This is a genomic window from Pseudobutyrivibrio ruminis HUN009 (assembly GCF_000703005.1).
GTDB classification, from domain to species: Bacteria; Bacillota; Clostridia; order Lachnospirales; family Lachnospiraceae; genus Pseudobutyrivibrio; species Pseudobutyrivibrio ruminis_A.
In genome coordinates this window covers 892,573-950,243 of record NZ_JNLH01000001.1, presented here as the reverse complement: position 1 = coordinate 950,243, position 57,671 = coordinate 892,573, and the positions used below count along the sequence as shown (strand labels likewise).

At 40.2% G+C, this 57,671-nt stretch carries 61 protein-coding genes (2 of these 61 only partly in view); 3 read left to right on the top strand and 58 right to left on the bottom strand.

What is annotated here, in order from left to right:
- Positions 1-790: the 3' portion of an AraC family transcriptional regulator gene (locus BO15_RS0104245; RefSeq protein WP_033152697.1), read on the top strand. Its footprint begins 68 nt before the window's first position; 790 of the gene's 858 nt are visible here — the last part of the coding sequence; its start codon lies beyond the left edge, outside the window; the stop codon is at positions 788-790.
- Positions 791-794: 4 nt separating this feature from the next.
- Here the strand turns inward: BO15_RS0104245 and BO15_RS0104240 are convergent, their stop codons facing one another.
- The 57 genes from BO15_RS0104240 to BO15_RS0103970 all read right to left on the bottom strand — a co-directional run bounded on the left by BO15_RS0104240 (position 795) and on the right by BO15_RS0103970 (position 55,997).
- Entirely contained in the window at positions 795-1,604 is an 810-nt protein-coding gene (locus BO15_RS0104240; protein ID WP_033152695.1) for a nitroreductase family protein, read from the bottom strand.
- Positions 1,605-1,937: 333 nt separating this feature from the next.
- Complete coding sequence (locus BO15_RS0104235) at positions 1,938-2,291, bottom strand: type II toxin-antitoxin system HicB family antitoxin (RefSeq protein ID WP_052169762.1); 354 nt, start codon at positions 2,289-2,291, stop codon at positions 1,938-1,940.
- Positions 2,292-2,297: 6 nt separating this feature from the next.
- A complete protein-coding gene (locus BO15_RS0104230) occupies positions 2,298-2,558 on the bottom strand; it encodes a type II toxin-antitoxin system HicA family toxin (RefSeq protein WP_033154679.1) in 261 nt (86 codons plus the stop codon).
- An 82-nt stretch (positions 2,559-2,640) separates the two neighbouring features.
- The gene (locus tag BO15_RS0104225; RefSeq protein WP_033152693.1) at positions 2,641-3,435 is read right to left on the bottom strand and encodes a class I SAM-dependent methyltransferase; all 795 of its coding nucleotides are present in this window, start codon (positions 3,433-3,435) and stop codon (positions 2,641-2,643) included.
- Between the two features lie 162 nt (positions 3,436-3,597).
- A complete protein-coding gene (gene secA, locus BO15_RS0104220; protein ID WP_033152691.1) occupies positions 3,598-6,168 on the bottom strand; it encodes a preprotein translocase subunit SecA in 2,571 nt (856 codons plus the stop codon).
- Between the two features lie 96 nt (positions 6,169-6,264).
- Positions 6,265-7,395 (bottom strand): DUF6382 domain-containing protein, encoded by a 1,131-nt coding sequence (locus tag BO15_RS0104215; RefSeq protein WP_033152689.1) that lies wholly within the window; start codon positions 7,393-7,395, stop codon positions 6,265-6,267.
- A gap of 5 nt (positions 7,396-7,400) precedes the next feature.
- Positions 7,401-7,607, bottom strand: coding sequence for a hypothetical protein (locus tag BO15_RS0104210; RefSeq protein ID WP_033152688.1), 207 nt, complete (start codon positions 7,605-7,607; stop codon positions 7,401-7,403).
- Complete coding sequence (locus BO15_RS0104205; protein ID WP_157752315.1) at positions 7,604-8,038, bottom strand: sortase B protein-sorting domain-containing protein; 435 nt, start codon at positions 8,036-8,038, stop codon at positions 7,604-7,606. The genes BO15_RS0104210 and BO15_RS0104205 overlap by 4 nt, the downstream gene beginning before the upstream one ends.
- Positions 8,039-8,042: 4 nt before the next feature.
- Positions 8,043-9,023 (bottom strand): TadE/TadG family type IV pilus assembly protein, encoded by a 981-nt coding sequence (locus BO15_RS13055; protein ID WP_052169761.1) that lies wholly within the window; start codon positions 9,021-9,023, stop codon positions 8,043-8,045.
- Positions 9,024-9,047: 24 nt separating this feature from the next.
- Positions 9,048-10,535, bottom strand: a complete 1,488-nt coding sequence (locus BO15_RS0104195; RefSeq protein ID WP_033152684.1) for a DUF5702 domain-containing protein — start codon at positions 10,533-10,535, stop codon at positions 9,048-9,050.
- Positions 10,535-10,720, bottom strand: coding sequence for a Flp1 family type IVb pilin (locus BO15_RS0104190; protein ID WP_081828553.1), 186 nt, complete (start codon positions 10,718-10,720; stop codon positions 10,535-10,537). The genes BO15_RS0104195 and BO15_RS0104190 overlap by 1 nt, the downstream gene beginning before the upstream one ends.
- 13 nt (positions 10,721-10,733) lie before the next feature.
- Complete coding sequence (locus BO15_RS0104185) at positions 10,734-11,996, bottom strand: type II secretion system F family protein (protein ID WP_033152682.1); 1,263 nt, start codon at positions 11,994-11,996, stop codon at positions 10,734-10,736.
- A complete protein-coding gene (locus BO15_RS0104180) occupies positions 11,980-12,759 on the bottom strand; it encodes a type II secretion system F family protein (protein ID WP_033152681.1) in 780 nt (259 codons plus the stop codon). Before BO15_RS0104180 ends, BO15_RS0104185 begins: the two co-directional genes overlap by 17 nt.
- The gene (locus BO15_RS0104175) at positions 12,696-13,922 is read right to left on the bottom strand and encodes a CpaF family protein (RefSeq protein ID WP_033152680.1); all 1,227 of its coding nucleotides are present in this window, start codon (positions 13,920-13,922) and stop codon (positions 12,696-12,698) included. Before BO15_RS0104175 ends, BO15_RS0104180 begins: the two co-directional genes overlap by 64 nt.
- Positions 13,900-14,898: a hypothetical protein gene (locus BO15_RS0104170; RefSeq protein WP_033152678.1), complete on the bottom strand. Its 999-nt coding sequence runs from the start codon at positions 14,896-14,898 to the stop codon at positions 13,900-13,902. Before BO15_RS0104170 ends, BO15_RS0104175 begins: the two co-directional genes overlap by 23 nt.
- Positions 14,899-14,924: 26 nt before the next feature.
- Entirely contained in the window at positions 14,925-15,350 is a 426-nt protein-coding gene (locus tag BO15_RS13050) for a prepilin peptidase (RefSeq protein WP_167541205.1), read from the bottom strand.
- A gap of 159 nt (positions 15,351-15,509) precedes the next feature.
- Positions 15,510-15,986, bottom strand: coding sequence for a flagellar protein FliS (locus BO15_RS0104160; RefSeq protein WP_033152677.1), 477 nt, complete (start codon positions 15,984-15,986; stop codon positions 15,510-15,512).
- 101 nt (positions 15,987-16,087) lie between these two features.
- Entirely contained in the window at positions 16,088-17,491 is a 1,404-nt protein-coding gene (locus BO15_RS0104155; protein WP_033152675.1) for a flagellin, read from the bottom strand.
- Between the two features lie 218 nt (positions 17,492-17,709).
- Positions 17,710-20,667: a DUF6240 domain-containing protein gene (locus BO15_RS0104150; protein ID WP_033152673.1), complete on the bottom strand. Its 2,958-nt coding sequence runs from the start codon at positions 20,665-20,667 to the stop codon at positions 17,710-17,712.
- Between the two features lie 96 nt (positions 20,668-20,763).
- On the bottom strand, positions 20,764-20,940 hold the full coding sequence (locus tag BO15_RS13625; protein ID WP_157752314.1) for a hypothetical protein: 177 nt from the start codon (positions 20,938-20,940) through the stop codon (positions 20,764-20,766).
- A gap of 147 nt (positions 20,941-21,087) precedes the next feature.
- Positions 21,088-21,261, bottom strand: a complete 174-nt coding sequence (locus BO15_RS13620) for a hypothetical protein (RefSeq protein WP_157752313.1) — start codon at positions 21,259-21,261, stop codon at positions 21,088-21,090.
- Positions 21,262-21,481: 220 nt separating this feature from the next.
- Positions 21,482-21,904, bottom strand: a complete 423-nt coding sequence (locus BO15_RS0104145) for a hypothetical protein (RefSeq protein WP_033152671.1) — start codon at positions 21,902-21,904, stop codon at positions 21,482-21,484.
- Positions 21,905-22,431: 527 nt separating this feature from the next.
- Positions 22,432-23,013 (bottom strand): rod shape-determining protein, encoded by a 582-nt coding sequence (locus tag BO15_RS0104140; RefSeq protein WP_033152669.1) that lies wholly within the window; start codon positions 23,011-23,013, stop codon positions 22,432-22,434.
- A 449-nt stretch (positions 23,014-23,462) separates the two neighbouring features.
- Complete coding sequence (locus BO15_RS0104135; RefSeq protein WP_033152667.1) at positions 23,463-23,816, bottom strand: hypothetical protein; 354 nt, start codon at positions 23,814-23,816, stop codon at positions 23,463-23,465.
- Entirely contained in the window at positions 23,816-25,768 is a 1,953-nt protein-coding gene (locus BO15_RS0104130; RefSeq protein ID WP_033152665.1) for a DUF1266 domain-containing protein, read from the bottom strand. The genes BO15_RS0104135 and BO15_RS0104130 overlap by 1 nt, the downstream gene beginning before the upstream one ends.
- A 27-nt stretch (positions 25,769-25,795) precedes the next feature.
- Entirely contained in the window at positions 25,796-26,890 is a 1,095-nt protein-coding gene (locus BO15_RS0104125; RefSeq protein WP_033152663.1) for a hypothetical protein, read from the bottom strand.
- Between the two features lies 1 nt (position 26,891).
- Positions 26,892-27,563, bottom strand: a complete 672-nt coding sequence (locus BO15_RS0104120) for a GH25 family lysozyme (RefSeq protein WP_207641074.1) — start codon at positions 27,561-27,563, stop codon at positions 26,892-26,894.
- A gap of 478 nt (positions 27,564-28,041) precedes the next feature.
- Positions 28,042-28,677: a hypothetical protein gene (locus BO15_RS13045; RefSeq protein ID WP_052169759.1), complete on the bottom strand. Its 636-nt coding sequence runs from the start codon at positions 28,675-28,677 to the stop codon at positions 28,042-28,044.
- Between the two features lie 193 nt (positions 28,678-28,870).
- Positions 28,871-31,882, bottom strand: coding sequence for a toll/interleukin-1 receptor domain-containing protein (locus tag BO15_RS0104110; RefSeq protein ID WP_033152661.1), 3,012 nt, complete (start codon positions 31,880-31,882; stop codon positions 28,871-28,873).
- A gap of 22 nt (positions 31,883-31,904) precedes the next feature.
- On the bottom strand, positions 31,905-32,504 hold the full coding sequence (gene recR, locus BO15_RS0104105; protein ID WP_033152660.1) for a recombination mediator RecR: 600 nt from the start codon (positions 32,502-32,504) through the stop codon (positions 31,905-31,907).
- A 3-nt stretch (positions 32,505-32,507) separates the two neighbouring features.
- Positions 32,508-32,849, bottom strand: a complete 342-nt coding sequence (locus BO15_RS0104100; protein ID WP_028243206.1) for a YbaB/EbfC family nucleoid-associated protein — start codon at positions 32,847-32,849, stop codon at positions 32,508-32,510.
- A 15-nt stretch (positions 32,850-32,864) separates the two neighbouring features.
- On the bottom strand, positions 32,865-34,454 hold the full coding sequence (gene dnaX / locus BO15_RS0104095; RefSeq protein WP_033152657.1) for a DNA polymerase III subunit gamma/tau: 1,590 nt from the start codon (positions 34,452-34,454) through the stop codon (positions 32,865-32,867).
- Positions 34,455-34,487: 33 nt separating this feature from the next.
- On the bottom strand, positions 34,488-35,561 hold the full coding sequence (locus BO15_RS0104090; RefSeq protein WP_033152656.1) for a 6-phosphofructokinase: 1,074 nt from the start codon (positions 35,559-35,561) through the stop codon (positions 34,488-34,490).
- 29 nt (positions 35,562-35,590) lie between these two features.
- A complete protein-coding gene (locus BO15_RS0104085) occupies positions 35,591-37,027 on the bottom strand; it encodes an aminoacyl-histidine dipeptidase (protein WP_033152654.1) in 1,437 nt (478 codons plus the stop codon).
- A 20-nt stretch (positions 37,028-37,047) separates the two neighbouring features.
- Complete coding sequence (locus BO15_RS0104080) at positions 37,048-38,307, bottom strand: tocopherol cyclase family protein (protein WP_157752312.1); 1,260 nt, start codon at positions 38,305-38,307, stop codon at positions 37,048-37,050.
- 17 nt (positions 38,308-38,324) lie between these two features.
- Positions 38,325-38,828 (bottom strand): transcription elongation factor GreA, encoded by a 504-nt coding sequence (gene greA, locus BO15_RS0104075; protein WP_033152652.1) that lies wholly within the window; start codon positions 38,826-38,828, stop codon positions 38,325-38,327.
- A gap of 133 nt (positions 38,829-38,961) precedes the next feature.
- Positions 38,962-40,494, bottom strand: a complete 1,533-nt coding sequence (locus tag BO15_RS0104070) for a bifunctional metallophosphatase/5'-nucleotidase (RefSeq protein WP_033152650.1) — start codon at positions 40,492-40,494, stop codon at positions 38,962-38,964.
- Positions 40,495-40,505: 11 nt separating this feature from the next.
- Positions 40,506-41,315, bottom strand: a complete 810-nt coding sequence (gene phnE, locus BO15_RS0104065) for a phosphonate ABC transporter, permease protein PhnE (RefSeq protein WP_033152648.1) — start codon at positions 41,313-41,315, stop codon at positions 40,506-40,508.
- A gap of 12 nt (positions 41,316-41,327) precedes the next feature.
- Positions 41,328-42,152, bottom strand: a complete 825-nt coding sequence (gene phnE, locus BO15_RS0104060; RefSeq protein ID WP_033152647.1) for a phosphonate ABC transporter, permease protein PhnE — start codon at positions 42,150-42,152, stop codon at positions 41,328-41,330.
- Positions 42,153-42,156: 4 nt separating this feature from the next.
- The gene (gene phnC, locus BO15_RS0104055) at positions 42,157-42,930 is read right to left on the bottom strand and encodes a phosphonate ABC transporter ATP-binding protein (RefSeq protein ID WP_033152645.1); all 774 of its coding nucleotides are present in this window, start codon (positions 42,928-42,930) and stop codon (positions 42,157-42,159) included.
- An 81-nt stretch (positions 42,931-43,011) separates the two neighbouring features.
- Positions 43,012-44,070, bottom strand: coding sequence for a phosphate/phosphite/phosphonate ABC transporter substrate-binding protein (locus BO15_RS0104050; protein ID WP_033152643.1), 1,059 nt, complete (start codon positions 44,068-44,070; stop codon positions 43,012-43,014).
- Between the two features lie 135 nt (positions 44,071-44,205).
- Positions 44,206-44,433, bottom strand: a complete 228-nt coding sequence (locus BO15_RS0104045; protein ID WP_033152641.1) for a hypothetical protein — start codon at positions 44,431-44,433, stop codon at positions 44,206-44,208.
- Between the two features lie 25 nt (positions 44,434-44,458).
- Complete coding sequence (gene atpC / locus BO15_RS0104040; protein WP_033152639.1) at positions 44,459-44,863, bottom strand: ATP synthase F1 subunit epsilon; 405 nt, start codon at positions 44,861-44,863, stop codon at positions 44,459-44,461.
- A 13-nt stretch (positions 44,864-44,876) separates the two neighbouring features.
- Entirely contained in the window at positions 44,877-46,274 is a 1,398-nt protein-coding gene (gene atpD / locus BO15_RS0104035; RefSeq protein WP_033152637.1) for a F0F1 ATP synthase subunit beta, read from the bottom strand.
- 22 nt (positions 46,275-46,296) lie between these two features.
- On the bottom strand, positions 46,297-47,163 hold the full coding sequence (gene atpG / locus BO15_RS0104030) for an ATP synthase F1 subunit gamma (RefSeq protein WP_033152636.1): 867 nt from the start codon (positions 47,161-47,163) through the stop codon (positions 46,297-46,299).
- 15 nt (positions 47,164-47,178) lie between these two features.
- Complete coding sequence (gene atpA / locus BO15_RS0104025; protein ID WP_033152634.1) at positions 47,179-48,684, bottom strand: F0F1 ATP synthase subunit alpha; 1,506 nt, start codon at positions 48,682-48,684, stop codon at positions 47,179-47,181.
- The gene (gene atpH, locus BO15_RS0104020) at positions 48,681-49,247 is read right to left on the bottom strand and encodes an ATP synthase F1 subunit delta (protein ID WP_033152627.1); all 567 of its coding nucleotides are present in this window, start codon (positions 49,245-49,247) and stop codon (positions 48,681-48,683) included. The genes atpA and atpH overlap by 4 nt, the downstream gene beginning before the upstream one ends.
- Positions 49,235-49,750, bottom strand: coding sequence for a F0F1 ATP synthase subunit B (gene atpF, locus BO15_RS0104015; RefSeq protein WP_033152625.1), 516 nt, complete (start codon positions 49,748-49,750; stop codon positions 49,235-49,237). The genes atpH and atpF overlap by 13 nt, the downstream gene beginning before the upstream one ends.
- Positions 49,751-49,790: 40 nt before the next feature.
- Positions 49,791-50,048 (bottom strand): ATP synthase F0 subunit C, encoded by a 258-nt coding sequence (gene atpE, locus BO15_RS0104010; RefSeq protein WP_033152623.1) that lies wholly within the window; start codon positions 50,046-50,048, stop codon positions 49,791-49,793.
- A 46-nt stretch (positions 50,049-50,094) separates the two neighbouring features.
- Positions 50,095-50,823, bottom strand: a complete 729-nt coding sequence (atpB, locus tag BO15_RS0104005; protein ID WP_033152621.1) for a F0F1 ATP synthase subunit A — start codon at positions 50,821-50,823, stop codon at positions 50,095-50,097.
- A complete protein-coding gene (locus BO15_RS0104000) occupies positions 50,820-51,266 on the bottom strand; it encodes a hypothetical protein (RefSeq protein WP_052169758.1) in 447 nt (148 codons plus the stop codon). Before BO15_RS0104000 ends, atpB begins: the two co-directional genes overlap by 4 nt.
- The gene (locus tag BO15_RS0103995; RefSeq protein WP_033152619.1) at positions 51,259-51,561 is read right to left on the bottom strand and encodes an AtpZ/AtpI family protein; all 303 of its coding nucleotides are present in this window, start codon (positions 51,559-51,561) and stop codon (positions 51,259-51,261) included. The genes BO15_RS0104000 and BO15_RS0103995 overlap by 8 nt, the downstream gene beginning before the upstream one ends.
- Positions 51,562-51,593: 32 nt before the next feature.
- Positions 51,594-52,079, bottom strand: a complete 486-nt coding sequence (locus tag BO15_RS0103990) for a deoxycytidylate deaminase (RefSeq protein WP_033152618.1) — start codon at positions 52,077-52,079, stop codon at positions 51,594-51,596.
- Between the two features lie 44 nt (positions 52,080-52,123).
- The gene (locus BO15_RS0103985; RefSeq protein ID WP_033152617.1) at positions 52,124-52,576 is read right to left on the bottom strand and encodes a phosphotyrosine protein phosphatase; all 453 of its coding nucleotides are present in this window, start codon (positions 52,574-52,576) and stop codon (positions 52,124-52,126) included.
- A 29-nt stretch (positions 52,577-52,605) separates the two neighbouring features.
- Positions 52,606-53,667 (bottom strand): L-threonylcarbamoyladenylate synthase, encoded by a 1,062-nt coding sequence (locus tag BO15_RS0103980; RefSeq protein WP_033152616.1) that lies wholly within the window; start codon positions 53,665-53,667, stop codon positions 52,606-52,608.
- An 86-nt stretch (positions 53,668-53,753) separates the two neighbouring features.
- A complete protein-coding gene (locus BO15_RS0103975) occupies positions 53,754-55,496 on the bottom strand; it encodes a glycosyl hydrolase family 18 protein (RefSeq protein WP_052169757.1) in 1,743 nt (580 codons plus the stop codon).
- 330 nt (positions 55,497-55,826) lie between these two features.
- Positions 55,827-55,997, bottom strand: coding sequence for a DUF362 domain-containing protein (locus tag BO15_RS0103970; protein ID WP_028234217.1), 171 nt, complete (start codon positions 55,995-55,997; stop codon positions 55,827-55,829).
- 329 nt (positions 55,998-56,326) lie between these two features.
- Here BO15_RS0103970 and BO15_RS0103965 point away from each other — a divergent pair, with 329 nt between their 5' ends.
- Positions 56,327-56,533, top strand: a complete 207-nt coding sequence (locus BO15_RS0103965; RefSeq protein ID WP_015550586.1) for a DUF1858 domain-containing protein — start codon at positions 56,327-56,329, stop codon at positions 56,531-56,533.
- 99 nt (positions 56,534-56,632) lie between these two features.
- On the opposite strand, the gene BO15_RS0103960 is transcribed toward BO15_RS0103965, so the two are convergent.
- A complete protein-coding gene (locus tag BO15_RS0103960; protein WP_033152613.1) occupies positions 56,633-57,379 on the bottom strand; it encodes an adaptor protein MecA in 747 nt (248 codons plus the stop codon).
- Between the two features lie 244 nt (positions 57,380-57,623).
- Between BO15_RS0103960 and BO15_RS0103955 the strand changes: the two genes are divergently transcribed.
- Positions 57,624-57,671, top strand: partial view of a serine/threonine protein kinase gene (locus BO15_RS0103955; RefSeq protein ID WP_033152611.1) — the start only. 1,248 nt of this gene lie beyond the right edge of the window; only the first 48 of its 1,296 coding nucleotides appear in the window; its start codon is at positions 57,624-57,626; the stop codon falls past the right edge of the window.

Here is a 57,671-nt window from a genome sequence, read left to right as displayed (position 1 = left end):
TTTGGGTGAGATTGATTTTCATTATCATGATTTCCATAAAGTGCTGATACATCTATCTGGAAACACCTCCTATTCCATAGAGGGCCAGACTTTCGATTTGCAGGCAGACGATATTGTTTTTGTCAGTGCAGGAGAAGTTCACCGTCCTATTTTTCACGATAATTCCCCTTACGAGAGAATCATCATTTATATTTCAAAGGAATTTTTGGCAGAATACAGTCGCGAGGGAAATGATTTATCTTATTGCTTTAGAAATGCAATGGAAAAGGGTTCTCATGTTTTGAGACTTCACTCTTTCAAGAATTCTAAGGTGGCTGCTGCTGTCGGAAAGCTCACCACCAATCTTGGCAAGGAGGATTACGCCAACGAACTTTTCATGCAAGTGCTGTTTTTGGAATTTATGATTGAGCTGAATCGAGCTGCAATCAGCGATGAGGTTGAATATATTTCTACCAATTATGCTGGGTCAAAAATCGGAGAGATTATTCATTATATTAACGAACACCTGGCAGAGGATTTGTCTGTGGATGCAATAGCTGGGGAATTTTTTCTTTCCAGGTATTATTTAATGCATACTTTTAAGAATGAAACTGGCTATACCATCGGAAACTATATTACTATCAAGCGTCTCTCAATGGCACAGTCATTGATTAATTCTGGTGTCGCTATAGTGGAGGCTGCTGAGCAGGCCGGCTTTGGTACCTACTCCACATTCCTTAGGGCATACAAAAAGACCTATGGCACTAGCCCTAAGAAAAAGGCTATGTCACAGGCCTCGCTGTCATTTTAATGTATTAGAAAATATAGCTTGCAATATATTCAGTTTTTTCTGGGATAGCAATTCCTGGATCTGCAAGCTTAAATGTAAGCTGCTTTCCCTCTTCGCGACACTGATTTTCAAAGTGATACATTGCGATACCTAAATCTACTTTCTGTAAATCATATGTGCCATTGTCGTAGCCGCGATCCTTCTTTTCGTAGAAGTGTGCACCATTTTCAGTTACTACTACTCGCCATGGTTGCTTATTAACAGCTGATGGCGCAAGGCGAACTGCTTCAAGGGCTAAAAGAATACCACGTTCCTTTGCCTCATCCTGAGTAAGTGGGGTGTTGAAATCACCTTTAAAGAATAGGTCTGAGAAGTCAAATCTGGTGTCGGCTTTTACTCCTTTTCTCATAAGCACTTCCTTAACACCCATTTTATCAGCCTGGTATCCAATAGGGCTCATGCATGGCATAATTTCATCTGCCTGAAGATTTGAAGCAGCTTCAAATTTATCTCTTGGCATTGTTCCACCAATCCAAACTGAACCTATTCCTTTACTTTCCGCATACATTAATAATTCTTCAAAACTATAGCCATAGGCAACATCTGCATTTTCGCCTTTTTTGACCTTTGCTGAAATATAATGCTTTTCACCAGATAGAACTGGGCTTGATAAGTCATAATCTTCCTTATTTAAAAACACAAATTCAACTGGGATATTGTATGGATTTACAATACTTGTAGAGTAAGCCTGTAAATCCTTTAATTCTTCTTGAGTTAATCCCTCTCCATCAAAAGTTCTAACACTTCTTCTATTCTTTACATCATCAAAAAACATATACCGTACCTCCGATTAATTTATATTATACTATTTGATTGTGCAAAATCAATCTAAAACATTATAGATTTATGTTATAGCGGGATAATCGCTCTCTTTTTGTGCATTATATACATTTTGCGATTGTGGAAATTGTATAATTTGTATAACTTCTCAATGGAAGTTTTCAGAAATCATGGTATTCTATAGATGTTGATTGATAAAAATGTTTATAGGAGGTTTTGACATGAACATTTTCAAAGAGTTATTTGACAGCGAAAACGGCAAAGTTATGACATTCATAGATTATTTAAAAAGCAGCTACATCGACTAAGTCGATTAGCTGCTTTTGTTTTATATTTTCATCATCTTTTTTCTTAAGAATAATTCCATTGCCATTGTGACAACTTGATTTAAAGTACATCCATTTTCTGCTGCATACACTGAAGCTTTTTCATGAATCTCTGGTGATGTTCTTACATTGAATGTTCCTGAAAACTCTTTTTCTGGAACCTTTCCATATTTTTCACATATTTCCAAATAATTATCAATAGAATCATGAAAAGAATTCTCTAATTCTTCAATTGAGCTTCCATGAAAATTCAATGAATCTTTTATTCCAAAGACCTTTCCAATAAATATATTGTCGCGGCTATCATAGCCTACTGTTGCTCGATATCCTTTATATTTCATCATATCTGATTTCATAAGCTACTACTCCTTTTCTCCAATATCATTTATATATTTTTTAATCATATCAATCTGATATTTATATAATTCCTTACCTGGATGTGGCCCATCAAATTGAACTATTCTACCTGTTTTAATATGAATATATCCTATACTTGAACCTCTACCTCCCTGAAATTTATCGCAATTGCATTTACTCATAAGAGCATCTAAATCTCTAACTGTGAAGTTTTTAGGATATGGTTTTCTAAATAATTTTTCTAATAACTCTTTCTTTTTTGGCATTTGAATCATGCAACTAAATTCTAGTTACATTTTATCATCCTTTCTTTATTTTTCAAATACCCAATTACATAATATATAATTTTTACTTTATTAATATGTCTACAGTGTGGGCGCTGGCGCCGAGCAAGTCGGCGCGCTCGCAGACGGCCATTTGATAATTAATAAACTGCATAAACTGTTCCTCTGATAATGCATTAACTTCCCTTCTCATATGATTAGCAGGTCCATCTGGAGAAATAATCTGCATTCGCTCTAAACCAACCTCCTCATTTAGACTTGCTATATCTTCTGTTCGCATAAACATATACAAATCATCAGCGCCCGGCCGTACGTGGAAGGCTTCATCCAACTTTCCCTCAGCAATATTCTCTAAGACGTGGCCCTCTTTAATTCCATAAGTCAAGAAGGCATACTCATTCATTACATACGCAACAAGAATATATCCCCCAGTCTTTGTAACACGCTTTGCTTCTTTCAAAGCTTGTAATTGCTCTTCTCTAGTCTTTAGGTGATACATCGGTCCAAACAACAGTGTCAAATCAAAAGACTCATCCTCAAATCTTTTGAGCTTAAGTGCATTTCCCTGGAAAGCCTTTACACCTGTGCCCTTGGCTTTAAGCATACCAAGGTTGTGCTTCACCAATTCCACTGCTGTGACATCGTATCCCTCTTCCCAAAGAGGGATACTGTAGCCGCCTGTGGCGGCTCCAATATCCAGAATCCGGATATTAGCTTTATCTTTTCCAGTCTCTGCTGCAACCATATCTAAATATTTGTGGACATATTTCATAGTAACAGTAAACTCCATAATTCCATGGCGGCTTCGCAGGCGTTTATCCTCATTGAATTTGTTATAGTATTCTTCTAAATCTGTCATACTTTATCCTTTAAATGTAAGAACCATCTCAAAATGAGATGGTTCTGTCTAAATCACATGTAGTTTATTTAAGCTAACGGGAAGACACATCCATTTGAGATTGCCCTTCGGGCAAAGAGGATGTGTCGTGGCAAATAAAAAATGAAATCAAGTTTCATTTTTTTATTTGCTTCTTCCGCAACACTGTTTGTACTTCAATCCCGAACCACATGGACATGGATCGTTAGGGAAAATCTTCTTTTCCTTTCGAACCTTTGGTCCTGAAGATGCTGTGTCGTCTTTGTTTGTACCAGTAACCTTAGCTACTTCCTCACGCTCAACCTTCTTTTCAATGCGGATTCTGTAGAGCATTGTAAGTGTATCATTGATGATTGCAGCATTCATTGCATCAAGCATATCGTAGCTGGCTGCCTTGTATTCATCAACTGGATTACGGTTACCATAAGCCTGAAGACGGATACCCTGACGAAGCTGTTCCATATCATCAAGCTCTTCCATCCACTTACGGTCGATAACTCTAAGAAGGATAACTCGCTCAACCTCACGGAACTGCTCTGGCTGCTCGAATTCTTTTTCCTTTTTATCGTACATATCAAGTGCAATTTCTGTAAGCTTTTCTTTGAGCTGCTTTTTCTCTTTGATGTTGCCAAGAGAAAGCTTTGTCATTACAGGAACTGGAATGACTGGGCAAAGGAGGTGGTTAAGCTCCTGAAGCTCCCAAAGGTCTGTTTCAACATCATCTGGAATTGTCTTTTCGATACATTCGTCAACCTTGTCCTTAATCATGCTGATGATCTGCTCATGCATATCCTCGCCCATAAGTACACGACGACGCTGCTTATAAATAAGCTCTCTCTGCTCATTCATAACCTGATCGTAATCAAGCAAGTTCTTACGAGCTGAGAAGTTGTTTTCCTCAATCTTCTTCTGAGCCTTTTCGATAGCATCAGAAAGCATCTTGTGCTTAATCTGCTCACCCTCTGGAACACCAAGAGAGTTGAACATTGTGATGAGACGATCTGAACCGAAAAGTCTCATAAGGTCATCCTCAAGTGAGATGAAGAACTGTGATTCACCAACGTCTCCCTGACGACCTGAACGTCCACGGAGCTGGTTATCAATACGACGAGATTCGTGACGCTCTGTACCGATAATCTTAAGACCACCGGCAGCACGAGCTTCCTCGTCAAGCTTAATATCAGTACCACGACCAGCCATGTTAGTAGCGATTGTAACTGCGCCATGCTTACCTGCTTCTGCTACGATTTCAGCTTCCTTCTCATGATACTTTGCATTTAATACATTGTGCTCGATTCCTTCGCGACGAAGCATCTTTGAAACGAGCTCTGAAATATCGATATCGATTGTACCAACAAGTACTGGCTGTCCCTTTTCGTGAGCCTTTTTAACTTCCTCAACAACTGCTTTGTACTTTTCAGCCTTTGTCTTGTAAACAGCATCATCATGATCGATACGCTGTACTGGACGATTTGTAGGAACCTCTACAACGTCCATTCCGTAGATATCACGGAACTCCTGCTCCTCTGTAAGAGCAGTACCTGTCATACCTGCCTTCTTGTCATATTTATTGAAGAAGCTCTGGAATGTGATGCTTGCAAGAGTCATAGACTCGCGCTTAACCTCAACACGCTCCTTTGCTTCGATAGCCTGATGTAAACCATCTGAATAACGACGACCTGGCATGATACGTCCTGTGAATGAATCAACGATCATAACCTGACCATCTGAAACAACATAATCCTGATCCTTAAACATAAGATTGTGAGCACGAAGTGCAAGGATGATGTTGTGCTGGATTTCAAGGTTTTCTGGATCTGCAAGGTTCTCGATGTGGAAGAACTGCTCAACCTTTGCAACACCCTGTGCTGTAAGGTTAACTACCTTGTCCTTTTCGTCTACGATGAAGTCACCAGTTTCGTTACGCTCAACGCCCATGATGGCATCCATCTTTGAGAACTCAGGAAGGTCCTCGCCTCGCTGAAGCTGACGAGCAAGAACATCGCAAAGCTCATAAAGCTTTGTAGACTTTCCAGACTGACCTGAAATGATAAGCGGTGTACGTGCCTCATCGATAAGAACTGAGTCAACCTCATCGATGATACAGTAGTGAAGGCCACGCTGAACCAAATCTTTTTCGTATACACACATGTTGTCACGAAGATAGTCGAAACCAAGCTCGTTGTTTGTGATGTATGTGATATCACAATTGTAAGCTGCCTGACGCTCTTCCTTTGACATGTCGTTTAAAACAACACCAACTGTAAGGCCGAGGAAACGATGAACCTCACCCATCCACTCAGCATCACGCTTTGCAAGGTAATCGTTTACAGTAACGATGTGAACGCCCTTGCCTTCAAGTGCGTTAAGGTATGCTGGAAGTGTTGAAACAAGAGTCTTACCTTCACCAGTACGCATCTCTGCGATACGCCCCTGATGCAAAATAACACCACCGATGAGCTGTACTCTAAAGTGCTCCATGCCAAGGGCACGCTTAGCAGCTTCACGAACTGTAGCGTATGCCTCTGGGAGGAGGTCATCAAGTGTCTCTCCGTTAGCAAGTCTCTCCTTGTATTCTATTGTCTTATGGCGAAGCTCTTCATCAGTAAGAGCCCCCATAGCTTCTCTATATGATTCAATTTTATCTACGATTGGATTGATGCGCTTTAACTCGCGCTGTGAGTGTGTTCCAAACACCTTATCGATAATACTCATTTCGTTAACTCTCCTAACTAGGGAAAATCCCACAAACTTTTATTATTTTACCAAAAATAAAGGGAGTTAACAACAAAAGTTGGCACTTTACACCAATTACATAAACACATAGGATTCCGATGCAAATTGGATTATATCCATAGGTTTTAATTTATACGGAATACGATAAGACAGTATGTTTCCGTTTAACAATGTTCCATTTAAACTGTTGTTGTCCACAAGAAAGAAATCATCACCTTCCTTTGTGATTTTCCCATGGTTTCCGCTGACTGTACGAGCCTTTAAAATAGCATCGTTGTTCCTTGATGAACCAATCCTAAAAATTTCCTTGTTTATGATAAAGTCATCCTCGTTATTATTTCCATCGTATACGAGCTTTCCAACAGCCTTGGCTTCAGTTAAAAGAACTGTTTTTTCTTCTAGCTCGTAATCTGGCTCAACAAGGAAATCCTCAGTGTATGAGTCCTCTTCATCTTTTACCGATTTTCTTTTTGAAATAATATCTTTTGTTGCTGATAACAGCTTTTCTACAAAAGACTGCTTTGGCTCATCATCTTCATAATAATTTGCCAGGTAATCCATATCAGGGTCCTCTTCCAAAGTGACCTTCTCTACGTAAATCTCAGGTCGTTCTGTTTCGGGCTCCTGCACATATTCAGCATTATCCTGAAATGGTTCTTTGTATTCTCTATCTTGAAGGCAATCAATTATTTCTTCTAATGTGTAATCATCCTTCAGACATAAATCGTATGCCATATACAATTGCTTTGCAGATTCCCTATCAGCCTGGGATGCCTTTGAAAGGAAAAATTCCATCAGTTGCCTAAACTGTTCCTGAACTGAGCCAAACTCTCCAGGATAATAGCAAAGGCTAAGCTTGTAATTCTCGTTAGATTTCTCCAAGAAGACAGATTCTTTACTTATCCAAATATGCTGCTCATCGATAAGATACTTTCCTACTTCATCAAGTGCCAGCTGCAAATTTATGATAATTCGCTCCAGCATTTCTATATTTAAATCATGGGCATCAATAAAGTCCTCCAGATTCTCTTTTCGACTTATTGTATAACTGCGCTTTTCCTTACCATCCAATGCAAAGCTACTCATGGTTAACAAAGAAGATATACGGTTGGCGTTAATCATTTTGTTCTCATAATCGATGCTTTTCCCATTACCATCTATCACCATAAAGCTTTCATTGTGCTTTCGTTCATAACTTATTTCCATATACTCTACTCCTTTATAGCATGATATATTCCTACAAGCCCTTCCTTTAATCTGAATAGATTTACAGCGTCAAAACTCCCCTCTTTATACTTCACATATTCCAGAGTAATTTGAAATAATTCGTAGGCAACACCGATAGCCATGCCGAATAAGATAAAGCAAAAGCTTATTATGAATGCGGCCTCTACAGTGTAGCTTCCCTTCAGCTTCATAAAACAATTCCTCCTACAGTATGAATTAAATACATGATTATATAGGCTATTAGAAGGAATGGGACAAATGGTATTTCTATTTTAGGATTATCGTATTTACGTATTAAAACTAGCCCTGTAATTGCTGCCAGCAAAGAACTGAGCCATAACAAAACTGCTGTATCTATAAATCCTAAATACAAACCTGTCACTGTTATGATATAAGCATCACCCATTCCAATTTTTTCTTTTGAAATGTAGCTAAATACAATTGTCAAAAGGCCTATTCCCACTCCACCTAATACGCTAAGTAATGTATGGTGTCTGTAGATTATATTTGTTAGTATTCCAAGAATCCCAAATACTATTATTTCTATTACCCGTACCTGTTTTGTTTTCAAATCATCCATAGCTGTCAATCCGTATAGAAAAGCCAATCCAATTGTTTCCATTCTCTTACTCCTCATCATGAGCTTCCCCTGCAGAACATTTACTGCAAGGTGCCATACTATCCTTCACTTCCTCATAAAGGACCTTCTTTATGTTGTGTTTAATCTCGGTGCAATTCACATCATTGTGGTAGGATGTACCGTAATCTGTAATGTACAAAAAGCCATTTTCATCCTTGTTTTTGCATCTATGACATTCATAATAAATTGCTCCGCTTTTATTTCTTTTGTCCTTAACCTCTCCCTTCGGCACTCTGTGCACCGATGGATTAAGGTAGGTGCAAAAATAATTCACATGATAAACAGACCCATGTTCTGTTATATACACATAACGACCATCGGACTCATATTCTGCCTTATCATACCCTACCCATTTTCTTGTTCTGGCACGCTGATTTACATCGAATGATAAATTTCCTAGCAAGCCAACAGGAAAGGTCATGGTATAACTGACTTTTAAATCTATATAGTTGCCTTCCGCTTCGCTTCCTAGAAAATTTAGACCTATAGCACCACCATCTATAAACTCTAGTGGTACATTATTTTTTGCCACTTCTATGGCTGCAAGTGATATGGTTCCCGCTAAAAGCCCTGCCTCGGACAATTCTCCATGCACAGATGGATCTTGTTCATTTGGATTTACATCCTGATTAGATTCGCCTGTATTAGCTACATTTCCAAGAGTTACTGCCATAGTTCTACTGGCAAAATCTATTGATTGTTGGATACCAGACTGAACCTGCAACACCCTAAAAATAAACATTCCAAATACCATCAATGAAATAAATAATGGCATTATTATGGCCGCTTCAATAGTGTAACTAGCTTTCTTAAAGGAGGCATAAAAAGGTATCTCCATATCTTCTCTTTTGCAGTTAAGAAACGCAGGCATATTACCTTTCTTTAAACTATTTATATAAACAATCATTTTTAAAACCGGTGCAAATGGTTTTATTTGGGAAACAAATTTGAAGTGAAACTGAGACACCTTTTTACACCTCCTTTCGCTAGATTAATAAGATATATATTTATGTTTACTCAGGCTGTATTCACCTACAGTATTACTGCTATCCAGTAGTGACATGAACATCTCATCCGCAGCATATGTGATAGTTACATCTGCTGCAAAAGCCATGTTATCCACCTTTACATTTTTATAATCCTCAGTGGCATTCAATGCATTTTCCATTACATCGCAAGCTCGCATAGCAAGAGTATTATTGCTATTCAAACTAAGAAATCCTATGAGATAGTCTTTATAACTAATTCCTGTCTCACTGGGTTTCGCTTTGCAATTTACATCCAGGAAATTTGATAGGTGCCACACATCTGATGTCCACTGGTCTAGATTTTTAATCAAAGGCACCTTGCCGCCTGAAATTAAAAGACGTACATCAAGAGTGCTTTCTATATATGCCCAAGCTGCTATGACTGCATACTTTACAGCTTCAATTATTGCTGGATTCATAGTGAATCCTGCTATGATGTCTGCTATGGCCTGAGCTTGAGCAACCATGGATGCATTACTCATGATGGTCGAAAAGTTGGCCGCTTCTCTAATGAGCAAGATTTCTTCTAGCACTGTAGCCAGCGACTGTACATCTGACTCTTTTCCTGCTATCAAATACTCAACCTCATATTTCATTCCATCATGTTTTAAATCCACGCCATAATAGCTATAGCTTGTAAGCAAATAATCTATAAACAATGCTTTATCAACCAACATATTGCCATTAGTAATTTCCATGTTTCCTGTGTTTAACGTTCTGTGTGATGGCATAGTACTTAAGTCGATTTGTACATCTGATAATTTTTCGGAATCTGCTACTGTAGACAAAAATCCTTTTTGAATAGATTCTTTCATCGCGGTAAATGCATCCAGTGGATTGTCATCCACCTCTTGTGGTTCCGGATAATCTGATGGATTTGTATCTGGATTATCATCCGCTGCCGCAGCTTGTTTTTTTGCTTGTAACGCAGCCTTCTCATTATCCAATGTTGATTTTCCATCTGATGCTTGCTGTTCTACAGAAACCTTTTCTACACCGTTTATACTCTCTGCTTTCTGCTGTACGCCAGTAATTATCTGCTCAGCCAGACCGTCCTTTGCAGCCTTCACTCCCAGCATTACCACGCCAGCCCCATTGCTATCTGTAAGCAACGAATAATTGGCAGCACTACACGATTCCGGTATGAGTCTTGCATAATTACTGCCATATTCCATGTTTGCATTGTATGTACAATATTCCAGTATTTTTTGCTCCAATGTGGCCGGTCCAACATTTCCACTTCCATATCCCAAGTCCACCGCAAGAATTCTATAATTCGTCCAAAGATACGGATTATATTCTGAGAAACCACTCTCCACCGCCATGTCAGTGTATTCCTGGCTAAAATCCTGTAATTCGTATATACGAATACACTCGCCCATGGTAAAAATTAGAGTCATAACCGAAACCATTACCAGAGCAACAAATACTGTTAAAGAACCCTTAGCCACTATACCTTCTTAGCCTGCTCATTGATTGTTTTGAAAATGCTCTCAACCAACGAGTTGAGCTGTTCTTTGAAAATAAGCACGATTCCGATTAAAACGACCAAAATCAATATCATCTCTACTGTTCCAATTCCATCTTCTTCTGTAAGGAAATCTTTAATCTTTTGTTTAAGCATTAAATAATACATTCTTTACCTCTTTCTATATATTCATTTGCATAATCGCAGGCACAACCAAAATTACAATTACAATAAAAAGCATGCCTGCCATTGGAATCAAAAGCTTCGTTGAAGCTTCCTCTCCAGCTTTTATAGCTCTTTGCTTTCGCATTTCAAAAGCATATTTTTCTTCTTTTTCTAAGCAGCTTATTAGGTCTGCTGAGCCCTTCCTCAAGTTCTGCGCAAGTAGCATAGCAAGTTTTCTATACTCCTTGCTTTCACTATTCATTCCCAGGTCCTCAAGGGCTGCCACCTCTCCTAAGCCGTCACACATTTTGCGGTAGGTCACGGATATATCTTCATACCCTGGGCGGAATAATCCCGATTTCTTTTTCAGGTTATATCTTGCGATTATTCTCTCCAAAGCCTTCCTAAGACTCATACCTGCTCCCATCAAAATGGATAGCTCACTGACTATCATTGGATAATCTTTTTCTTTCTCTTCTATTTCTAATTGCTTAGCCTTTTTCTCATCCTTCTTTTTCCCAAGGTGAATTCCAATTACCGTGACAATCCCTAGGATTATGACCTGCAATCCGCGGTAATTCATCTTCCTTTTCCAAGATAGCTCTATATTTTCCACTTCCGTTGGAAGGACCATAATATCTTTATCACGTGTTGTAGAATCTACATTTTTTACAGCTTTCTCGATTGCCTCCAACTGACCATCCAATGTCTGTGTGCTTTTGTGACATACAAATACCGAAAAGCTATAAAGCTCCGTCCACTCCTCGTAACTCAGTTGAGCTACAAGATTTACAACTTCACCCTCTTCAGGAATTTCTGCGGTTCTAAGCTTGCCATCGTTTGATATCAACCCGTACTTATCAAAAGTCCAATAGGCATCTATCATCCCATCGCAATAGCTTGATTTCAGATTTAGGTCATAGCAAACCTCATTTGCAGATTTGTTCTTTCCCAGATAAGTAGCTTCTATTTCTTCTATAGCTTGGCTAATCTTTGTAGATATCTCTTTATCTGAAAGGCTCTGATCAGATACCTCTACCGACAATTCTTTATTCTGATCTAAAAAATTTAGCTCTAAATCTTCTGTTGTATTCCCTGTGCCTGCAGCACTTCTTTTTATAGTTCCATCAAAGTTTATTCTTGTTTCCAAATAGTCATGTACAAGCAGCCCTATCCCTAAAGCTAGACACACAACTATAATTTCTATCAATTGCTTTGAGGTTAAATCATGATTCTTTTGCAAGACACCCACCTCCCTATTTTTAGACCTTAATATCAATTATCTTTTTTCCTAACATAATCAAAAATCCGTATGCAATCAGGCACGCTGTCATTATGAATACGCCTGCCAAATTTCCATACAATGGGGCAACAAATCCCTTTGAAGTAAGTGTTATGTAGGCAAGAATTCCTATTGGCATAACGCACATTACTTTTAGTTCCAATCGCTTTTCTGTTGTGATTGTTTCTATATCCTGTTTAACAGCCAAATTGTCTTCTATCTTCATGGCTGTTTCCCTGATATTCTTTCCATAGTCACCACCACTTCGCTTCGCAAATGCGATAATCTCAGCCAAGCTTATAGCCTCTTCCAAACCTACCGACATAGCAAATTCCATAAATGCTTTTTCCAGCTGGACATTCATAGAGATTTTTTGATTCATCACGTGTGCATATGGCAGCAAAACAGAATCATTGGGATACAGTCTTTTCAGCTCATTTTCTGCCTGCTTTATACCTCGTTCTAAGGAATATCCTGTCTGAAGTCCTTGCACTATTAAAATCATGAATTCCTTAAACTCTACAAGCATTCTCGCTTTTCTTTTTTCCCTCCGCTCTACTCGATTTAGGTGAATCCAAAACGGAACTACACCTACACCAATCAAAAGCGCCACAAGGGATTTATAAAACAGAAAAGCTATTACACATGTAAGCCCTATTCCTTGAAATAGGGGCACGATATCATCCTTCTTTAGCTTTAGATCTGCATTCCATTTGCCACTAGCTTGTCTTGGTTTATTAGGCTTCCTACCTTTTCCCATTGGCCCACTATCCTTCCATTTACTTCTTCTATCTCTTTGAATCTATACAGTGGATTCAATTGAATTTCATTATTCTCAAGCCCTAACACTTCTGTAATTTCTAGCAGTTTTCTACTTTTATCTCGTAGTCTTCCAAGCTGAACTATAATGTCAATTCCCGATGCAATCTGCTGCCTAATAGCAGGCAACGGAATCTCTGCTCCCATCAACACCATAGTCTCCAAGCGTGACAACATATCCTTACATGAATTGCTATGACCAGTTGAACAACTTCCATCGTGACCGGTGTTGAAGGCTTGAAGCATTTCAAGAGCTTCTGCACCTCTGCACTCACCAACAATGATTCTGTCCGGACGCATTCTAAGAGAGGATTTGAGCAAATCCCTGATAGTAATTTCATTCTTACCTTCCAGGTTTGCATTTCGCGCCTCCAGACGAACCAGGTTGTCTACATTTTTCAGCTGAAGCTCTGCGGAATCTTCTATAGTGATTACTCTTTCATCACTAGGTATAAATTCACCTAGAGCATTCAAAAATGATGTCTTACCACTGCCTGTTCCACCTGACACAAATATGTTGTATCCGCTTGCCACCAGCTTTCGTAAAAGTTCTACCTGCTCCTCCGAAATAGAACCAAAAGATTTCAATCTTTCCATGTTCATTTGCTCTTTTGGAAACTTTCGAATTGAAAGAATGCTGTAGTCTACAGCCGCAGGTTTCAACACAATATTCACACGTGATCCATCAGAAAGTCTGGTGTCTACGATTGGGTTTGACTCATTAACAATCTTGTTACTTTGAGCAACGATATTTTGAATAATGTCATTCAATTTCTCTTCCGAGGAGAATTTTTCACTGCAATGAACCACTCGGCCCTTCTTTTCTATGAAGATATTCTCCGGGCCATTAATCATTATTTCCGTTATCTCTTCGTCGTTTAACAAGTCCTCCAGAACATCCAATTTACGCAGAGAATTAAAGACATGATTTTCAATCTTTTTCCTTTCTGATAGCGAAATTGGCCTGTTCTTTCCTTTTTCGATTATGATATTTTTTATTAAAGTTAATATTTCTTCATCAGACACATCCATCGATAAATCAAGTGCATTCATTACCTCCTGACGTATCTCTTTTTCTAAATCATCTGTAACACTCAACTGCATTTTTGACCTTCGTACTAATTAGCTTTTTTACAAACACGCCTAAATTGCCCTGCATCAACTCCTGAATCTGGTATGTACCATCAGTCAGATTTCCTGCAGACATAGGAAGTATCACGCTCTCCCTATCTACTTCTGCATTTATTCGCTCAAGATATTCCATAAATGCTTCCTGGCCCTTTTTGAAGTAATCTCCCGGTTTTCCTAAAACATAAAGGTGTTCGAACCTTTGTAGGATTGATATGAATCCGTTTATTGTTCTTCCAAATAAAACTACAATCACGTCATAATCTGATTTGGCAAGAACATCAAACAGCAAATTCCATGTTTCTGCCTCAATCTCACAGAGCTCATTTGGATTTCTAAATGGCTGAATAAAATCAAATCCCATAAAGTTTCTTACATATGTATTTATGTCAAAATCACTTACGCTTGTATTGATTTCGTATAGAAGATCTAGAAGATTTCTTTCCATTTCACTGCCGATTAAATCCGGCATTATCGATATCTCTTCTAAATCCAAGAACAGAACTTTCCCACCTGTCCTGTATCCCTGACCCAGCGCCATTGAAAATGGCAGCTGCAATTCATGATCAACAGGAGAATACACTCCTATAAACTTTGAATTTCCATTAGACTTTTTTATACTAGCGCTTACACCTTTTTGTTTTCGCAACTCAGTTATTTTTCCCAAGACGTTGTCGATAGATTGATATTTATATATGTAATCTTCATCTTCCACATCCGGTTCTTCACATAAGAAGTATTTGCGTTTTACTTCTCCCTTAGGTCTAAACTCGGAAACTTCTTTAAAATCCTCAGACATAATCGCTACATCATAGCAACCCTCATCGGAAAAGAAGCTTTCTGTTGTTGTAAAAATATGAATGCTGGCATCCACATTAGACATAAGATATGAAGCAAACTTTAATATGTAATCTTCACAACAATCACATAAGGCAACTTCCAAATTTCTCATGGTAACTCCTCCATTATTTCTCTTGTTCATTTATACTGCAGTAAAAAAAACGCAGTCGTTATATAAAAAGAATAATGAAGCTTTCTTCTTATTAATTGCCCTTCATATATACTCACAATGACAATCGCGATCCCAGCAAGAATCACAGAAGTGATCATCGTATTTACGGTAATGTCTGCACCCACCAGTGTTGCCATTACAGAAAACAATTTGATGTCACCAGCGCCAAGCTGTTTACCAAAAATATACAGCAGCGATAAACATGCTATTGGCCACATTGCTTTCATAAGGAAGTATGCAATTCCTATCCATCCATAGCTCAACAGGTTCACATAAATTCCTGCTAAGTAACCCAGGATGATTAGTTGATTTGGAATCCTGTACGACCTGGCATCAAACAGCGATGCCGACGTCAAAATGCTCCAGATCAAAAACGTACTCGTCTTTTTCACCTCCTGTCGACGCAACAGTATGCCACTGATCCTGGAATTCGTCTAACGCGTTTGACGCTATGAAATTCGATTGTATATTTTTCACAAACTTTTTCTTTATACAAAAACACAAAAAATGAGACCCTAGCGAACTAGAGCCTCATTTATTATTTACTACTGTTATGCCCAAAATCCTCTTCTTGCCTGGTTACCCATAACACTTTCATTCAAAGAATTTTTTCCATAAGTTATTCCTGCCATAATATGTTGTGTATTTTGCATAATCGGTGCGGACGTATCTTCCTTTGCCAACTGGTCAAAGGCATCTCCTAACTCATCCATCACCTTTTTTGCTTCTAATAATCCGTCAGAGTTTGCCTTGTATATGGACTTGGATACATTTCGCTGTACATAATCGTAAAGCGCGTACAGATTTCCACTTACCTTGTATTCAAAATTTAAATCTTTCTGGAGGTGACTTACAACCTCTGCACACTTTTTCAGTGCTGCGATTGCTTCTGTCACTTGGCCAGCTTCAAAATTGTCCAGCGCATCTGTTTCATATTCTTCATATATATCATAAAGAATTGAAATCAATCCACATCCATTGCTGGAAGCTATTTTCAGGGTAAAAGCTGAAATCTTATCTCTGTTCATTTATTTCACTCCTATAAAGGCAAATTTGGTCTAAATTCTGTCGTCGCCCTTGGGGCTCCTGACACTAACAAGTCATCGCAAGCTCGACTTTTAGTGTCACCTTATTGAAGCAACTGTAATGCAAGTTGTGGTAACTCATTTGCCTGCGCAAGTGCAGATGTACCTGCCTGCTCCAATACGTTGAGCTTTGTGTACTCAACCATTGTTGTTGCCATATCAGCATCCTCTACTCGAGAGATAGCTGATGTCATATTCTCTTCTGTTGTATCAAGAGATTTTGTTGTATGCTCAAGTCGGTTCTCATATGCACCAAGCTGAGATCTGACTGAAGTCACATAATTGAGAGCTGTGTCGAGAGAATCAAGTGCATCCTCTGGACCATTCACTCTTGTTACACTAAGGTCATCGATATACATGAACTCTGTTGTAACTGCTGCAATTCTTACTTCCATGTTTTGGTTCTTATTTGCACCAACATGGAGTGTCATTGAGCCGATGTCTGTAACGTTGAATTCTATTCCTCCAACGTAACTTGCTTCTGCAAGGAAAGATAATTCAAATCCATCTACATCTGTAACAGTAATGTGATTTCCATCATATCCTGTAGTTGCCTGTGGCCCAAACATTGATGGTGATTCCTTTTTCAATTCAACAACAGCATCATCACCTACATTATGGATAATTGCACCTTCTGTAATCTGGCCCTCAGGGAATCCTAATGCTACGGCAAATTCCTTTGAAGAAAATTCAAGCTTCAAATCTGCCTTTGCACCATATTTCAACGAATAGATTGCAATGTTCTCATCTGGATTTGAAATTGTTGCACTACCTTTTTCACAAGCATCTCGCATAGCTTCATATACCGCTTCACGAGACATTCCTTCCGTGAATTCAACGCCATATCCGTTAATATTCATTGTTCCAGCCATTGAAAGTGCTGTAGCTGTTGCACCTCCCAGTAACGGATTAACTCCACCTGCTGTTCCGCGAGTTGCAGCTGATGTTATATTCAATGTATATAATCCTGCTGGAACTGTGTTTGAAGTTTGCATACGAGTTGCATGCTCAGCATAAGTTCTATTATCAAGTGAACCATTTAATAGGTTAATTGTATTGAACTCTGTTGTTTCTGCTACTCTATCAATCTCCTCTAAAAGAGAATCTATTTCTTTTTGAATTGTCTCACGTTCTGAATCTGAGTTTGTGCCATTTGCAGCTTGAACCGAAAGCTCTCTCATACGCTGAATCATATCTGTTACTTCATTAAGAGCACCTTCAGCTGTTTGAAGTACTGAAATTCCATCGCTACTGTTTGTTGAAGCTTTACCTAATCCATCAATCTGTGCCTGCATTTTGCCCGCAATAGCTATACCAGATGGGTCATCTGATGCATGATTGATGTTAAATCCTGAACTTAACTTTTCCATTACATCTGCAAGGGAACTTTCTGTACCAAGAAGTTGGTTGTTGGTAATCACCGCTGACATGTTATTGTTAATTCTCATAGTTGCCTCCTAAATAGCCGTAATAAAAGCAAGTCTAGCATCCGTGCGGTGTATTTGAAATTGTTAGGTCTTCCATGTCCTTACACATTTAATATCGGACGAGCCCCCTTAAACTTAACCCAATATATGCAACTTTTCAGGTATAAAAAATGCAAGACCTTGTATTTCAAGGCCTTGCATTCTATAGTTTCTCACTATTCATTTTTTATGGTTTCTATTTAAAACAATTCTGCAATTACATTTATGTAGCCACGGGCAATGCTGTAGAGGGCCTGTGTCTGGATTTCGTCCTGGCTAGCTGCGCCGGAAACGCCAGCTGCTGCTAGTCCCTCATAATTTCCCTGCTCCATATTATAGATGTCAGCTGCGCTGAGTCCGAAGGACTGTGTGAAGCTGAAGCTAAAAGCGTAGCCTGTTTCTTCCTGCATAATCTGTGCAATCATAGGAGCTTGGCTGGCAAACATTTCTCGCATCTGAGCAGTTTCACATTCTACTGATGCGCTGACTGAGCCTGCTTCATAGCGGAATGTTGTGGACACAGTACCTGTAGTCTGCAAATGAAGTGCCATTTGAATGAGACCTGATTCACCGTCACCACGGACAATTTTCAGGTTCATATTGCCAGCTTCATCAGCAACCATAATAGGGATATGATATGTTTCCCCTGTGCGAGCCATTTCTGACATAACCTTTGTCTGCTGCACAACGAGCTTCATACCATCCATATCTACAGTGCGGACATCCTCCGTTTCAATCATGGTTTTCATGACATTCTCAGCTAGGGTTCCTAGAGCTTCCTGGGCCTCTGCCATTTCCTCAGGTGTATGGCAAGCCTCAGCAAAACGAGAGTATGCTAATTCAATAATGTCATCCACATCCATGCTTTCAAGGGCTCCAAAAGTAGTGGCTGCTCTGCCAGTTGCTTTAGAGAATAAATCCTTGAACACTTGGCCATTGTTTTCAACCATTGCCTCCACTGCTGCAATCATGTTTGCAGAATGAGGTAAGTTGTATTCATCTAATATAGAAGAAACTTTTGCATCCTCTGCAATAGTTGTCTTTAGCTGTTCTGTCACATAATTGTTGTAGGCAGCTTCAGCCTGCTCGTCGGAAGTATCTTCCATTGCGGTTGCAAACTGGTCTACATTCATTTCCATGATTTGCTCTTCGCCGAAGACATGCATCTTTGCAGGAGTCATAGCTTCCTTAGCGTCGCGACAACGGTTTGTAAGGAAGACTTTCTCGATCTGTTCTGTAATAGAAAGATCCTTCACAACCATCTCGTCCAGCTGACCAAACTTGTCGTCTATTTCATACTCTTTGCCTGTGTGCTTGCTAGAGCGAACAGCAGTCATAAGGTTTCGTAATGTCACCTCTGTGCCCTGACTTATCAACGCACCTATGGCTGCACCATCAGACTTTTCCACTTGATGAAGAAGTCTGTACACACCCACGTATGCGTCTCTCTCTGCTTCAGAGATTTCCGCGTTGTGCTCGGCCTTCCAAAGGAACTTTGCGAAGCTTTCTTCATCAGATGTGCTACCCATTTCAGCCTTAATGCTTTCTGCTTTTGCCTTAAGACTTTCCATAGTCATATCAAGAGGATTCTCTCCTCGCTTAATCATTTCTGCAACAACAGCTGGTGTCATGCTCTTGAATGTGCGAGCCACCATTTCTGTAGAAGCCTTCATTGTAGTAACCGACTCTGCTGTAATTTCCATTTTGTTGTAGGCAAGTACACGGACTGCCTTCTGACTGGCTTCTGTTGCCTCGATATCAAGGTCTGCCAATATGTCATCCACATTCTGGAATGCCTTGTTCATGCTGTCACCAAGGTCTGTTCTAACCTCTGTTCCAACAGATTCATAGGTCATTTCCATGCGAGAGTATTCCGCTGTAACTGAAACGCTGACTTCATGGACATATGAAAATGTCTCTGCATTGATATTTGAAAATCTTCCAAGCATGGCAGCTGGCGCAGACTGGATGTCTGCCATCTCGTTCATTACCTGCTTGAACAGATTTACATTTGCATTTGTTGCTTCGTTATTTTCTGCCTTCATAAGAATCTGAAGGAGATTTGTTTCCTGTAATTTCAGCTTATCAAGGAGATCAGACAGGTCACTTGTATTAACAGTTATGCCATTTTTCATCATTGTAAATGTGGCCTCAACTGTCATTGTGAGCTGGATTTCTGTAAGCTGGCGCTGAGCAGTAATAGATGAAAGTGAGCTTGCATCCATTCCCATGACTTCTTCAAAAGTTTTCTTGGCCTGGTCCATAAGAGAGTAGCCAGGGATAAGATATGCATCTGTTGGCTCTTTGCCTTCTGCTACAATATCATCTATCGCATTTACGATATTTTCTTCAGATGGTTTTTCGTACTCGCCAAGCTCAACCATGTACTCAAGATGTTCCTTTGTGATTGGAACATCTTGCTTGAGCATGGTTGCCACAGTATCTTTCAATTCCTGTGGTGTCATTGGTTTCTGCGCAGACTCGGTTAATTCACCTTCGACTTGTTCTATAAGTGAATCTAGTTTATCTCCTAAATCTTCAAGAAGACTGATTATGTCTTCGTCGGTTGGCTCTGCTGTGCCCTTTGGGCCTGTTGGAGCCGAATATGTGGCGTTGTAGATATTGGTGATGGTTGGCTCAAGCTCATTCTTTACAAGATATGCCTGAGCTTCCACTGGCAAAGTATCAGATAGGCCACGAGTCATTTCAACTGCCTGTGCCACTGAGCCGGTCATTGCTTGGATCTCATCCTGATCAAGGCCTCCCATTTTGCTGATGTCTTTTCCAGCTTTTGCAAGATTCATTTTGATTTCGTCCACAACTGTGACGAGAGCCTCTGGCTCCATGTCCATTGGATTATGTCCATCCTCGCGAGCTTTTGCTGTGGCTTCCTCGTCCCAGCCGCGCTCGATATTCTTAACCTTATCAACTGTAGACATGCCAAGAGCTGATGCCTCATTTACCTCCTTGGTAAAATCTTCATCAGTCATTTTTCCTCTATTATCATAGAATGCGTTGTCTACTGAAAGTGTTCTTAATTCTGTATTAAAATTTGCTTTGTTATCGTCCTTGATACCGCTGGTGCCTACGCCAAATCCCTGGTCCGAAGCACCTTCTGTTTTGATGTAATCCGTTACCTTGAGTCCTTCAATTTGCATATAGTTCCTCCGCGGTAGTTTTTCTTACATTCTTTATTTCGGATGAGTTGTAAAAAAAATTAATGCCGAGGAATTTTCCTCGGCATCTAATCTATATTATGAACAATTTACACTCATTGCTACGTTGGGCACCGGCTGGCTGACGCCCTTGTAATTATCGTAAACATTTTTTAAATCCGCTGCCAGAAAACCTGGAAAACAAGCACAAAGTGTATCGAAATCCATGCCACAGCTACACATTGCCTCTACGGCTCTCAAATCCTGTTCCTTCATACCGGTACCTCCCATTACATATCTAGATACAATATCTAGCACTAACTTGAATATTAGTATAACAATATCTTGTGAAAAAACAATGTTATTTTTCATAACCAAATCAATAAAAAAGCTCCCATACCTGGGAGCCTGTTGGCAATCACATTATGAACAATTAGCTTCTTTTATCATCATGTTTTCCACGTTGATTACTCTATAATCTGAATAACCTGTGTTTTCTGTTGTCTTCTTGTAACCTGGAAAGCATTTGCAAATTGAATCAAAATCCATTTCATTCTCTAATAATAATTGTAATGCCCTTAAGTCTTGTACTTTCATGTCTCGTCTTTCTTCCTCCCCGTAGTTTCTTCCCTCCGAAGAACTATTACGGGAGCTAGTTTAACAATAGAATGTGAAAAAGCTATGACCAAACTTTTTAAAATTTATGATTCTTTTAACGTAATTGCCGTGCTTCTATGGAAAGTCCACCAGTATCTCTTTTTCAAGATACTTTCTCATTCCGCTCCATGATTTTTCTATTGCCATAGTTCTCCCCATTTTATCTGTACGTATAAACCTTATATGCATTTCCCTGAATTTTTTCTACTCTTACTAAGCCATTCCAGGTATCATCCGTCCAATCTGATTTCATAAACATAATGCCTTCTAAATCATCAAAACCTGATTGCCAAAAAATGATATTTGTATCCCTGTTTTCGATGTATAATATTTTTGTGCTAGGCATTTCTTCAACCTTGCACTCTTCCACAGTTTCCCCTTCTGCATATAGGACGATTTTATGCCCATCCAGCTTTGCTGTATCAAATTCCTTATCTAGCAAAATACTGTAGATAGGAACTAATTCATTTATCTCTTCTGTATCATTATTAGAATGTACAACTTTACAATAAAATCCACCCATCAAAGCTATAATAATTGTTATTATCAACAGCTTCCTATAATTAGGTACCTTATTTATCATTACTCCTCCGATTGTTTCTCTGTATATAGGTTAATCTCTGCTTCGCAATCCAATTGTTAAGTGAAAAATTCTAGTTTATCGTTTTCACTTAAAAAATAGGCGAGCAGTTAAGTGAATATAAGAATTCTTTAAATAAACTTAAATTAAGTTAAATAATTTTAAGCAATGTTAAGTGGATTTCGTGATGGTTGATTTTCACTTAACAAATTGTGTTCTACTCTTAAGTTTATTTTTATCGCTGCAGAATAAACTTAACTGGCCAAGAATTTTTGCTATAAAAGTTAAGTGGAAACGTATTTATTATTAATTCACTTAACAGCAAGTTGTGATTTTAAGTGGAAGTTGCTCAATTTTCAAATCCACTTAACTTTCTTTCCACTTTTATATAAGTGAATTTTGAAAACGAGCAAATAAACTTAATATCCTAGTAAAATAATTATTTTTCTACTCCATCTGCAAGATACCATGATACTGGAGCCCATATAATTCTACGCTCATATGTTATATTTACATCAGAAACCCAAGCTTTAGGCGTATTCTTCATCTCCCTCGCATCCCCATCGCTTTAAATCTTTCTTTAGTTCCTGTTCTGCATATCTTGCATATTCTCTAAGATCTTTCTTCCCGATTTCAAAAGCACAATCTATTTTTCCATGAACTTCCTCTGAACTCCAGATAGCTTCCTCAGGAGACATACCACCAAGATTTGTTTCAGAAGTAATTAATATTACATTCGCATAACCCAGAAAGGCCATTAAATCCATGTAGATTTTTTTATCCACTTCTGAACATGGCTCATGCAAGAATAGTAAAATCTTATTAGATCTCTTAAATAAGCGTGGCTTGCCGTTAGTCTTTTTGATATAAATTCTATTTAAATATTTGAAGAAATTCTCTGCTGCTGTGTAATCAACAACTCGGCCTAGTTTAATTGGTATGCATGGTTCCGATTCCAGCTCACTCCTACCAATGTATTGCATACATTCATTGCCCAAACAAGCAATTTTTCCATTTTCTCTAAACATTAGTAAACAGCATTTTTCTTCATGTATGGACCTTGTCTTATAATCATAAATCCTTACGTCTGCTGCTGAATCAAATTTTCCCATTACAAATCGTCTCCTGTTTCATGTGTTTAGTAATCCAATTGTTAAGTGAAAAATTGCATTTTATAGATTTCACTTAAAAACTGGGCGAGCAGTTAAGTGAATATATAAAATTTAAAAATAAACTTAAAGTAAGTTAAATAATTTTAGATAAAGTTAAGTGAATTTTTTAATGGTTGATTTTCACTTAACAAATCGCGTGCTGCTCTTAAGTTAATTTCTATCTCTGCAGAATAAACTTAACTGGCCCAATATTTCTGCTATAAAAGTTAAGTGGAAACGTATTTATTATTAATTCACTTAACAGCAAGTTGTGATTTTAAGTGGAAGTATCTCAATTTTCAAATCCACTTAACTTTCTTCCCACTTTTATATAAGTGAATTTTGAAAATGAGCAAATAAACTTAATATCCTAGTAAAACATGTTTTTCCGTAGCATTTTTCCTTCTCCCTTAGACATTAGGAAGCATGCTCTCAAATACAAGCGATACTAATATCATCCCGATAGAAATAACAGGTGCAATTAAGACTAATACATAGCTTATTACTTGTTTTATCTTATTGCTTGCTAGTTTGACTGTTCCAAAAATACCACAGGGAACTGTAACAAAACACGTAGCAACCCCAGTAAGACCAAACCACATTGATAAAAATAGATTTCTCTCATATGAACTAAAAACCCAGTTGCTATCAAAGGTCTTCATACTGTCATGAATTAATGTTAAGCTGACTACAATTATCACTAGCCCAATCCAATACCCTGAAATCTTTGAAAACACTCTAGTTATCTTCATTTCCTTTTTCATTACTCCTCCGTCTTCTTGTTCGTATATACGTTAATCTCTACGCCGGAGTACATGCCTTCTGGTTGTACCCAGAAAGTGTACCAGCCCTTTTCTGTTTCATAGGTGTAGTAATCCAATTGAACGTAGCCGTTGTCGAAAGAGTTGTCGCTCTTTGTAAGTGTGCCGTACTTTTCTTGAAGATCTTCAAGTGTGGCTTCGAACTCAACTCCCTGGGCAATCTTAAATGGATAATCCTGGTATTCGTTGAAGCCAAAAATTGTTGCGCGGACGTACTGCACAGGGATGTCACCTAATTTAGCTTCTTCGCCTGTGTTGTTTATTACAAGGAAATTCATTTTGCTATATTCATTTCCTAAATAGTATCCGGAAAATTCGTACTGCTCATCAGGTTGAACAATGGTATCTGCGCTATCGTCAAAAATGAATCCCAACTCTAACAACTGCTGATAAGTTGTTGGCAGCTGAATAACTGTGTTGTCAATCTGGATTGTGAAATCATCCAGGCTGTCTGAGAGGGCCAACTCAGGGAGGCCTGTATACTCTGCACCAGGACGATACTTGTCTGTCTTCGCTTTGATAGTCATCGCCTGAGCGTAGCTGTAGTTTGAGCCGTCCTCCTTAAGAGTGGTGTAGTATTGGTCCATGTTTTGCTGTCCGTTTAAAACAGATACAAATAAAACGAATGAGCTGACCTTGCCGTCTTCTTCTGTGATGCAGATTTTGCTCTTGTTGTCGCTGTCATCTGAGATATAAAGCAAGATTGAATCTGTCATGTCATCGTTTTCAATTTCGAATTTATCAATAACATCCTTGGCATCTTCCATGTCCATTCCGGACTTTATATCACCTGGAAGTGATACTTCTACATCTCCCAATGTGGCGGTGTCAATATAATCTACAAATCCGTACTGCACATCAGTGTAGCCTTCTGAAATAGCTTCGGTAGTGACTTTGATGGTCTTTCTGTTTCGGGTAAGCTTGATGGTGTCGTCTCTGTTTACGTCCAGCTCAGAAGGAGCATCCTTTATTTCCCAGCCGTTGTCTGTAAGCTGCTTGATAGTAAATGGGACGTGATACAAATCACCATCGATTTCTATGTTGCCACTTGCTGGATTCTCACCAAGCTCAATTGGAGCAATGTAGCCTTGCACAAATTCAGGAGCTTTTCCCTCCAGGGATTTTGTATCTACCTCCTCAGGCATTTCATCAAAATATGTAGAGTAGGCTTCGCCTGTCAATTCCATATCATAATCGATTGCATATGCGCCATCATAATATGCAGCCATCCCAACGAAGGCCTGCTGCAGCACAACTCGGTATCCTACGCGAGATGCATCGCCACAATCCCCCTGTCCAACATGACACATATATCCAGTCACATAGTTGTCGCCGTAATCGTCGAAGCTATCAAATTCCTGCTGAATCATTTTGGCAACAGGCACTGCATGCATCAAATACTGATTGAACTCTAAATCACCTGCGCAGTAGCTGGCCGCCAGAATCGACTCAGCTGTGCCCAGGTTGTAAGCTCGCTCATATGCTTTTGTATAATCTTCCTCAACCAATGCACTCGCCGCCTCTATCGCAGCATCCCCATCCTTTGCATTGTTTTCATCGAGGTATTTTTTTACTGTTTTTATATCCTCTGCTGTTGAGCTGGTTCCACCAATCTGCTGCCAATCCAGGCCCTGGCCTTGAACCTCCACAGCAGTTGTTGCCAACAGCCATCTTACTAAATCATTACTCACATTGCTTTCCGTGCAATCTGAAAATGAATCATCCACTAATGGTATATCCACTAACTCCTTTTTATCGATTTCAGCCGCTTCTTCCTTTTTTGCATTTTCCTTGGCAGCTTTGAGGGCTTCACCTGGGATAGTGGTAAATTCGCAACCCGCAAGAAGCACCGCCGACATAGACAGAGCCGTTAACACTACCATTTTCTTTTTCATAAAATATCCTCCGCGCATTATACAATTCTATTGCAATTGTTCTATTATCTCTTCCTCTGAATATTCTCCATATAATTCTTCAAAAGCGCAAGAATTATATTCCTCAACTCTTTTCTTTAATTCTTCAGGTGATAGTTGCTCATCAGTGTAATTATTATAATTTACGGTTTCTTCCTCGTAATAACAATCTTCTGAGTATGTAGTTACAAGCTTGTTGTTTTCTATTTTCATGAGTGTATAGCCGTATGTTTCCATGTCATGTCCAAAGTATCTAAGACTATTTTTATAAGGTACATATTCGTAATTCACGCATCCACCTACACCATATGCACAGCATTCCATAGGCTCTGTCACTGTGCTATTAGAAAAGCTATAGACGCTTATCCAGTATCCTGTATCATCAACAAGAAGTTCGGGTATATCATCTTCATCTATATAAACCAAACTATACTTCAAATCTAATGATTCATTTTCTATTTGGTTAAACGCCACAATTGCCTTGTATGCATCACTATATGAACTGATTTCACCATTAACAAGTCCATTTGTAAGCGTATTTATAATATCCTCTGCAGAATAATCATCAGATAATTCTTTTTCTACATATGATTCTATATCATCATCATTTACAAAATAACACGTATCCTCTTCGTATTCGCGCACACAACCTCTGTAGAGCCAGAAATCCTTTTTTTCATGATTGTAACCAACAAAAACAATATCAACGTTTCCATCAAAATTATAATCACATGTTTCTATTTCTGTTATTTGCTCTGGGAATATAAAATTAAAATCACACTTCTTTTCACCATCAATTAGGTATTCTACTCTCTGATCTGAGCTGCCATTGTATTGAGGTATGATTAATTCGATTTCACCATCAACTAATTTAGACTCTAGTTTGACCCTTGATTCACTAGCACTCTCTTTGCTCCATATAGATTCTATTTCCTTTGTTTCTTCTGAACTTTCTTCTTCTCCCTGCTCAAACTTTGTCAAAATGTCTTTGGTATCTGCGTCGGCACCTGTACTATCTTGTGAACAAGCCGTAATGCTAATGGCGCATGCAAGGCTTGCCGCAAGCACTACTCTTTTTGTAATTATATTAATGCTTCTTTTCATACTATTTTTTCTCCCTGTTGCTAAATGTCTCCACCTCAAACTCTTCCCTGGTTCCATTGAAGACATTTACATCAATGTATCTTTCTTCACCTTCGTATCCATTTAGTACTGTTCGATTTGAATACTGCCAAAATGTCCATTTTACATCTTTTGGAACCTTTGAGTAGACGCTTCGATACCATAAATCACAATCATCAAAATAGCCATTTACTATTGTGTCATAACTATTTTTTGTGACATAAAGCACAGGCTTCAATCCATATTCTTCTTCCAGAATATCCACCATCTCTCTTAAATCTTTCCGAACAGCATCAACATCGATATCATCGACGCCTTTTTTATCTCCGTAGTATTCAACATCGATAACAGGTGGAAGCATACCTTCTGTCATACTTACATTTTTACAATAATTTTCAGCCTGTTTTTTCCCAGATGATTCGAAACTAAAAAAATGATATGCACCAACTCTAATGCCTGTTTTCAAAGCATTATTAAAGTTTGCATCATAGTATTCATCAACATGTGATGAACCTTCCGTAGCTTTTATATACGCAAAACTTATGTCTTGCTCTATAAGTTGATTCCAATCAATAGCCCCCTGATATTTCGATACATCTACACCAACTACTGGGTACTCTTCTCTACTTGGATTATTGAAATGTATTATCCCCATATAGAGCATTGAAGCTATTAGGATAAGAATTATACAAATAACTATCGGGATTATTATGTATTTCTTTTTTATATGAATGTTTTTCAATCAACTCCCCCTGTATTACACTTACTCTCAATATCGTATATACGTTATTATATTACTTTACTCATTTAGTAGTATTGTAATACTCTTCATTCCTGCTTTCAAGGGATAATTATAAGATTTTAAATAAAAAAATCGGCCTCCTAGGAGTCCGATTTTCTCCACTAAAATTACACTATTTTACATCCCGTACATAATAAACATCTATCCATTCTGTAGTATTTTCAGGATAATATAACAATATCATCCCCTCATCTACCAATGTTATAATATTAACGCAAGCATCACTATAAATACTGATACTATCCCCAGTGCTATTGCTGTCCCAATTTTATTTCTTTTAACAATTATTTTGTCCATTTCTTTATCCTAAAACTGTAGCCCACCAATGATATCAAATCTTTGTCCAAGCTGAAGCGTCCAACTGGTAATCCTGGATTTGGGACTTCAGTTCCTGCTCAAATTTTTCCTTTGATACTTCGTTTCCATCAATTAAAAATTCAGGACACTTAATTGACTCATCGCCGTTGTTATCTTCTCTTACAAAAAGCTCTGTGATTGGCTCCGTCTCGCCTGTCGCATCGTACTTGAAGATGGTGTAGGTTATAGAACCACCATAGTTGTACTCCTCAACCATGCTCCCATTATCAAGAGGATAATCAAAACATGTCTGCTCTAAACTATCGCTAAACCAGCACACCACTTTGTTATCTTCCACATGAAAAACAGAAGAAAATCCCTCTGGCTGATTCTCCATCTGGATTATCATCTCCTCTTTTCCATCTCCATCTAAATCCAGCAATGTATACTCATAAGTAAACTCATCGCTCCGAAAGTCCGGAATATACCATTCCTCCTGCTGGCCGTCCTTAAGAACCGATGTATCTCCCAGCGCAAACTTTGTCAAAATGTCTTTGGTATCTGCGTCGGCACCTGTACTATCTTGTGAACAAGCCGTAATGCTAATGGCACATGCAAGGCTTGCCGCAAGCACTGCTCTTTTTGTAATTATACTGATGCTTCTTTTCATAAATCTATCTCCTCCGCCTTTTCTTCAAAAAGTAGGGCCCCTGCCTCACCACAAATCAATGACTCTATATTAATTATGTCGTCTATTTACTTATTTAGTAGTATTGTAATACTCTTTATTGCAGCTTTCAAGGGATAATTGTTAGAATTTTTAGTGAAAAAATAAAGCTGCCTCAATTGAGACAGCTTTACTGTTATTGAACTAAATATTTAAGTTTCTGTAATTCGGTAAGCTCTGCGTCACCGTATCTTTCTTTAACCTTTTTAATTAAGTCGTCCTGTGTTTTAACATTAAACTCAATCATGGTTGTTCCATATGCGCTGACAATTACCTGTGCCTGAGGTATGTATAATCTACCGTACTCAGCATAATCCAAAAATCCATATGAATTCAAATCAATTATGTACATATCTGTATAATTGAAAATAGATAATTGATTCTTTTCCTCATCATAAATGGTATATGACAAGTCATTAATCTGGTTGTTCATCAGGAACACATTCTTATCCTGTTGTCTATCGTATATGCGGAAATACAAATCATCTCCCTGTAAATACAACAGATTATTATCCTTTGAAAATTCCACGTAAGAATAGTCATCACCATAATATTCAATGGTATTTTCAGCTTCTTTTGTATCCCAGTTATAAACTCTCAAATAGCCATCTTCTGTGATGACAGCAATTATATTGTCATCCTGACTTGTTTGAATATCATTTACTTTGTAATCCTCGAAAATTGGTTTCGACTTTCCTGAGATGGCATTAACCTTGTATGCTTTGCCATAAACATCTATACCATATACCGTTCTTCCGTCATTTGACACAGCAATGTTCCAGAAATTGAAATCAACCTCTCCACTGTATATTATTTTTCGAGCTTGTGTATCGATTACATAAAATTCCTTATCATCACCATAAGCAACATATTTCAAATTTGTAGATATTGCATAATCAGTACTAATAAGATCTTCTTCTGATATTTTGACTTCCTCAGTCTTTTTATCGCTAACTGAATAATATATTACAGCCCCACTATAAGTTGGGAAGATGATTGTATCTTCATCTATATAATACAATTTTCCGTATCGCCCACCGTCGATATCAATGGTTCCAATTTCTTCGCCGGTAGCTGTTTCGAAGACTCTACAGGTGTATGCATTTGAGGCTGCATCGTTGCTAGTCTGCAATACATATGTGTCCCCGGAAGGGCTCATCGCTGCTCCACCATAGAAGCCGGAATCCATCTCCGTTTTCGCAACATAATCTTCATCTGCGTTAAATTTCAAAACAGTAAGATTTGGACTTCTGAATCCTGATGATACAAACACACCATTTTTTATATCAAACTGAACTAACGAGCTTGCAACATCGACTATTAAATCGTCTTTCACCTCGCCAGTCAGTGCATCGTAGTAAGCAAACTTTCCATCATAAGTACCTACGAAAATCAATTGTGTAGTTCCACTCATCATGAAGTTTTCAATGTATGAGTTAGTAGTGAATGAGCTAACCTCTTCTCCAGTATCCAAATCAAGTGTAAACATTTTCTTTGAAGTATTAACAAATAACTGGCGATACTCTACTCCGTTTGTCTCAACTATTCTACTTCCTATTTTTGTATAGCTAGAATCAAGGGCGTCACCGTTGTGTTCAAAATCTCTCGACCATTTCACTTCACCAGTTTTTGAATCGCACTTGATAAGATGCATTGGAGTGTCTTCAAATGTAGTGATAGCATCATAGCTCATGCTGACTACTGCAAAATCTCCGTCCTTTGTAGGAGCGATATCAAGTATTGCACCACCTTCTACTGGGACATCGATAATTGTATCTGTTTTAAGATTGATAACAGAAGCGTAGTTTTGATCCTCGTCGTTACCTGGCAAGTGTTCAACATACAGGGTGTCTCCATCCTTATTGAACATCATAACCGCGCCATAGCTCACTCCTGTCTGATTCTCATATTTCTTTAAAGACTCACCAGTTGTGGCATCCACAACTTCTATAAAATCGGACCTTTCATAGGTTTCTTCGTCATAGTGAGAAGACTTTATAGCCACATACTTTCCAAAGTCATCTACTTTTGCAAATGTGATGCCATCCTCAGGCGCATATTCATACTGAAGTTCACCCTGGTCATTATAGCCACGAAGATAATAATCTGACGCAACAACAGCAATATCTCCTGCGAACCCTACGGCCTTAATTCTGTCATCTTCCTCTTCAACAACATCAACCGGCTTTTTAAAAGTGCATTCACCGTTATCCAAATTCCAGATATAAATCTTGTTATTGTTATCTACTGATATGACTCTGTTGCCATCTTCATTAATGGCAAAATCAGAAATATTTACATCGTGATTCAGCTTTAAATCATGCTCCAGATTTAATCCTAGATTATAAGTACCAAGGGCCTGAGACAATGCAAACACTGGGTCTGTCACATATGGGCGGCCGTTTTCTTCGGTACCGATTCCTTCCATTGCAACTAAGGCTGCTGTTTTGGCATCGCCATCTTCTAACACATCAAGTGATGTAGCTGCAATTACTCTTGCTTCATTTACAAGCTTCTGCTGGTACTCTTCGTTTATCTTTGCAAGGTTGTAAGCTGTGTATCCGCCAAACGCTACTGCAAGGGCTGCGATAGATGCAGCGATTCCAACGTTTCGGCGCATCTGGCGCTCTCTATGACGCTGCTTTAAATCGTCATAATCTACATGCAAAATAGAAGCAGCCAGACGAAGTGTCTCTGTTTTTAGCTTCTTCTTTACCTCTTTCTTGCTTTTACCTCTAACATCTGCTGCAAGAGGCTCCACAAGATTACCATTTTCATCTGTCAAAAGCTGTGGTGGAAATGAATCTGCTGGTTCTCCATCTACAAGCACTGCTAAGATATTCTCACGGCCATGCATCTCAATGAAGGTGTCGATTTCCTTCATTACCCAATATGAATCTTTTGTCTGTGGAGAACAAATGACAACTAGAAAGGCTGCTTCTCTAAGAGCCGCCTCAATATTAGAGCCCAGGTCGCTTCCGATTGGAAGCTCCTCCTGGTCTCTGAAAACTCTATCTATCTTTTTTCTGCCAATTTCCTTCTGAATCTTTCTAGGAATCTTGGTTGTCTCGAGAGCCTTGTGCACTCTCTTTGCCACAAACATATCCCGCTCCAAATGTCTGTAGCTAATAAATGCATCGTATTTCATAATCATTCTTCCCTTTTATTATCTATAACTCTGTTCTGCCGTCTAACGCTCGAAGCAATGTGACCTCGTCGATGTACTCCAGGTTTCCGCCAACTGGAACACCGGAGGCAATTCGGCTCACCTTGATGCCTGTTGGTTTAATCAGCTTGCTGATGTAGGCCGCTGTGGTTTCACCTTCCAATGATGAGTTGGTGGCGATGATGACCTCCTCTACATCTGTCTGCTGCAAGCGTACCATCAATTCCTTTAGCTTTATATCTCCTGGGCCTATGCCCGCCATTGGGGAGATTGCTCCGTGAAGCACATGGTAAACGCCCTCGAATTTGCCTGTCTTTTCATAGGCCGCCAAATCCCTGGTATCCTCCACAACCATAATGATGTTTTGGTTGCGCTTTGGGTTGGAGCAGATTGGGCAAAGCTCATCGTCAGTAAGTGTGAAACACTGCTTGCAATATCTCACATTTTTCCTGGCCTGCACGATTGCATTGGCCAAATCGTTAACCTTTTCCTCATCCATCCCTAATATATGGAAAGCCAGCCTTTGGGCTGACTTACTTCCAATACTAGGCAAATCACTTAGCTCCGCTATTAAGTTGCTAATTTCTTTGCTGTAATATTCCATCTATTAAAATCCTAGTCCACCTGGCATCTTTGGCATAGATGCTGCTGTGATTTCATCAATCTTGTGAAGTGCTTCGTTTGTAGCTGCCATAACAAGGTCTTCAAGCATCTCTACATCATCTGGATCTACTGCTTCTGGATCGATGTGTACCTTTGTGATTTCCTTTGAACCTGTAACTGTAACTTCAACAACACCGCCACCGGCTGTGCCTGTAACTTCTGTCTCCTCAAGCTTTGCCTGAGCCTCTTCCATCTGGCGTTGCATACGCTGTGCCTGCTTCATAAGGTTGGCCATATTGGCTCCACCCATTGCTCCTCCTGGAAATCCGCCTCTTCCTTTTCCCATATTTAAATCCTCCTATTACTCTGGGTCAGTTTCAATTTCTATACCTAATCCCGCGAAGTAGTCTCTTACGTCTGTCTTTGTGTTCTGTGAACTAACACCGCTGGAATTAATCTCTACTTTAATGGTTACTGTCTTGTGAATCATGCCTTCGATTGCTGCCACGATTTCATCCAGCACTTCTGGGCGATTAACAAAATCTCCTGCCATACGCTCGGAACCTGCTGGCTGGTCAAATATCAGCACAAGCTCACCCAAGTCGTTAGTTGTGACTGTAGTAACCTCTTTCAAATACATTTTTATATTAGGTGCCACCTTGCCAAGCACTGCGTTCCAGTTGCTTGCCACCTGCTTTACCTCTTCTTTTACTGCTGCTGGTAATGGCTCCTTTTTTACAGGAGCTGCACTGGGTGTGGCGCCTTGTGCCTGAGGTGCTGCCATCACTACTGGCACTCCCTCTTCCACCTTTTTCTCAAGGTTTGCCATTCGATTGTTGAGCGCTGAAATATCCTGCTCCATCTGTGGCTTGCAAAGCTTTATCAGGGCTATCTCTATCAATACTCGCTTTTGGCTGGCGTACTTGATATCGTTAGAAAGTGCTGACAGAACTTGAATGTATCTCATTAATATCTCTATGTCAACCATCTGGGCTTCTTCTTTTAGAAGTGCCAGGTTGTCAGAAGACATTTCAAGCACATCTTCCATATCATCTGAGCTCTTGATAAGCATCAGGTTTCGTAAATACCATGTGAAGTCATTTACGAACTGATTCAAATCGCGACCCTGTGTGATGATTTCCTCAAGGATGCCAATGCACTGGGTGATTTCGCCATTAATGATATGACGAAGCAATCTTGAGAACACCTCTGTATCAATGGCACCAAGTACCTTTAACACATTGTCATATGTAAGGGTCTGACCAATGTAAAATGCGATACACTGATCCAGCAAACTAAGGCCATCACGCATTGAACCATCTGCAGCCTTTGCGATGTAACGCAAGGCTTTTTCCTCTACCTGCACGCCTTCCTTATCCATCAGCTCCTGCAAACGAGCAGCGATTGTGTCAATGGAAATACGATGGAAGTCGTAACGCTGGCATCGGCTAAGGATTGTGATTGGAATCTTGTGCACTTCTGTTGTGGCCAAAATAAACACAACATAAGAAGGTGGCTCCTCCAAAGTTTTCAGCAAGGCATTGAAAGCACCGGTACTAAGCATATGTACCTCATCGATGATGTATACCTTGTATTTTCCTTCTGTGGGAGGGTATGCCACCTCCTCAACAATCTGTCTGATGCTGTCTACACCGTTGTTTGATGCAGCATCCATTTCTATTACGTTCATGGAATTGCCGGCTGTGATTGATTTACACATGGCACATTCCATACAAGGGCAACCATTCTGTGGGTTCTCGCAGTTGATTGTACGGGCGAGAATCTTGGCGATAGTTGTTTTACCTGTTCCTCTTGTTCCTGTAAAAAGATATGCATGTCCTATACGGTCACTTTTTATTTGGTTTTGAAGAGTTGTAACGATATGGTCCTGTCCTTTTACATCGTCAAATGTCTGCGGACGGAACTTTCTGTATAATGCCATATAAGACATGTCAATTACCTACCTATTATTTATTAGCCTGGCTTAGTCGCCGAAGCTTATTCCGATTCGTTTCGCTTCCTCTATCATCTGGCAATCTGGCTCAACTACCTTGAGCTTGCCTGCTACCTTTTCAAGTGGGATGCGCTTTGTCTTGCCATCTACCATTGCAATCATGTTGCCAAAATCGCCATCCATGATAGCCTGGGCTGCTGCAGAACCAAGGCGTGTGCAAAGCACTCTATCATATGGATCTGGGCTTCCGCCTCGCTGCATATGACCTGGAACTGTAACACGAACTTCGATTCCTGTTTCCTTCTGGATGCGGTCTGCAATCTCGTAAGAAACTGATGGATACTTCGAAGTCTCAAGCTTCTTTTTGTAATCCTTCTTTGAAAGCTTTGCATCTTCTTTGGAAATTGCACCCTCGGCAACTGCAAGAATTGTGAAGCCCTTGCCTTCTTCCGCACGATGATTGATGGCCTTAATGACCTTCTTGATATCGTATGGAATCTCTGGAAGCAGGATGATATCTGCACCTGATGCAACACCAGCATAAAGGGTGAGCCAACCAACCTTGTGGCCCATTACCTCTACGATAAACACACGGCTGTGTGATGATGCTGTGGTGTGGATGCAGTCGATTGTGTTACATGCAATGTCGATTGCACTCTGGAATCCGAATGTCACATCTGTTCCAAAGATATCGTTATCGATTGTCTTTGGAAGATGAATGATATTTAATCCTTCCTCGCGAAGGAGGTTTGCTGTCTTCTGAGTACCGTTTCCACCAAGGATAACCAGGCAATTAAGATTGAGCTTGTAGTAGTTTGACTTCATAGCCTCTACCTTATCAAGTCCATTCTCATCTGGCTCACGCATAAGCTTGAATGGCTGACGGCTTGAGCCCAAGATTGTTCCTCCTCGTGTAAGGATTCCTGAAAAGTCCTGGCTAGTAAGAAGTCTGTAGTCCCCATAAATCAAACCCTTGTAGCCATTGAAGAAGCCGTACACCTCCAGGTCCTTTACATTTGCAGCAAGTCCCTTTACAACACCACGCATTGCAGCGTTCAGTGCCTGGCAATCTCCACCACTTGTAAGCATTCCGATTCTCAACATAAAAACCTCCTCTTAATTTTGATACGTTTTTAGTTCATATCCTCAATAACTTTTCTTACATAATTGTAAACACGCTCTGTTGAAGCAATTGATAAACGCTCCTTTGGAGTGTGAATATCGTACATCTCTGGTCCGATTGAAACTGCATCAAGTCCTGGAAGCTTTGAAGCTAAAAGTCCGCACTCAACACCTGCGTGGATAGTCTCTACGGTTGGTGCCTCGCCGTACATATCTGTGTAAATCTTTACCATCTCGTCTCTGAAGCTAGACTCTCTTAAGTACTCCCAAGCTGGGTACTCTCCGTGGATTGAAGTCTGGCAACCGAATGCCTTTGCAACCATAAGTACCTTGCGGATAAGTGCGTTCTTTGCGCTATCTACTGAGCTTCTAAGTGAGCATGAGTACTTGATTTCGTCATCTAATACATTAAGAATACCAAGGTTAAGTGATGTCTCTACTAAGCCTTCGATATCGTGGCTCATTGTCTGAACGCCGTTTGGCATGCACTGAAGGAGCTGGATGAAACGCTCTGACTGAGCAGCGTTTACACCGTCAACTACTACATTACCTTCGTTTGTGATAACGATTTCCATCTCTGGGTCTGTGATTGCAAACTCATTCTTGATTGCAGCTGCTTCCTTTGTCATAGCTTCGATGGCTGCTGGAGTTGTAACAACCTTTGCGCTTGTAGCACGTGGGATTGCATTGTCCTTTGTTCCACCAACTAAATCTACGATGCAAACCTCGCCAGCCTCAAGACCTGCTGCAAGAACTCTGTTTGCTACATAAGAAGCGTTTGCTCTACCCTTATCGATTTCTGCACCTGAGTGTCCACCTGTGCAGTTCTTTACTTCAATTGAAACAAGTGCGCCCTTTAAAGACTCCTTCTTTACAGGGAACTCTACATCTACACGACATCCACCTGCGCAACCTGCAAGGAAATGTCCTTCTTCTTCTGAGTCAAGGTTGAGAAGCTTGCGGCCCTTGAGCATTGAAACATCGATGCCTGCTGCACCTTCCATACCTACTTCTTCTGATACTGTGATGATAACCTCGATACGTGGGTGCTTGAGCTCCTCGTCCTCAAGGATTGCAAGTGCCATTGCTACAGCGATTCCGTCGTCGCCACCAAGTGTTGTGCCCTTTGCTGTAACGAAACCATCAACGATTTCAAGGTCAAGGCCTTCTGTAAGCATGTCCTTCTTGCAGTCATCATCCTGCTCTGCAACCATGTCCATGTGTCCCTGAAGGATGATTGGAGATGCATTCTCCATTCCCTCAGATGCTTCTTTAATCATGATTACGTTGTATAAATCATCCTGATAATACTCAAGATTGTGTGCCTTTGCGAAATCAACTAAGTATGCGCTGATTTTCTCCTCGTGATAACTTGGATGAGGGATGTTACAAATCTCCTCGAAATAATGAAATACTCTCTCTGGCTTACAATTGCTTAATACTGCCATTTTATAAATCTCCTAACTATTTATTTATCATATTCACCGAACTCACATCCGATGTTATAAGCTTCCATATCGTCCACCAATTCCCATTCGAATTTGGCCATAGAACCATCCTCATTGTCCTTGGTTTTCAAAATCTTTTTGTATAGCTTTAATTCGCCTACGCCATTGCCGCCATTCCAAAGATTGTTGTGGCGCTTCTCTCCATTTGGCGCTTCGTAATTAATAAGAAGCATGTCCTTTTTCTGACATGTGAAGTGGCCCTCTATCTTTGCAAGAGGTGTCTCCTGGGTGATATTCCAAACCACCTCATCCCCCTCTGTGGTGCAAGCAAAATCTGTCTTTGTAAGAGTCCAGAACTTTGAGAAGTTGAACTCATATGGCTCGCCCTCATACCAAACTGCACCAAGGATAACATTTTCAAATGTCTTTCCTGTGCGAATCTTTGGGCGTCCGCCGCCTATATCAAATGCTGTATTTTCAAGCCACTGACCTGTGAGCTTGCTCTTTAAATGAGAGCTTGCCAGCCATACCCATGGGGATGTGAAATCTTTTCCCCAGTTTTTATCTGCGTAGCCGTAGCAGCTGTCTTTATCTACAACATATTCTTCACCATCTAATATAACAGAGCCGTTGAAGAATGTCTTCATTCCCTCGGCATGCCAGAACATTTCGAAGGCTTCCAATTCACGCGATGCCCAGCTTGCGCCGTAACCCACGTTGAAGGCAATGTTCTTTTCGATGTTTAGGTCCCAAATCATCTTGCCTGACTGGCACATCCACTCTGGATGATTTGCTACATCCTCCTCTGTCACTTCCACCATACCAAGGGTACGTGTCTCTGAGCAGAAGCAGTTATCTGCGCTAATCAAAAATGGGGCATCTTCCTTTATGTTGACCTGGTTCCAGCCAAAGAAACGATGAAGCTGCTTTGCGCCCTCGCCCCAACATCCTGCCTTTACCATCATGTAGGATGGCTTTTTGCCTGCTGCTTTATTTTCTGGAAGCTGGCCAAACACTGGCGCATCCCCACCAAGCTCTGGATTGATTGTAAAGAACTCTATAAAGAATGCCTTTTCCTCACCTGTCTTTTTGTTGTGACCTGTGAAGCTGTGCCACCACCAGTCATAACCCTCGCTGGCCAAGGCACCCTTTAACATGAAGTTGTTTCTCAAAATATCAGAGTGATTAAAGCTGCCTTCCAGCAACTTATCCTTTACATCTAGGCCGTCAATTTTTTCTAGAACTGTCTCCCCTAGTTGACTAATCTTTTCCTTTACCATAATTCTGTCCCCGCTGTTTAATAACGCTTGATTTGATCATCCTCATCAGTTGTAGTCTTATCGATATTACGAATTTCTACCTCGTATGAATAGCTGTCATTAACCTTTACTGTTGCTTTATCACCAACATGCTTTCCTCGGATGGCTGCACCTAAAGGCGATTCTATGGAAATAAGTCCCTTTAATGAATTGCCGCGGATGCTTGTAACAAGCTTATATGTTTCCTCGCAATCATCCTCTGGAATGTATATTGTAACTGTATTATTTATACCAATCTCATCATCTGCACTTGTATCATCTACTACCTCTGCAAACTTAAGCATTTTTTCAAGATAACGTATACGGCTATCGTTCATATTCTTTGCTCGTTTTGCTTCATGATACTCAAAGTTCTCGGAAAGATCCCCTTGTGCTCTGGTTTCCTTTACTTCTTCTAATAACTTTGGTCTAAGAACTAGCTTGCGCTCATCTATCTCGGCCTGAATCTTTTCTATATCTCCTTTTGTAAGACGCTCGCCCATTGTACTGCCTCCTAATTCTTACTATATAATTTCTCAATCTGTATTATAACACAAGTGATGCTGTATCTAAAAAGCAATCTTCAACTAATATAGCCAAATATCAAAAGGCGCCGCTATACGCGACGCCACCTTATTAATATACAATCTTAAATTTGCTATTTACAATTTCTCCGACAGGAGTGTTCTTCCTGATGAAATCAATAACCAAGTCTGGCATTTCTTCTGAGTAGCTGCGAGCCAATGGAGCATTGCCGATGCATTCGTATCCGCCGGTGCCTGTTGCTCGGTAGTTACTGGTGGAAAGTGTGTAGGTTTCTGTGTCAGAAAGCTCTGTTCCGTCTAGCTTTTTGAGAGTGACAACTCTATCTCCTACTGGGCGAGTGATATCAAATGTGTACTCGAGGCCAGCGTAGAAATCATAGTTGTAGTGCTCTACCTTTGGCTCAAGGAATACCTTGGAAATCTTTACTTCATTAGTAGCAGCATCGTAGTCGAAGTACTCAGCACATCTTTCCAATGCTTCCTTGATGACTGCCTTTGTTACCTGCTTTACTTCTACCGTATTTGCGAATTGATAAATTGCAAGTACGTCTCTTACAGTAATCTCCTTCTTTAGTCCAAGTGGGTCATTTGCAAGGCTAGTGCATGAGAAATCTGCACCTGTGAAATCAAGCTGCACCTGGTTGAAAATTGCTGCCACCTTGCTGCCATTCACTGCTGCATCTATCTTTGACTCTGGAGCAATTTCCTTTTCCAATGAGCCGATTGGCTGATCCAACCAAACCTCTACGCAGTCAGTTAAGTCATCCATGAAACCGTGCTCATCGATAATGTACTGAAGTCTTTCATCAACAGGATTTACCTCCACAAGCTTAGATGAAATACTAAGTCCATCATCGCCCCTTACAACCTGTAGCTCGCAGAACTTTGTGGCATTTGATGGTGGCTGAACACCGTAAGTGCCATCAATTTCAACACCCTCAACTGGCATATGCTGATGACCTGTGAGTAAAATATCAAAGCCAAACTCTCGGGCCATTTTGCATGCCTGATTTTCTGTAGTATCTGATAAAAGCTTTCCTGTAGCTAAGTCTTCTTCGAATCCACCGTGATAAATGCATACAGTGATATCGCATTTATCCTTGAGATACTCATACTCTTCTTTTAGCACATCCATTGGCTCAAGCACCTGGAGAAGCTCCAAATTTGCTGGCTGCTCCCATACGTTTACATAGCCTGTAACTGCACCTGTGATTCCTACCTTTGTGCCGTCTGCCATTGTATGAATCACGTGCTTTTTAATATCAAGCTTGCCGCCCTTATCTAAAACATTAGCACATACAAGTGTTGCATTCATGCTATTTGCATAATCCACAATTGCATCATAACCAAAGTTGAAATCATGATTACCAAATGTGTAGTAATCAAGGCCCATTTCATTGAAGCCCTCGGCCATAGGATGGAAATTGTATTCATCCTTGTGCTCTAAATAATATGTCATAAGTGGAGTTCCCTGGAGAGAATCGCCACCGTCAATAATCAATGTATCATCGTCTTTTTTTATCTGGGAAGAAATGCAAAAAAGCCCTGAGTTCTCAGGGCAGTTTTTCGCATAATTCACAGGATTTAGATGACCATGTGTATCAGATGTAAATAAGATACGCATATTTGCCTCCTTTAACCTCTAGTGAGCTTAGTTCTGATTTTTGTTGAGATGTACTCAATAACAAGAATCAATATAATTAATCCAGCAAGGATTGCTCCTGCCTCGTTCCATCTGTATGCATTCATTGCAAAGATAAGTGGAGCACCGAAACCACCGGCACCAACTAAACCAAGGATTGTTGCATCTCTAAGGTTGATATCAAATCTGTAGATTGCTGTTGATGCAAAGTTTGGCATAAGCTGTGGCAAAATACCGTAGCGGATTTTCTGCCATGTGCTGCATCCTGCTGCATCAAGTGACTCGATAACGTGAATATCCAAATCCTCGATTGCTTCTGTGTACATCTTTGTAATCATACCAACTGAGCAAACGCCCATTGTGAGAAGACCGGCGAAAGCACCAGGTCCTGTAACACGGATAAACATAAGACCGTAAACAAATGCTGGGATTGTACGAATGGCCATAAGAACGATTCGTCCAATGAACGCGATTGGCTTTGGTACTAAGTTTACTGCTGAAACAAAAGCAAGTGGTATTGAAATGATAGCACCTACAATTGTACCAAGGAATGCAATACAAATTGTCTCAAGCATCAAATATGGTACGCCTGATGTGGAAAAGTCAAATAAAAATCCAAGGTCAGGTGTAAAAAGTCCCTTGATGATGTTCCATGCAATTGTGCTGCTTCCATCTGCTGCACCTGTTGCCTCTACTGCACTGCAGCTCCACGCAATAAGAGCAAGTGTGATTACAGCGATGCATGTATTGTAAACCCAATTCTTGGGTCTCTTTTCATAAGCTTGTTCTATTCTACTATTCATTACGCACCTCCATTAAACCAATTTCTTACGGAAATATCTGCTGATTGATTCAATGATAAATACCGTAACGAAGAGTGCTATAAGAATCATACCAACGCTTGGATAATCTCTCCAAGAAATACGCTCGTTAAGAATAATACCGATACCGCCGGCACCTACATAACCAAGTACTGCTGCATATCTAACATTTCCTTCGAAGTTGAAGAGGCAGTTAGATAAGAAGAATGGCAATACCTGTGGGATGATTGCTGTAATGAATGCCATTGGACGTGTTGCACCCATAGCTTCCATTGCCTCAAATGAACCCATATCTACTGTTTCAATTTCCTCGTATGTAAGCTTTCCAATGTAAGCAAATGAGAAAACTGCAATTGAAATAGTACCTGCAAGTGTACCAAATCCTACGATAAGTGTTGCTACGAGAGCTGTTACGATAGTAGGAATTGTTCTTACGATACTAAAGAATAATCTAACGATTGAAACTACTACTTTGTTGCGACATACGTTTGTGCTGGCAAGCATTGCGAAAGGCACTGATAAAAGTGAACCTACCAATGAACCAAGAAGTGACATCTTGATAGTGTCGAAAATTGGTCCCCAAACGTAATCCATAAATTCTAATCTAGGAGACTTAAACATATCGCCGATGATGACGAAGAATTCTCCTATTCTCTGGGCTAAAACTGTCATGTTGAAGCCTGTAATCTTGACTGACAAAATACACATTGCCAAAATGATGATTGCGTAAACAGGGCCGCGGGAAGCTTTCTTCTCTACGGATTTGCCATTAGGCAATGTGTAAACGTGAGGTTTAAAAACCTTATCATAAATACTCATTCGTTTACTCCTCTTCTTCCTGTACGTTACCCTCGGCATCTACTTTGCCATTATATATATTTGCTAAAACCTCCGGTGTTACTTCACTGGCAGGTCCATCATAAACGATTTCACCAGCTCTGATACCAACAACTCTGTTAGCATATTTGAGAGCTAAATCAACGTGGTGGATGTTAATTAAGATAGAAATGTTCATGTCCTCGTTGATTCTCTTGAAATCACCCATAACCTGATTTGCAGTAACTGGATCAAGTGCAGCAACTGGCTCATCAGCAAGGATGATTGCTGGATTCTGTGCAAGTGTTCTAGCAAGAGCTACTCTCTGCTGCTGTCCACCTGAAAGCTGGTCAGCACGAACGAATGCTTTATCCAAGATACCTACTTTATCAAGACACTCAAGTGCCTGTAACTTTTCTTCCTTTGAATAAATACCGAATACTGATCTGTACCATGGCATGTCTGGTACAAGTGCTGTTAAAACATTTTTAATAACTGTAGTTCTAGTAATCAAATTGAATGATTGGAAGATCATTCCAATTTTTCTTCTGAAACGTCTTAGCTGCTTTCCTGAAAGTGACATAACATCAACATCATCTACTGTGAGCTTTCCGCTTGTTACATCGTGCATTCTGTTGATTGTACGGATAAGTGTTGACTTACCTGCACCAGAAAGTCCAATAATAGCAACAAATTCCCCCTGCTCAATTTCAAGGTTTACATGCTTTAATCCCTCGAAACCATTAGGATATTTTTTTCCAACATCTTCAAATTTAATCATTTAATAACTCCATTTCTTTAAAAAAAGGAAGATACCGAAATATCTTCCTTTAATAGTTCGATTATTCGAATAAATTAAACATTATTGTAATGACATAATAAGCTCTTGAGCTTTTCTCTCTGAATCGTAATCCTCTGAGTTAGCCTCAACATAACCATTGTGGCTGTAGATAGCGATTACTTCCTTACCAGCATCTGTGTTACCAATGTTGATGAAGGCCTGTGAAAGAGCAGCCTTGAAAGCATCGTCCATGATTGGAGATGACTTGCTAACACTGATTGTATCGTTGTAGATACCATCTGTTACACCAATAACATTTGTCTCATCCCAGATGCTTGCGCTTCTGCCGTACTCTGATGTCCATTTATCTTCGTTGTCTCTTCTTGCGTCTGCGTATGTAACAAGTACATCTACCTGACCAGATGCAAGTCTTGAGAATGCTGTACCATAGTTATCTGATAAAGCTGTGTGTGAAAGATCTGTAATGTGCTTTCCGTAATTGTCCTGAAGCCAAAGTGAAGGATAAATATATCCTGCTGGAGATGAAGAATTCATAACGCTCCAGTTAAGTCCATCTAAATCTTCCCATGTAAGCTCTTCTCCATTGTTTACCTTTTCAGCAACAGCCTGACCTGCCTCTGAAGGGCCTGCAATGATAAGTGCTCTATAGTATGTTACCTGCTCTGTTGTAGCCTCTGTAGGCTTGTTGTCATTCCAATCCTTTGCATTATCGCTGTCGATTGAAAGACCATCTCTAGTTGCTGTAAGAAGTACATCGCAACCATCTTCGTATAATACGTATGTACCACCTGGAATAAGTCCAACGTCGATAGTACCAGCTGAAAGTCCCTCTCCTACTGCCTCAAAGCTAGTTCCAACTGTGATATCTACCTCGCCGATATCATAACCAAGGCCTGCAAGCTCGTTTGTAAGGAGCTCCTTAAGTGGCTCTGTAGCTGTAACGATTTCGTCTGGCTCACGTGATGGTACGAAACCAATTGTTAATTTGTCAATTTTAACATTTCCGCTTTCTGCGTCTGTTGTCTGAGCTGTCTCAGTCTTTGCTGCGTCACTACCGCATCCAACTAATAATGACATAGCTGTGACACCAACAAGCATTTTAGAAATAAACTTCTTCATCTTTCCCCTCCTGGAATATAATTATCGTTGTTATGCTACATTATTATAGAAGGATATGCAAGCACGATTTAATTTCTGTTTTTATTTAAATACAAAAAATGGCGCCACCTATGTGACGCCATAATTTTATAAAATTTAATCTTTTGATTTTGAGGACGCTCCACGTCTTTGCTGATAGACCATATTAAGCATGTCCTGCTGATATTTGTCATCATTGCTAAGGGCCTTTAGCTTGTCCTTAACGACATTTTTTCGAGCACGCAATGTCTCAAGCTCCTTGAGAAGATTTGCCTCTTCGTCCTCGAATGCTTTTAATTCTCTTTTGAGATCTTCTATATCTCGTTTTGTCTCAGCATCTAACATGTTGTGCCTCCCCTAATTCCTATGATTATTTTGCTTTTAAGTCCTGACGAACCAATGCCTTCTTCAAGGCTACCTCAGCTCTAAGCACATCAAGATTTGCATCCTTTTCAGCTAGACGAGCTCTCGCTCTGTCTTCCGCGCTACGGGCACGTTCAACATCAATCTCATCTGGCCATTCAGCAATTTCAGCAAGCAATGTCACCTTGTCTGGAAGTATTTCAGCGAGTCCCGCATGAACTGCAGCCTTTTTCACTCCCTCTGCCTCGGTGATGGTACAAATGCCTGGTGCTATAACTGTCGTTAAGGGGATGTGCTTTGGCAGAACGCCAATTTCACCCTCAACTGTATTGAATTCAACCATTGTTGCTTCACCTTCATAGAAAGTACGCTCTGGTGTAATGATTGAAACTTTAAAGGTGTTATCTGCCATGAAACGCCACCTCCTATTTGTTCTGATTCATCTTGGCACGAACCTCGTCGATTGTACCAGCATTGAGGAAGTAGCTCTCAGGGATATCATCATGCTTACCTTCAAGGATTTCCTTGAAGCCGCGAACTGTCTCAGCGATTGGCACATACTTTCCTTCAAGACCAGTAAACTGACCAGCTACGAAGAATGGCTGTGACAAGAATCTCTGAATCTTACGTGCACGGTTAACAACAAGCTTATCCTCTTCTGAAAGTTCATCCATACCAAGGATAGCGATGATGTCCTGCAGCTCTTTATATTTCTGAAGAATCTCCTGTACTCCACGAGCAACCTCGAAATGCTCCTGACCAACGATACGTGGATCAAGGATACGAGATGTAGAACCAAGTGGGTCTACCGCTGGATAAATACCAAGCTCGGCGATAGAACGCTCAAGAACTGTAGTAGCATCCAAGTGTGCGAATGTTGTAGCTGGAGCTGGGTCAGTCAAATCGTCGGCAGGCACGTAAACAGCCTGTACTGATGTGATAGAACCATTCTTTGTAGATGTGATACGCTCCTGAAGAGCACCCATCTCTGTCTGAAGTGTTGGCTGATAACCAACGGCTGAAGGCATACGACCTAAGAGGGCTGAAACCTCTGAACCAGCCTGAGTAAAACGGAAGATGTTATCGATGAAAAGAAGCACATCCTTTCCACCCTTATCTCTGAAGTACTCAGCCATTGTAAGTCCTGTAAGACCAACTCTCATTCTGGCTCCAGGTGGCTCGTTCATCTGACCGAAAACCATGCAGGTCTTGTCGATAACGCCTGACTCCTTCATTTCATAGTAAAGGTCATTACCTTCACGAGTACGCTCACCTACACCTGTGAATACTGAATATCCACCGTGCTCAGTAGCGATGTTGTGGATAAGCTCCTGAATAAGTACGGTTTTACCTACACCGGCACCACCGAACAAACCGATCTTTCCACCTTTCTGATATGGGCAAAGAAGGTCAACGACCTTAATACCTGTCTCAAGCATTTCAGTTGATGTTGCCTGCTCCTCAAACGATGGTGCTTTTCTATGGATTGGCATCTTCTCAACACCTGTAGGTGCTGGCTGCTCATCGATAGCTTCACCAAGTACGTTGAAAATACGTCCTAATGTTGCCTCACCAACAGGAACCGAAATTGGTGCTCCTGTAGCTACTACATCCATTCCACGTACTAAACCGTCTGTAGGACCCATGGCAATACAACGAACTGTATCGTCACCCAAATGCTGCGCAACCTCAACAACCAGTCTCTCGCCGTTATTTCTTGTGATTTCAAGAGCGTCGTTGATTTCTGGAAGCTGGCCTTCGCCAAACTTTACGTCAAGTACCGCACCGATGATCTGAGTGATTTTACCAATATTATTTGCCATCTTTTCACTCCTATCTGCTTTTTTAAGAAAGCGCCTCTGCACCAGCGATAATCTCGGTCAATTCCTGAGTGATTGATCCCTGGCGGGCACGATTGTATTTTAATGATAGATCACTAATGATATCCTCAGCATTATTTGTAGCTGAATCCATTGCCTGCATACGTGCACCGTTTTCTGAAGCAACAGCTTCAACTAGTGCGCCGTAAACTAATGAAGTAACATACTTTGGAATGATAAGCTCTAAAGCTTGTTCCTCGTTTGGCTCAAAATTCATAAGAGCTTCCGCTCCTGTTGATTTTGCAGCCTCTACATCTTCTTCACTAATTTCAGCTGGTAACAGCTTCATAAGCTTTGGAATCTGGCTTACTGTATTTTTGAAGTGTGTGTACACAAGATAAATCTGTCCGATTTCGCCATTAGCATAATCAGAAAGAACGTCATTACAGATTGCCATAGCATCTGCATAGGTTGGTGCCTCCATTACTGGAGAATAGTCCTTTGCCACAGTGTAACCCTTGTGGGCAAGGCTCTCACCACCTTTATGACCTATTGTGTAAAGCTTTACTTCATCAGGCTTCATGCCGGCACCTGTAATCATCTTTACAACGTTTGAGTTGTAACCACCTGCAAGACCACGGTTTGATGTGATGACGATAACGCCAATCTTATCAGAACCATTATCCTGCAAATATCTGTTGTTTACGTTGCCAGCCTTGGCAAGCATGCTACAAATTGTGTTGTACATAGCATTGAAGTATGGTGTAGTCTGCTCTGCCTTTGTTCTAGCCTTCTGGAGCTTTACTGTAGATACAAGCTTCATGGCCTTAGTGATCTGCTGAGTGCTACTAACACTCTGTTTTCTTCTTTTTATGTCTCTCATTGAGGCCATAACAGATCACCCTCCTTACTTGTAGCTCTTTTTACACTCCTCAATAGCAGCGATAAGCTTCTGCTCTATGTCATCCTCGAGAACCTTAGTTGTCTTAATAGCCTCTGGAATCTCTGGATACTTTGTATCAACAAGATCAAATAAAGCTTTTTCAAACGCCTGAATATCTGCTGTAGGAATATCAAGAAGATATTTCTTTGTAGCAGCGTAGATAATCATAATCTGATACTCTACTGGCATTGGTGCGTACTGTGGTTGCTTAAGCATTTCCTTGATACGCTCACCTTGTGCAAGCTTCTCAGCTGTATCTGCATCAAGCTCTGAACCGAACTGTGCGAAAGCTGCAAGCTCTCGATACTGAGCAAGCTCTACACGGATAGGAGCTGCGATTTTCTTCATAGCCTTAATCTGAGCAGAACCACCTACACGGGATACTGAAAGACCTGCGTTTACGGCTGGTCTGAAACCTGCGTTGAAAGCTTCTGTCTCAAGATAAATCTGACCATCAGTAATTGAGATAACGTTTGTAGGAATGTAAGCTGATACATCGCCTGCCTGTGTCTCAATGATAGGAAGTGCGGTAAGTGATCCGCCACCCAGTTTGTCTGAAAGTCTAGCTGCACGCTCAAGAAGTCTTGAGTGTAAGTAGAATACATCACCTGGGTAAGCCTCACGTCCTGGTGGACGACGGAGAAGTAATGAAAGTGTACGGTATGCAGTAGCATGCTTACTTAAATCATCATAGATGATAAGTACATCCTCACCGTTTTCCATCCACTCTTCACCGATGGCACATCCTGAATATGGAGCGATGTACTGAAGTGGAGCAAGCTCTGAAGCTGTAGCAGCAACAACTGTTGTCCATGCCATAGCACCATATTCCTCTAATGTCTTAACAAGGGCTGCAACTGTTGATGCCTTCTGGCCAATTGCAACGTAAATACATTTTACGCCCTGTCCCTTCTGATTGATAATTGTATCAATAGCGATAGCAGTCTTACCTGTCTGTCTATCACCGATAATAAGCTCACGCTGTCCACGTCCGATTGGAATCATGGAATCGATGGCTTTAATACCTGTCTGCAATGGTGTATCTACGGATTTACGAGAGATAACGCCTGAAGCAACACGCTCGATTGGACGGAACTTTGTAGTATCAATAGGTCCCTTTCCATCGATAGGCTGTCCAAGTGCATTAACTACACGTCCAAGCATTGCATTTCCAACTGGAACCTCAACAACACGACCAGTAGTCTTAACTGTATCGCCTTCATTGATGTTCTTGTCGTTACCTAAGAGTACGCAACCAACATTGTCTTCCTCAAGGTTTAATACCATGCCGTATACTTCGCCAGGGAACTCTAAAAGTTCGCCCTGCATAGCATTCTGTAATCCGTGAATACGTGCAATTCCATCAGCAACCTGAATGACAGTTCCAACGTCTGACACGTCAAGCTGCGCAGCATAGCGTTTCATCTGCTCTTTAATAACCGAGCTAATCTCTTCTGGTTTTAAATTCATGGAGCGCATTCACCTACTTTCAATTGAATATTTGATAACTCGTGAGTTAATTTACTAATCTGAGTCTTGATTGAACTATCAATGACTCTATCTTTAATGCGAATTACCATACCCCCGATTAATTCAGGGTCTACCTTGTATGTCATGACAAATGAAGCATAATCGGTAGTTTGAAGTAAACGCTTCTCGACATCGTTTTTCTGTGCTTCTGTCAATTCCATAGGAGTTGAAACTGTTGCCTTACCAATCTTTTTATAATCAAATACTCGATCAATGAAATAGTTGAGCACTGCCTCAATATCCTTTGAATGGTCCTTCTCTTCAAGCATTCTTAAAAGTCCTACCATTTCATCACTGACTCTGCCTTTGAAAATCTCGTCGATGATTTGAAGCTTTTCTTCTTTATTAATTTTTGGATGATTCATCATCTGAGAAAAGCCGTCGTTTGATTTAACAACATCAATGACTCCTTCAGCTTCCTTCAGGAAATCATCGATTTTCCCTGATTCCACAGCTAGCTCAAACAATGCATCACCATATACGTTTGAGACTAATTTAGCCATGTTCCTTCACCCATTTCCTTAAGTGTTTGCTCTACTAAGGAATTCTGAATTGTTGTGTCGATGTTTGCAGCTACAACCTTCTGTGCCATCAATGCAGCTACAGAAATCATTTCCTGCTTAACCTCGTCTGCAACCTTCTTCTTCTCAAGCTCAGCTTCCTCATTTGCTCTTGCAATGATTGCTGCAGCTTCTTCCTTAGCATCGCTTACAATCTTGGTTTCACTCTTTAAGGCTTTTTGTCTTGCTTCTGCTAAAATTTCATCACGCTCTTTGCTGATGTTCTTTAGCTTTGCTTCGTACTCTGCCTTTAGCTTTTCTGCCTCTTCCTTTTCTTTCTTTGCATCTGCAATGTCCCTTGCAATGCCATCTTTTCTATCCTGCAGAAGCTTTCTTGCTGGATTGAAAAGCTTGTTTGACATTATAAGGAATAGGAAGAACATTGCTATGGCTAAAAGCACTGCATCATTTACTAACTGAAAGTCTAAATCAAATAGTCTTTCCAACTTTTAGCCCTCCTTCTTAAAAATTTTCTTCCTAGTTTCCTTAGCCTACTAATGGCTGTACAAAGAGTAACAGAAGGGCAATTACAAGTCCGTAAAGACCAGTTGTCTCGGCAACGGCCTGACCAAGTAACATAGTAGACATGATCTGTCCCTGTGCGCCTGGGTTACGTCCAACGGCTGCTGCACCATGACCAGCTGCAATACCCTGTCCAATACCAGGACCAATACCAGCGATAACTGCTAAGCCGGCACCGATTGCTGAACAAGCTTTAATTAAATCTTCTCCTGTAATGTTCATAAATGTTTTCCTCCTAATATAGTAAACTTTTTGTTTTCAGTCCCTTTTAAGAATCACCGTAAGACTGAGCTATGTATGTCATTGTCAACATACAAAATACATAGGTCTGGATTGCACCTGAGAAAATATCGAAATATACATGCAATGCTGCAGGCCATATCAAGGCGAACTTTCCTAGCAATCCATATACAAGACCCATAATGATTGTTCCTGAAAGAACGTTTGCAAATAAACGTAGTGACATTGAAATAGGCACCGCAATATCGGATATTACGTTTATTGGCAGCCAGATAGGTAGCCATGGTGGCAATGGAGAACACTTGTCAATCCAAATGTCCTTCGCGCTCTGGTGCCTTACCTTTACTACATGAATGCAAACAAAGGTAATTAATGCAAGGGCCAATGTTGTGCCGTAATCGGCTGTTGGTGGTCTTAAGCCAACCAAACCGGATAAGTTAGATACCAAAATGAAACAGAATATGGTACAAATCCAGTTTGCAAACACTGGTGCGTGCTTACCCATACTTCCTTCCACCATCTTATCTAAGAGTCCTACTATCAACTCCAAGATACTCTGGAAGGTATCAGGAACTTCAGTGGCATGCTTCAGCTTACGATTGGCGATAAGAGAAAATATTACCAATGAAAGCCATACGATAAGGATGCAGACATGGGAAGTTGTGATCCAAACTTCATGACCAAAGACTTCGTAACTAAACAAGCCCTTTATCATGTCCACAGTATCGCTCGAGGCCAGCAAAATTCCTTCTGTCACACTTTCACCTCCTTTGTATTAAGTTCTTCATTATTACCCTCGGATATATTGGAACTAGTTTTCCCGAGTCTCTTTATTAGCAAAGGCTGTGCGTACGCACTGACCTTAAGCCCTAAAATACCGATGAGAGCTGTAAACATGTTGCCAAGTTTAAAGACCATCATCAAAATCATTACTGCGCATACGATTAAGTATCGCATTACAGATTTGAAGGAAAGATATTTTTCATGCCCCTTTCCCATACGAACTGATTCTTCAATAATCATCGCTATGTGGATTGCCATAAATGTGGCACATCCAATGCCTATTAGAAGTCCGCTGGTGTATCTGACTTTATCAGTTACAAACCAAACCCCAATCAGTTCAATTAAAACACCGTATATTAGTATTCCTAAAACCAAGCCAGGTAGAGCTTGATTTAGTCTTTTCATCCAATTAATCATGCTTTTCCTCTGACTGATTTTTTGCCTCTTCTTCCAGACGTCTTGCTCGCTGCCCTGGGGATTCTTCATTCTTTAAGTATCCCTTAACAGAACGATATGCCCCGTTAAATGCTGCAACTATGCCTATCAGAATTCCTCCGATAATATACATGTCGCTGTGAGAACTGGTCACTTTTGATAACACAATCCCCACCGCCATACATAAGAAAATCGGCACTATAACATTTATTCCAAATTGAAGTACCATTACTAGCGAATTGGCCACTTCACGATTTGTCTTTTTCTTGTCCCTCAATGTAAGCTCCTATTTGTTCAATTTACAGTTGCTTAAAGTGTAAATGAAATCTCTCTACCAGTATGCTGATACTGATGGAATTCAACTCCAGCAGCTCTAAGCATGCGCTTTGATGCTATAACTGATGGTGTGTTTTCGTATTTATCACTGTCGTAGATAACAGTTTTAATGCCTGACTGAATAATAGCCTTTGCACATTCGTTACATGGAAATAGTGACACGTACAGCTTTGAACCTTCCAGTGAACCACCTCTGTAGTTTAGGATTGCGTTCAATTCGCTGTGTGTTGTATAGAAATATTTATTTTCCAGAGGGTCCCCTACTCTTGCCCAAGGGAACTCATCATCTGAACATCCATTTGGAAAACCATTGTAGCCCATTGATAAAATCTTATTGTCCTGGCTAACAATACAAGCTCCAACCTGTGTATTTGGGTCCTTAGATCTCATACCCGATAATACTGCAACGCCCATAAAGTACTCATCCCAGCTAATATAATCAAGTCTCTTATCACTCATGGTCTATTCCTCCAATACGTATATAATTCTTGCCTTATTTATATTTATGCCTCAATAACCCTCATTAACTTCTCAATCGAAGCTTTTAAGACTTCGTAGCACAAACCGTAGGTCTGTACTGAGCCACCGTAGGGATCCATCACCTCAAGCTCGTCCCCAACGAGCTCGTTTAAAACGCGTGTATTTTCCTCTGTGGCGTTTGCATATTCACTTAATATTTTTTGCCTTTGGGTCTCTTCCATTGTGATTACAAGCGTGGATTCGGAAAAATCCGTATCTAGCAATTGCTTTGAAGAGTAATCCTTCACCGTAGTACCATTACTGATTAAAATTGCTTCCGCCTTTTGATTTAACGGCTCCGGGAACTGAACTATAAGTCCCCTGGCCTCACAAATAATCGGCCTGCTATGCTCAGTGGCATGGAAAATCGCCGCGGCCATGGGGGCCCTGGATGTTCCGCTGCCGGAAGCAAAAATCACTCTATTAATATTTTTCATTTCTTATTCTCCTGACTGCCGGTTGATGCCTAAACGTCAAGTGTCTTCTGACCAGCTGCTTTCAACAATCTGTTCATGATTGCCTGCCCCATTTTTGGAGTAGCGAAGCTTTCAGAATATATCAAATCTACGCCCAGTTCGTCAAACTTTCGTAGAATGTCGTAAAGATTGTGAGCTATGCTGCCCTCGTCTGATCTGTCCCCTATTACAAGAATCTGACCTTCGCTATATCTATCCGCAGTTTCTGATGTAGCGATAATACCAACCTTTGAACCAGCCTCAATTGCCGCTTTTGTAAGCTCATTGATTTTGGCTACGACTTTATCCTCATCACCGGAAATGATAGTCAAATCACCCTTAGGTGCATAATGCTTATATCTCATTCCTGGTGCTTTTGGCTTTGCTCCACTGGTGGTGCCTTTGTCGTTGTAGACAATTCCTGGGTCGATTCTGACCTCTCCGACCACCTCTTTAAGCATTTCCATATTGATGTATCCTGGCCTAAGGATTGTAACAACAGCCTCTGTCAAATCTACGATGGTAGACTCCAATCCGATATCTACAGCACCTCCATCCAAGATGGCGTCTATCTTTCCTGATAAATCCTCGTATACGTGACTAGCCTTTGTAGGGCTTGGTCGGCCTGATGTGTTGGCGCTAGGCGCCGCAATCATACATCCACTTTCCTCAATAAGTGCTAAGGCAATTGGATTGTTTGGCATTCTAACTGCCACCGTATCAAGACCACCTGTTGTCTCGTATGGGATAACCTCGTTTTTGTTGACCACCATTGTAAGTGGTCCTGGCCAAAATGCATCTGCCAGCTTTTTAGCGTTCTCTGGCAAATCCTTTGAAATTTCTTGTAACTGTGAGAACCTTGCAATATGTACAATTAAAGGGTTGTCCGATGGACGACCCTTTGCTGCGTATATCTTACGCGAGGCCTCCTTATCTGTGGCGTCTCCGCCTAATCCATAAACTGTCTCTGTCGGAAAGGCTACAAGCCCTCCCTTTCTAAGTATCTCAGAAGCCTCACTGATATATTCCATATTGATTGGCTCTGCAGAAACATCCATAATCCTAGTAATCATACTCAAAATTATATCACTTTTCCATTAGAACTCAATCTTTTTGAACTGTTACAAAGCCCATAAAACCATGATTTTTTTGTGTTCTCTTATAGGTACTTTGCAATAATATTCCATACTCCTGTGCTATCAAAGCCCTTCTTCCAAAAAGCTCCTCCAGCCAGATTGTATTTATCCATTACTTTCAACTTTTCTTCGATGGAAGTTTCATCCTCCACCCAAATCTTATAAGTTGTGCTTCCATCAGCATATTCTGCGTAGTACTGACCGTACTCATCTGACCATGCTGCAGACACACCATTTGTCTTAAGATATGACTGGATTGCATCCATACCATAAGCTGTGCTATCAACAGAACCATCCTCTGCCACTTCCCAAACTCTACAATAAAATGGCATGCCAAGGATTACCTGCTCTGCTGGTACATCATTAAGTGTGTCAGCCACACCCTGATCTACCCAATTAATTGATGCAACTGAACCTGCTTCCTCGCTTCCGCCGTAGTGCTCATCGTAACCCATGATTATTACATAATCCGCATACTTAGCCTGCTGGGCACGATTATAAATCTCAGATGAAGCAGTAGGTACATAATTGTCTACGGAAAGAATGATATCGTTCTTTTCACATTTAATTGAAAGCTCCTTGATGAACTGAATATATCCATCTGCTGCATCTCCTGAGAGCTGTTCGATATCGATATTGATTCCATCAAGACCGTATGTTATCGCCTGTGCAATAAGATTATTAACCAATGCATCTCTTGATGATGTAGTGTTTAAAACAGTTGTTGTATCAACATCTGCATCCTCAAGGTTGCTAACAAGCCCCCATACCTGCACATTATTTGCATGGCATGTACTTACATATGAAGAACTTGCAATTGAAGCAATTCCACCTTTGTTATCGTTAAGATAGAACCAGGTTGGTGACATAACATCAACACCTGTTGAGCTTGCAAGAACTGTGGCAATATCTCCATTTGCCGACTGGTTTGTAACCTGATGCCAAAGCAATGAAATATCCTGTCCTACAGAGATATGGTTATATGTACGCTCAGGCAATTCTGCCGCTACTGTCTCGGTACTATTAAATGAAATAGCTCTATTTTTGATGTAACCCATTACACCATTTTCTGAAACAACAAAGCTCCACTTACCTGTATCGCGAACAACGTAAATAGCTTCGCCCTTTGTAACATCCTCAAGTACAGGGCTCTTAGGACCATTAAGCTTTCTAATCTGAGTCTTACGCTTTGCAGTATACACATCTGTAGATGAACCAACAGTCTGTACCACAACTCTATCAGGCTCTGAATAATAATTCAGCTTAAAGTCAGTAAGAAGCTTAAGATAATCCTCAGCAATATAAACTGTATCATCCTGGGCCAAAACTACTGGCATGCCAAGGCTATTATTACTCTTATCTATTGAATAATCTGCGCTACCAACTGTCGCAGTATAAACTTCAGAATCAGTAGCATATCTCAAGGTAATCTCTGATGAATCGTAAACATAGCCATCATCAAGATAATCCTTTACAAATCCAAGCTCCAAATAAACATTGCCATCATTTACAATGGCATAACCATGTTCCTCGAGCTCAGAACTAATATACTCTCCATCCAAAACTACCGCTGCTTCGTTTTCATGGAAAACCTGGAAGTAATCTGCCAAATCCATATGCTCTTTTGTAGGCGTATACTTCTTAATGGCATATATTCCTACAATCAACACCGCAAGTGCTATGATTCCTGCCGCAATGTAAATATACCCCCTCGGAATCCTAAATCTTTTCTTTCTCTTTCGTCTATGTCTATACGTATTGCTCATAAGCATCTCCCTCGTATCTATATTCCTTCAAAGTATAACAAACCATCCCGCCAAATTCCACCTTTATGTGGCCCCGCTCCCCTGCACTGCACCCCGGCCCAGGCCCCTCCCAACTTAATAAATTGTAAAACCCGCCCTTAGTGTACAGGGCTCATACTTATTTACTTGCATCGTCTGCGGATTATGTTTTTCTAAGCATCACGTGTCGCATTTTTTATGGTGCGTGTTCTTTAAATTCTTTGCTCTTCTGACGCCGCTGTTGGTAGAGTGGGCACAAAAAAAGAGCACCGCGAATGCGATGCTCTTTAACCGGTTTTCTTGATTAAGCTATTAGCCCTGAGCGATTGCTCCTGTTGGGCAAACACCTGCACATGTACCACACTCAACGCAAGCGTCAGCGTCGATGTTGAACTGTGAATCTCCCTGTGAGATAGCACCTACTGGGCACTCAGGCTCGCATGTACCACATGATACGCATGAATCAGAAATAACGTATGCCATAGTTAAAATCCTCCTTAAATATCTTATTGATAAAATTAATCAATTTCGTTTTATGGAATTTATATTACACCTAAATTGTGTCTAAATCAAGGACAAAATTGTTTTTTTTATAAATCCCTTTAAAATCAAGGCTTACCGCGGTTATATTAGTCTAACTCCTGTTGATTCAGGCTAACAGTTGTTTTAATTGTGTACACAAATTAGTTTCTCACTTACTTCAAATTGAGCACAATGTAATTGTATCTAATCCACAACAATGGAATAATGGTTTGCGAAAAGAAAAAAAGCATGTTATTATCAATTGAAATGTTAAGAAAGGAGAAGTCAAAATGGCAAGAGTTTCTAAAGCAACTATGATCGGCGAGCTTCTTCAGATTGATGCTGATGTAGCTCCTATCTTACTTAATATCGGCATGCACTGCCTCGGATGCCCATCTTCACAGATGGAGACTATCGAGGAGGCAGCTATGGTACACGGTATCGATGCTGATGATCTCGTTGAAGAGATTAATACATTCCTTGATTCAAAGGCTTAAAATGCAAATTAAAAAAGAGTTTCGCTCTGCGAAACTCTTTTTTTGTTTGCCACGACGCAACCCATTGCCGAAGGCAATTATAGATGTTGCGTCTTCCTTTTATATCATTGCTAATTTCTGTACCGCATCACCGTTGACAAGTACTTCATAGTGTTCAGACATGTATTGGTCTGTGCCAACTACATAATTCTGCTGATCACTGTATTCTGATAAGATGTTGCATACTTTATTGTATGTTTCAGCTGTATCATCTGATTTGCTAACTACTAAATAGTATTTGTTATCAAATGGACTCTTATATAGAGAATTCTTTCCCTTGTAAAAGCTACCAAGTATTCCAGAAAGTCTGATTACATCATCAATGTTATCGAAGACAAACATCTTTGTGATGTCCACTGGCAAGCCTTCTTTAGCTGCCTTTTCTGGTGAAGCTGTAATAGCTTCCTGTGCCTTTTCAATAAGGCTGTTGAAGATGTTAAGTATGTCATCTGCTGCCGCCTCATTAAATGGCTTTGCAGGTGCATCGATGATTTCTTCATCATCATCGTAGTCATCGTCATCCTCTGAAAATCTTGAGAAACGAGTATCAAGCTCGTCTGGATTTTCTACCTTTGTCACAAGAAGGACAATGGATTCTGATGGAAGTGGTATTGCTTCTATCATAAGTGGAATATCTTCCGCTTCAAAACCGTACTGGTAAGAAGCCTGCTCCATAAGTTCTCTAAATAATTCTCTGGCCTTTGCAGAACCGTAAGCTAATTCTGAGAGCTTAATGTGTCGGCTTATTAAATCTTCTCTAGACAGAGTGCATCTGATCTGGTTTTCGTTGATTCTTTCAATCTTCATAAAAATCACCTCCCGATCGATATAAGATGCGCTACTATTAGCATTTTTCTTATATGGATTATATATATATTATATCGGAAAGTAAAGCAAAGATACCATATAAAAGATGATAAAAGTATTAAATTTTTATAAAGTGAATTGTTATAAATCAAAAACATTTTTCAAATTTGTGCTTGCATTATAATTTATTCTGTGTTATAAACTTGTCTGCGAGATGCCTTTCCGAAAGGAAGGAGCTGATAGATTGATACCAAAAGGTATTGAAGACAAGTACGAAGTCATTCGTATACTG

Excerpts from the sequence above, each read along its gene's own strand:
- BO15_RS0104085 (WP_033152654.1), bottom strand. The coding sequence starts at position 37,027 with ATGGCAGTATTAAGCAATTGTAAGCCAGAGAGAGTATTTCATTATTTC.
- atpG (WP_033152636.1), bottom strand. The coding sequence starts at position 47,163 with ATGGCCTCAATGAGAGACATAAAAAGAAGAAAACAGAGTGTTAGTAGC.
- atpH (WP_033152627.1), bottom strand. The coding sequence starts at position 49,247 with ATGGCTAAATTAGTCTCAAACGTATATGGTGATGCATTGTTTGAGCTA.
- BO15_RS0104080 (WP_157752312.1), bottom strand. The coding sequence starts at position 38,307 with ATGGTAAAGGAAAAGATTAGTCAACTAGGGGAGACAGTTCTAGAAAAA.
- BO15_RS0104170 (WP_033152678.1), bottom strand. The coding sequence starts at position 14,898 with ATGAGAAATTTGGAAGTTGCCTTATGTGATTGTTGTGAAGATTACATA.
- BO15_RS0103960 (WP_033152613.1), bottom strand. The coding sequence starts at position 57,379 with ATGAAGATTGAAAGAATCAACGAAAACCAGATCAGATGCACTCTGTCT.
- BO15_RS0104110 (WP_033152661.1), bottom strand. The coding sequence starts at position 31,882 with ATGAAATACGATGCATTTATTAGCTACAGACATTTGGAGCGGGATATG.
- BO15_RS13045 (WP_052169759.1), bottom strand. The coding sequence starts at position 28,677 with ATGAAAAGAAGCATCAGTATAATTACAAAAAGAGCAGTGCTTGCGGCA.
- recR (WP_033152660.1), bottom strand. The coding sequence starts at position 32,504 with ATGGAATATTACAGCAAAGAAATTAGCAACTTAATAGCGGAGCTAAGT.
- secA (WP_033152691.1), bottom strand. The coding sequence starts at position 6,168 with ATGAGTATTATCGATAAGGTGTTTGGAACACACTCACAGCGCGAGTTA.
- atpD (WP_033152637.1), bottom strand. The coding sequence starts at position 46,274 with ATGGCAAATAATATTGGTAAAATCACTCAGATCATCGGTGCGGTACTT.
- BO15_RS0103985 (WP_033152617.1), bottom strand. The coding sequence starts at position 52,576 with ATGAAAAATATTAATAGAGTGATTTTTGCTTCCGGCAGCGGAACATCC.
- phnC (WP_033152645.1), bottom strand. The coding sequence starts at position 42,930 with ATGATTAAATTTGAAGATGTTGGAAAAAAATATCCTAATGGTTTCGAG.
- BO15_RS0104180 (WP_033152681.1), bottom strand. The coding sequence starts at position 12,759 with ATGGGAAAAGGTAGGAAGCCTAATAAACCAAGACAAGCTAGTGGCAAA.
- BO15_RS0104215 (WP_033152689.1), bottom strand. The coding sequence starts at position 7,395 with ATGGAAATAAGTTATGAACGAAAGCACAATGAAAGCTTTATGGTGATA.
- BO15_RS0104225 (WP_033152693.1), bottom strand. The coding sequence starts at position 3,435 with ATGACAGATTTAGAAGAATACTATAACAAATTCAATGAGGATAAACGC.
- BO15_RS0104120 (WP_207641074.1), bottom strand. The coding sequence starts at position 27,563 with ATGGGGATAATACATTTCAATAATCCAAGTAGAGAAGAGTACCCAGTA.
- BO15_RS0103965 (WP_015550586.1), top strand. The coding sequence starts at position 56,327 with ATGGCAAGAGTTTCTAAAGCAACTATGATCGGCGAGCTTCTTCAGATT.
- BO15_RS0104045 (WP_033152641.1), bottom strand. The coding sequence starts at position 44,433 with ATGTTAGATGCTGAGACAAAACGAGATATAGAAGATCTCAAAAGAGAA.
- atpA (WP_033152634.1), bottom strand. The coding sequence starts at position 48,684 with ATGAATTTAAAACCAGAAGAGATTAGCTCGGTTATTAAAGAGCAGATG.
- atpE (WP_033152623.1), bottom strand. The coding sequence starts at position 50,048 with ATGAACATTACAGGAGAAGATTTAATTAAAGCTTGTTCAGCAATCGGT.
- BO15_RS0104160 (WP_033152677.1), bottom strand. The coding sequence starts at position 15,986 with ATGAACAGAGATAAGATTTCAGCTTTTACCCTGAAAATAGCTTCCAGC.
- BO15_RS0104125 (WP_033152663.1), bottom strand. The coding sequence starts at position 26,890 with ATGAAAAGAAGCATTAATATAATTACAAAAAGAGTAGTGCTTGCGGCA.
- phnE (WP_033152648.1), bottom strand. The coding sequence starts at position 41,315 with ATGAATAGTAGAATAGAACAAGCTTATGAAAAGAGACCCAAGAATTGG.
- BO15_RS0104100 (WP_028243206.1), bottom strand. The coding sequence starts at position 32,849 with ATGGGAAAAGGAAGAGGCGGATTTCCAGGAGGAGCAATGGGTGGAGCC.
- BO15_RS0104235 (WP_052169762.1), bottom strand. The coding sequence starts at position 2,291 with ATGAAATCAGATATGATGAAATATAAAGGATATCGAGCAACAGTAGGC.
- BO15_RS0104190 (WP_081828553.1), bottom strand. The coding sequence starts at position 10,720 with ATGTATTATTTAATGCTTAAACAAAAGATTAAAGATTTCCTTACAGAA.
- BO15_RS0103990 (WP_033152618.1), bottom strand. The coding sequence starts at position 52,079 with ATGAGTGATAAGAGACTTGATTATATTAGCTGGGATGAGTACTTTATG.
- phnE (WP_033152647.1), bottom strand. The coding sequence starts at position 42,152 with ATGAGTATTTATGATAAGGTTTTTAAACCTCACGTTTACACATTGCCT.
- BO15_RS0104000 (WP_052169758.1), bottom strand. The coding sequence starts at position 51,266 with ATGATTAATTGGATGAAAAGACTAAATCAAGCTCTACCTGGCTTGGTT.
- atpC (WP_033152639.1), bottom strand. The coding sequence starts at position 44,863 with ATGGCAGATAACACCTTTAAAGTTTCAATCATTACACCAGAGCGTACT.
- BO15_RS0104070 (WP_033152650.1), bottom strand. The coding sequence starts at position 40,494 with ATGCGTATCTTATTTACATCTGATACACATGGTCATCTAAATCCTGTG.
- BO15_RS0104155 (WP_033152675.1), bottom strand. The coding sequence starts at position 17,491 with ATGAGAATTAACAATAACATGTCAGCGGTGATTACCAACAACCAACTT.
- BO15_RS0104090 (WP_033152656.1), bottom strand. The coding sequence starts at position 35,561 with ATGTTGAGAATCGGAATGCTTACAAGTGGTGGAGATTGCCAGGCACTG.
- BO15_RS0103975 (WP_052169757.1), bottom strand. The coding sequence starts at position 55,496 with ATGAGCAATACGTATAGACATAGACGAAAGAGAAAGAAAAGATTTAGG.
- BO15_RS0104230 (WP_033154679.1), bottom strand. The coding sequence starts at position 2,558 with ATGCCAAAAAAGAAAGAGTTATTAGAAAAATTATTTAGAAAACCATAT.
- dnaX (WP_033152657.1), bottom strand. The coding sequence starts at position 34,454 with ATGTCTTATATGGCATTATACAGAAAGTTCCGTCCGCAGACATTTGAC.
- BO15_RS0104205 (WP_157752315.1), bottom strand. The coding sequence starts at position 8,038 with ATGGAAACAATTGGATTGGCTTTTCTATACGGATTGACAGCTATGGAT.
- BO15_RS0104240 (WP_033152695.1), bottom strand. The coding sequence starts at position 1,604 with ATGTTTTTTGATGATGTAAAGAATAGAAGAAGTGTTAGAACTTTTGAT.
- BO15_RS0104050 (WP_033152643.1), bottom strand. The coding sequence starts at position 44,070 with ATGAAGAAGTTTATTTCTAAAATGCTTGTTGGTGTCACAGCTATGTCA.
- BO15_RS0103970 (WP_028234217.1), bottom strand. The coding sequence starts at position 55,997 with ATGGCATACGTTATTTCTGATTCATGCGTATCATGTGGTACATGCGAG.
- BO15_RS0104175 (WP_033152680.1), bottom strand. The coding sequence starts at position 13,922 with ATGCAGTTGAGTGTTACAGATGATTTAGAAAAAGAGATACGTCAGGAG.
- greA (WP_033152652.1), bottom strand. The coding sequence starts at position 38,828 with ATGGGCGAGCGTCTTACAAAAGGAGATATAGAAAAGATTCAGGCCGAG.
- BO15_RS0104130 (WP_033152665.1), bottom strand. The coding sequence starts at position 25,768 with ATGAAAAAGAAAATGGTAGTGTTAACGGCTCTGTCTATGTCGGCGGTG.
- BO15_RS0103980 (WP_033152616.1), bottom strand. The coding sequence starts at position 53,667 with ATGATTACTAGGATTATGGATGTTTCTGCAGAGCCAATCAATATGGAA.
- BO15_RS0104150 (WP_033152673.1), bottom strand. The coding sequence starts at position 20,667 with ATGCAAATTGAAGGACTCAAGGTAACGGATTACATCAAAACAGAAGGT.
- BO15_RS0104135 (WP_033152667.1), bottom strand. The coding sequence starts at position 23,816 with ATGAAAAAGGAAATGAAGATAACTAGAGTGTTTTCAAAGATTTCAGGG.
- BO15_RS13625 (WP_157752314.1), bottom strand. The coding sequence starts at position 20,940 with ATGAAGGAACAGGATTTGAGAGCCGTAGAGGCAATGTGTAGCTGTGGC.
- BO15_RS0104210 (WP_033152688.1), bottom strand. The coding sequence starts at position 7,607 with ATGAAGCTGAAGGGAAGCTACACTGTAGAGGCCGCATTCATAATAAGC.
- BO15_RS13620 (WP_157752313.1), bottom strand. The coding sequence starts at position 21,261 with ATGAAAGTACAAGACTTAAGGGCATTACAATTATTATTAGAGAATGAA.
- BO15_RS0104145 (WP_033152671.1), bottom strand. The coding sequence starts at position 21,904 with ATGATAAATAAGGTACCTAATTATAGGAAGCTGTTGATAATAACAATT.
- BO15_RS0104140 (WP_033152669.1), bottom strand. The coding sequence starts at position 23,013 with ATGGGAAAATTTGATTCAGCAGCAGACGTAAGGATTTATGATTATAAG.